General features: G+C 72.7%; 47 protein-coding genes, 1 tRNA gene and 2 pseudogenes (2 of these 50 running past the window's edge). 24 read left to right on the top strand and 26 right to left on the bottom strand.

What is annotated here, in order from left to right:
• The 3 genes in view from ACIOC0_RS35305 to ACIOC0_RS35315 are tightly spaced (each overlapping or abutting the next) and all read right to left on the bottom strand, a layout consistent with a single transcriptional unit that may run on beyond the window.
• On the bottom strand, positions 1 to 1949 hold the 5' portion of the coding sequence (locus ACIOC0_RS35305; protein WP_402160137.1) for a substrate-binding domain-containing protein. The gene continues 1 nt to the left of window position 1, outside the view; only the first 1949 of its 1950 coding nucleotides appear in the window; it begins with the start codon at positions 1947 to 1949; the stop codon is cut by the window's left edge — 2 of its three bases fall inside, at positions 1 to 2.
• Positions 1939 to 3513 carry a sugar ABC transporter ATP-binding protein gene (locus tag ACIOC0_RS35310; protein WP_402160140.1) on the bottom strand — a complete coding sequence of 525 codons (1575 nt, stop codon included), beginning with the start codon at positions 3511 to 3513 and terminating at the stop codon, positions 1939 to 1941. Before ACIOC0_RS35310 ends, ACIOC0_RS35305 begins: the two co-directional genes overlap by 11 nt.
• Positions 3510 to 4550 (bottom strand): LacI family DNA-binding transcriptional regulator, encoded by a 1041-nt coding sequence (locus tag ACIOC0_RS35315; protein WP_402160143.1) that lies wholly within the window; start codon positions 4548 to 4550, stop codon positions 3510 to 3512. Before ACIOC0_RS35315 ends, ACIOC0_RS35310 begins: the two co-directional genes overlap by 4 nt.
• Before the next feature lie 217 nt (positions 4551 to 4767).
• On the opposite strand from ACIOC0_RS35315, the gene ACIOC0_RS35320 reads away from it, so the two are divergent.
• The 3 genes from ACIOC0_RS35320 to ACIOC0_RS35330 all read left to right on the top strand — a co-directional run bounded on the left by ACIOC0_RS35320 (position 4768) and on the right by ACIOC0_RS35330 (position 8968).
• Complete coding sequence (locus tag ACIOC0_RS35320) at positions 4768 to 5091, top strand: hypothetical protein (protein WP_130436680.1); 324 nt, start codon at positions 4768 to 4770, stop codon at positions 5089 to 5091.
• 61 nt (positions 5092 to 5152) lie between these two features.
• Positions 5153 to 7408 (top strand): ATP-dependent RecD-like DNA helicase, encoded by a 2256-nt coding sequence (locus ACIOC0_RS35325; RefSeq protein WP_402160147.1) that lies wholly within the window; start codon positions 5153 to 5155, stop codon positions 7406 to 7408.
• 261 nt (positions 7409 to 7669) lie between these two features.
• Positions 7670 to 8968, top strand: coding sequence for a citrate synthase (locus ACIOC0_RS35330; RefSeq protein ID WP_130436682.1), 1299 nt, complete (start codon positions 7670 to 7672; stop codon positions 8966 to 8968).
• 829 nt (positions 8969 to 9797) lie between these two features.
• On the opposite strand, the gene ACIOC0_RS35335 is transcribed toward ACIOC0_RS35330, so the two are convergent.
• From ACIOC0_RS35335 to ACIOC0_RS35345, 3 genes are all read right to left on the bottom strand, one after another.
• Positions 9798 to 12074, bottom strand: coding sequence for a heavy metal translocating P-type ATPase (locus tag ACIOC0_RS35335; RefSeq protein WP_402160149.1), 2277 nt, complete (start codon positions 12072 to 12074; stop codon positions 9798 to 9800).
• Positions 12075 to 12258: 184 nt separating this feature from the next.
• Entirely contained in the window at positions 12259 to 12498 is a 240-nt protein-coding gene (locus ACIOC0_RS35340; protein ID WP_402160152.1) for a heavy-metal-associated domain-containing protein, read from the bottom strand.
• A 128-nt stretch (positions 12499 to 12626) separates the two neighbouring features.
• Positions 12627 to 13310 carry a TetR/AcrR family transcriptional regulator gene (locus tag ACIOC0_RS35345; protein ID WP_402160155.1) on the bottom strand — a complete coding sequence of 228 codons (684 nt, stop codon included), beginning with the start codon at positions 13308 to 13310 and terminating at the stop codon, positions 12627 to 12629.
• Positions 13311 to 13570: 260 nt separating this feature from the next.
• Here ACIOC0_RS35345 and ACIOC0_RS35350 point away from each other — a divergent pair, with 260 nt between their 5' ends.
• Together ACIOC0_RS35350 and ACIOC0_RS35355 are read left to right on the top strand one after the other, a co-directional pair.
• Positions 13571 to 15805, top strand: coding sequence for an MMPL family transporter (locus ACIOC0_RS35350; RefSeq protein ID WP_402160157.1), 2235 nt, complete (start codon positions 13571 to 13573; stop codon positions 15803 to 15805).
• A gap of 335 nt (positions 15806 to 16140) precedes the next feature.
• Complete coding sequence (locus ACIOC0_RS35355) at positions 16141 to 17184, top strand: zinc-dependent alcohol dehydrogenase family protein (protein WP_402160160.1); 1044 nt, start codon at positions 16141 to 16143, stop codon at positions 17182 to 17184.
• Here ACIOC0_RS35355 and ACIOC0_RS35360 read toward each other — a convergent pair.
• The 3 genes from ACIOC0_RS35360 to ACIOC0_RS35370 all read right to left on the bottom strand — a co-directional run bounded on the left by ACIOC0_RS35360 (position 17165) and on the right by ACIOC0_RS35370 (position 19287).
• Positions 17165 to 17728, bottom strand: a complete 564-nt coding sequence (locus ACIOC0_RS35360) for a GNAT family N-acetyltransferase (RefSeq protein WP_402160163.1) — start codon at positions 17726 to 17728, stop codon at positions 17165 to 17167. The two genes, ACIOC0_RS35355 and ACIOC0_RS35360, sit on opposite strands and share 20 nt — an antisense overlap.
• A 51-nt stretch (positions 17729 to 17779) precedes the next feature.
• The gene (locus ACIOC0_RS35365; protein ID WP_130436688.1) at positions 17780 to 17980 is read right to left on the bottom strand and encodes an AlpA family transcriptional regulator; all 201 of its coding nucleotides are present in this window, start codon (positions 17978 to 17980) and stop codon (positions 17780 to 17782) included.
• Positions 17981 to 18348: 368 nt separating this feature from the next.
• Positions 18349 to 19287, bottom strand: coding sequence for a sugar phosphate isomerase/epimerase family protein (locus ACIOC0_RS35370; RefSeq protein WP_402160165.1), 939 nt, complete (start codon positions 19285 to 19287; stop codon positions 18349 to 18351).
• 186 nt (positions 19288 to 19473) lie between these two features.
• Between ACIOC0_RS35370 and iolC the strand changes: the two genes are divergently transcribed.
• The 8 genes and pseudogenes from iolC to ACIOC0_RS35410 form a co-directional block, all read left to right on the top strand.
• A complete protein-coding gene (gene iolC, locus ACIOC0_RS35375; RefSeq protein ID WP_130436690.1) occupies positions 19474 to 20424 on the top strand; it encodes a 5-dehydro-2-deoxygluconokinase in 951 nt (316 codons plus the stop codon).
• Between the two features lie 80 nt (positions 20425 to 20504).
• On the top strand, positions 20505 to 21398 hold the full coding sequence (locus ACIOC0_RS35380) for a deoxyribose-phosphate aldolase (RefSeq protein WP_402160287.1): 894 nt from the start codon (positions 20505 to 20507) through the stop codon (positions 21396 to 21398).
• A 7-nt stretch (positions 21399 to 21405) separates the two neighbouring features.
• Complete coding sequence (iolB, locus tag ACIOC0_RS35385) at positions 21406 to 22227, top strand: 5-deoxy-glucuronate isomerase (protein WP_351090794.1); 822 nt, start codon at positions 21406 to 21408, stop codon at positions 22225 to 22227.
• Entirely contained in the window at positions 22224 to 24101 is a 1878-nt protein-coding gene (gene iolD, locus ACIOC0_RS35390) for a 3D-(3,5/4)-trihydroxycyclohexane-1,2-dione acylhydrolase (decyclizing) (RefSeq protein WP_402160168.1), read from the top strand. Before iolB ends, iolD begins: the two co-directional genes overlap by 4 nt.
• A 14-nt stretch (positions 24102 to 24115) precedes the next feature.
• Positions 24116 to 25618 (top strand): CoA-acylating methylmalonate-semialdehyde dehydrogenase, encoded by a 1503-nt coding sequence (gene mmsA, locus ACIOC0_RS35395; RefSeq protein ID WP_402160171.1) that lies wholly within the window; start codon positions 24116 to 24118, stop codon positions 25616 to 25618.
• Positions 25619 to 25751: 133 nt separating this feature from the next.
• Positions 25752 to 28385: a CocE/NonD family hydrolase gene (locus tag ACIOC0_RS35400; protein ID WP_402160174.1), complete on the top strand. Its 2634-nt coding sequence runs from the start codon at positions 25752 to 25754 to the stop codon at positions 28383 to 28385.
• Between the two features lie 2 nt (positions 28386 to 28387).
• On the top strand, positions 28388 to 29260 hold the full coding sequence (locus ACIOC0_RS35405; protein ID WP_389038403.1) for an ABC transporter permease: 873 nt from the start codon (positions 28388 to 28390) through the stop codon (positions 29258 to 29260).
• Between the two features lie 256 nt (positions 29261 to 29516).
• Positions 29517 to 30107, top strand: a pseudogene (locus ACIOC0_RS35410) (YfbK domain-containing protein); the annotation flags it as partial.
• Between the two features lie 109 nt (positions 30108 to 30216).
• Here the strand turns inward: ACIOC0_RS35410 and ACIOC0_RS35415 are convergent.
• A complete protein-coding gene (locus ACIOC0_RS35415) occupies positions 30217 to 30615 on the bottom strand; it encodes a rodlin (RefSeq protein ID WP_402160177.1) in 399 nt (132 codons plus the stop codon).
• 256 nt (positions 30616 to 30871) lie between these two features.
• Positions 30872 to 31279 carry a rodlin gene (locus ACIOC0_RS35420; RefSeq protein ID WP_402160180.1) on the bottom strand — a complete coding sequence of 136 codons (408 nt, stop codon included), beginning with the start codon at positions 31277 to 31279 and terminating at the stop codon, positions 30872 to 30874.
• Positions 31280 to 31602: 323 nt separating this feature from the next.
• On the opposite strand from ACIOC0_RS35420, the gene ACIOC0_RS35425 reads away from it, so the two are divergent.
• A complete protein-coding gene (locus ACIOC0_RS35425) occupies positions 31603 to 31830 on the top strand; it encodes a chaplin (RefSeq protein WP_402160183.1) in 228 nt (75 codons plus the stop codon).
• Between the two features lie 103 nt (positions 31831 to 31933).
• Positions 31934 to 32905 (top strand): chaplin, encoded by a 972-nt coding sequence (locus ACIOC0_RS35430; protein ID WP_402160186.1) that lies wholly within the window; start codon positions 31934 to 31936, stop codon positions 32903 to 32905.
• A 54-nt stretch (positions 32906 to 32959) separates the two neighbouring features.
• Here the strand turns inward: ACIOC0_RS35430 and ACIOC0_RS35435 are convergent, their stop codons facing one another.
• Positions 32960 to 34303 carry an ATP-grasp domain-containing protein gene (locus ACIOC0_RS35435; RefSeq protein WP_402160188.1) on the bottom strand — a complete coding sequence of 448 codons (1344 nt, stop codon included), beginning with the start codon at positions 34301 to 34303 and terminating at the stop codon, positions 32960 to 32962.
• A gap of 163 nt (positions 34304 to 34466) precedes the next feature.
• On the opposite strand from ACIOC0_RS35435, the gene ACIOC0_RS35440 reads away from it, so the two are divergent.
• Positions 34467 to 35987: a glycosyl hydrolase gene (locus tag ACIOC0_RS35440; protein ID WP_402160191.1), complete on the top strand. Its 1521-nt coding sequence runs from the start codon at positions 34467 to 34469 to the stop codon at positions 35985 to 35987.
• Positions 35988 to 36015: 28 nt separating this feature from the next.
• Here the strand turns inward: ACIOC0_RS35440 and ACIOC0_RS35445 are convergent, their stop codons facing one another.
• The 8 genes and pseudogenes from ACIOC0_RS35445 to ACIOC0_RS35480 all read right to left on the bottom strand — a co-directional run.
• The gene (locus ACIOC0_RS35445; protein WP_402160193.1) at positions 36016 to 37164 is read right to left on the bottom strand and encodes a GNAT family N-acetyltransferase; all 1149 of its coding nucleotides are present in this window, start codon (positions 37162 to 37164) and stop codon (positions 36016 to 36018) included.
• Positions 37161 to 37844: a lipopolysaccharide biosynthesis protein gene (locus ACIOC0_RS35450; protein WP_402160195.1), complete on the bottom strand. Its 684-nt coding sequence runs from the start codon at positions 37842 to 37844 to the stop codon at positions 37161 to 37163. Before ACIOC0_RS35450 ends, ACIOC0_RS35445 begins: the two co-directional genes overlap by 4 nt.
• Positions 37841 to 39007, bottom strand: coding sequence for a glycosyltransferase (locus ACIOC0_RS35455; protein ID WP_402160198.1), 1167 nt, complete (start codon positions 39005 to 39007; stop codon positions 37841 to 37843). The genes ACIOC0_RS35450 and ACIOC0_RS35455 overlap by 4 nt, the downstream gene beginning before the upstream one ends.
• Positions 39004 to 39762 carry a polysaccharide deacetylase family protein gene (locus ACIOC0_RS35460; protein WP_402160200.1) on the bottom strand — a complete coding sequence of 253 codons (759 nt, stop codon included), beginning with the start codon at positions 39760 to 39762 and terminating at the stop codon, positions 39004 to 39006. Before ACIOC0_RS35460 ends, ACIOC0_RS35455 begins: the two co-directional genes overlap by 4 nt.
• Positions 39746 to 41566, bottom strand: coding sequence for a murein biosynthesis integral membrane protein MurJ (gene murJ / locus ACIOC0_RS35465; RefSeq protein ID WP_402160290.1), 1821 nt, complete (start codon positions 41564 to 41566; stop codon positions 39746 to 39748). Before murJ ends, ACIOC0_RS35460 begins: the two co-directional genes overlap by 17 nt.
• 200 nt (positions 41567 to 41766) lie before the next feature.
• Positions 41767 to 43086, bottom strand: a complete 1320-nt coding sequence (locus tag ACIOC0_RS35470) for an O-antigen ligase family protein (protein WP_402160203.1) — start codon at positions 43084 to 43086, stop codon at positions 41767 to 41769.
• Positions 43087 to 43094: 8 nt separating this feature from the next.
• Positions 43095 to 44513, bottom strand: a complete 1419-nt coding sequence (locus ACIOC0_RS35475; RefSeq protein ID WP_402160205.1) for an exopolysaccharide biosynthesis polyprenyl glycosylphosphotransferase — start codon at positions 44511 to 44513, stop codon at positions 43095 to 43097.
• Between the two features lie 377 nt (positions 44514 to 44890).
• A pseudogene (locus ACIOC0_RS35480) lies at positions 44891 to 46006 on the bottom strand (glycosyltransferase); the annotation flags it as partial.
• Positions 46007 to 46417: 411 nt separating this feature from the next.
• Here ACIOC0_RS35480 and ACIOC0_RS35485 point away from each other — a divergent pair.
• From ACIOC0_RS35485 to ACIOC0_RS35510, 6 genes are all read left to right on the top strand, one after another.
• Positions 46418 to 46660: a chaplin gene (locus ACIOC0_RS35485; protein WP_402160208.1), complete on the top strand. Its 243-nt coding sequence runs from the start codon at positions 46418 to 46420 to the stop codon at positions 46658 to 46660.
• A gap of 183 nt (positions 46661 to 46843) precedes the next feature.
• Complete coding sequence (locus ACIOC0_RS35490; RefSeq protein WP_402160210.1) at positions 46844 to 47854, top strand: hypothetical protein; 1011 nt, start codon at positions 46844 to 46846, stop codon at positions 47852 to 47854.
• Between the two features lie 130 nt (positions 47855 to 47984).
• Positions 47985 to 48263, top strand: coding sequence for a hypothetical protein (locus ACIOC0_RS35495; protein WP_402160212.1), 279 nt, complete (start codon positions 47985 to 47987; stop codon positions 48261 to 48263).
• 186 nt (positions 48264 to 48449) lie between these two features.
• Complete coding sequence (locus tag ACIOC0_RS35500) at positions 48450 to 48950, top strand: DUF5949 family protein (RefSeq protein WP_402160215.1); 501 nt, start codon at positions 48450 to 48452, stop codon at positions 48948 to 48950.
• Between the two features lie 170 nt (positions 48951 to 49120).
• The gene (locus ACIOC0_RS35505; protein WP_402160218.1) at positions 49121 to 49603 is read left to right on the top strand and encodes a tyrosinase cofactor; all 483 of its coding nucleotides are present in this window, start codon (positions 49121 to 49123) and stop codon (positions 49601 to 49603) included.
• Positions 49587 to 50453 (top strand): tyrosinase family protein, encoded by an 867-nt coding sequence (locus ACIOC0_RS35510; protein ID WP_402160221.1) that lies wholly within the window; start codon positions 49587 to 49589, stop codon positions 50451 to 50453. Before ACIOC0_RS35505 ends, ACIOC0_RS35510 begins: the two co-directional genes overlap by 17 nt.
• A 134-nt stretch (positions 50454 to 50587) precedes the next feature.
• Here ACIOC0_RS35510 and ACIOC0_RS35515 read toward each other — a convergent pair whose 3' ends face one another.
• From ACIOC0_RS35515 to ACIOC0_RS35530, 4 genes are all read right to left on the bottom strand, one after another.
• Positions 50588 to 50908 (bottom strand): chaplin, encoded by a 321-nt coding sequence (locus ACIOC0_RS35515; RefSeq protein ID WP_130436714.1) that lies wholly within the window; start codon positions 50906 to 50908, stop codon positions 50588 to 50590.
• A 138-nt stretch (positions 50909 to 51046) separates the two neighbouring features.
• Positions 51047 to 51352 carry an acyl carrier protein gene (locus ACIOC0_RS35520; protein WP_402160223.1) on the bottom strand — a complete coding sequence of 102 codons (306 nt, stop codon included), beginning with the start codon at positions 51350 to 51352 and terminating at the stop codon, positions 51047 to 51049.
• Positions 51349 to 52470 carry an HAD-IIIC family phosphatase gene (locus tag ACIOC0_RS35525; RefSeq protein ID WP_402160225.1) on the bottom strand — a complete coding sequence of 374 codons (1122 nt, stop codon included), beginning with the start codon at positions 52468 to 52470 and terminating at the stop codon, positions 51349 to 51351. Before ACIOC0_RS35525 ends, ACIOC0_RS35520 begins: the two co-directional genes overlap by 4 nt.
• Entirely contained in the window at positions 52467 to 54299 is a 1833-nt protein-coding gene (locus ACIOC0_RS35530) for a GNAT family N-acetyltransferase (protein WP_402160228.1), read from the bottom strand. The genes ACIOC0_RS35525 and ACIOC0_RS35530 overlap by 4 nt, the downstream gene beginning before the upstream one ends.
• 400 nt (positions 54300 to 54699) lie before the next feature.
• Here ACIOC0_RS35530 and ACIOC0_RS35535 point away from each other — a divergent pair, with 400 nt between their 5' ends.
• Both ACIOC0_RS35535 and ACIOC0_RS35540 read left to right on the top strand, forming a co-directional pair.
• Positions 54700 to 55080 carry an S-adenosylmethionine decarboxylase family protein gene (locus ACIOC0_RS35535; RefSeq protein WP_130436717.1) on the top strand — a complete coding sequence of 127 codons (381 nt, stop codon included), beginning with the start codon at positions 54700 to 54702 and terminating at the stop codon, positions 55078 to 55080.
• A gap of 59 nt (positions 55081 to 55139) precedes the next feature.
• A complete protein-coding gene (locus ACIOC0_RS35540; RefSeq protein WP_402160231.1) occupies positions 55140 to 55910 on the top strand; it encodes a 4'-phosphopantetheinyl transferase family protein in 771 nt (256 codons plus the stop codon).
• Positions 55911 to 56055: 145 nt separating this feature from the next.
• On the opposite strand, the gene ACIOC0_RS35545 is transcribed toward ACIOC0_RS35540, so the two are convergent.
• Positions 56056 to 56120 (bottom strand) — tRNA-Ser (locus tag ACIOC0_RS35545).
• 285 nt (positions 56121 to 56405) lie between these two features.
• Positions 56406 to 56649 carry the 3' portion of a GntR family transcriptional regulator gene (locus ACIOC0_RS35550; RefSeq protein ID WP_402160234.1) on the bottom strand. 515 nt of this gene lie beyond the right edge of the window, so the window shows 244 of its 759 coding nt (coding positions 516-759); its start codon lies beyond the right edge, outside the window; its stop codon occupies positions 56406 to 56408.

The following is a 56649-nucleotide window of genomic DNA, read 5'->3' on the forward strand; positions in this document are numbered from 1 at the left end:
CAGCCGCTGAACCCGGCCACGTTCTGCTTGGTGACCACCTTCACCGGCACCTTCACCGTCTGCTCGACCTTCTCGCCGCGCAGCGCCTTGAGCGCGTTGTCCACGGCGATCCGGCCCAGCTGCGACGGCTGCTGCGCGACCGACGCGTACAGCGTCCCTTCTTCAACGGCCTTCAGCCCGTCCGGAGTTCCGTCGAAGCCGACGACCTGAACCGACGTGCCGGCCTTGGCGCCCAGCGCCTTGATCGCGCCGAGCGCCATCTCGTCGTTGGCGGCGATGACGCCCTGCACGTCCGGGTGGGCCTGGAGCAGGTTCGACATCACGTCGAGTCCCTTGGTGCGGTCGAAGTCGGCCGGCTGCTGAGCCAGGAGCTGGATGCCGGGGAAGGCCTTCAGCCCCTTGGCGAACCCTTCCGCCCGCTCCCGGGCGGCCGACGTGCCCGCCTGCCCCTGAAGGATCACGATCTTGCCGCTGCCGCCCAGCTTCTCGGCGACCGTCTTCGCTGCCAGCTCGCCGCCGGCGACGTTGTCGGAGGCCACGAGCGCCTCCGTGGTCGCCTTGTTGACGCCGCGGTCGACCGCGATCACCGGGATGTCCGCCTTGCCGGCGGACCGCACCGACGGTCCCGCCGCGTCCGAGTCCACCGGGTTGACGATGATCGAGTCCACGCCGGAACTGGTGAAGTTCTGCAGCTGGTTGGCCTGCTGCGACGCGTCGTTCTGCGCGTCGGTGACGGTCAGGTCCACGCCCAGCTTCTTCGCCTCGGCCTTCGCGCCGGACTGGATCTGCACGAAGAACGGGTTGTTGAGGGTGGACAGCGCCAGCCCGACCCTGGGGTTCGCCGTCGCGGGGGAACCGCCATGCAGGAACGAGGTCGCGCCGACGATCGCCACGGTGACCACGGCCGCGAGGCCGTACGTCGCCGCCTGCCTGCCCTTGCCGCCGCCGGCCCCGGCGGCCACCGGGGTCGCCCCGGCCTTGCGGCGCACCGTGTCCAGCAGCACCGCCAGCGCGATGACGACGCCGATGACGACCTGCTGCCAGAACGCCGACACGCTCAGCAGGTTGAGCCCGTTGCGCAGCACCGCGAGGATCAGCGCGCCGATCAGGGTGCCGGAGGCCTTACCCGTACCACCCGCGAGGGAGGCGCCGCCGATGACGACGGCGGCGATCGCGTCCAGTTCGTAGCCGTCGGCGGCCTGTGGCTGAGCCGAGGACAGCCGGGAGGCGAGCACGACGCCCGCGGCGGCGGCGAACACGCCGGACAGGGCGTAGATGGCGAGCTTCTGCTTCTTCACCCGCAGCCCCGACAGCCGGGCCGCCTCCTCGTTGCCCCCGATGGCGTACATCGAACGGCCTATGTAGGTACGGCCGAGCACGAACGCCGCGACCAGACCCATGACGATCATGACCAGCACCGGCACGGGCAGCCAGCCGCCCAGCGTGTCGCCGAGGTGCGAGACGGAGTCGGGGAAGGCGATCGGGGAGCCCTCGGAGATCACCAGCGACAGTCCGCGCGCCACCGACAGCATCGCCAGCGTGGCGATGAACGGCGGGAGTTTGCCGTACGCGATGAGGAACCCGTTCACCAGACCGCACACGACGCCGGTGACGACGGCCAGCGCGACGGCGATCGCCACGGGCACGCCCTGCTGGGTGGCGCTCCACGCCAGCACGGTCGCCGACAGGGCCGCGACCGATCCGACCGACAGGTCGATGCCCGCCGAGACGATCACGAAGGTCACGCCGAAGGCGAGGATGGCGGTCACGGCCGCCTGGACGCCCACGTTCAGCAGGTTGTCCGTGGTGAGGAAGTCGCCCGACAGCGCCGACATGGCGACGACGAGGACGATGAGCGCGGTGAGCGCGCCGTTGTCGAGGAGCAGACGGCGGACCGCCGCGGCGCCGCCAGCGGCGCCCGTGGTGCTCTTGAGCGTGTCAGCGGCCACGGCCGGCCTCCACTTCAGTCGTAGGGGTAGTAGGGGTACCAGGGGTCGTACGGGTGTCGGCGGCGTCCTCGCCGCCGGGGGTGCTCACCGCGAGGGCCATCACCGCGTCCTGGGTCGCCTCGCCGGCCGGCAGTTCCCCGGCGATCCGGCCCTGGGCCATCACCAGCACCCGGTCGCTCATGCCGAGCACCTCGGGCAGGTCGCTGGAGATCATCAGAACGGCGGCCCCGGCGGCCGTCAGCTCGTTGATCAGCTGGTAGATCTCGACCTTCGCGCCCACGTCGATGCCGCGCGTCGGCTCGTCGAGGATCAGCACCCGGCTCTTCGCGAGCAGCCACTTGCCGATGACGACCTTCTGCTGGTTGCCGCCGGACAGGGTGCGCACATGCTGGCCGAGGCCCGCCATCCGCACGCCGAGCTGCCGGGCGATCCGGTCGGCGGCCTCGTGCTGCCCCTTGAGGTCGACGAGCCCCACGCGCGTGGCCGCCCTCAGGGTCACCAGACCGAGGTTCTCCTCCACCGAGGCGTCCAGCACCAGCCCCTGGCCCTTGCGGTCCTCCGGTACGAGACCGATCCCGGCCGCCATGGCCGCGTTCACGTCATGACGCCTCAGCGCGGCGCCCCCGACCCGTACGGCTCCCCGGTCGTAGGGGTCCGCCCCGAAGACGGCCCGTACGACCTCGGTACGACCGGCGCCGACGAGCCCGGCGACGCCGACGACCTCACCGGCGTGCACCTCGAAGCTGACGTCGTGGAAGACGCCGTCGCGGGTGAGCCCCTCCACCGTCAGCAGGGCCTCGCCGGCGCCGGGGCACTCGCGCGGGTACTGCTGCTCGATGGAGCGGCCCACCATGAGCCGGACGAGTTCGTCCTCGGGGGTGGAGGCGGGCACCTGGCCGACGCTCCTGCCGTCGCGGATGACGGTGACGCGGTCGCCGAGGGCGGCGATCTCCTCCAGGTGGTGCGTGATGAACACGACGCCCACGCCGTCCTCGCGCAGCCTGCGCACGATCGCGAAGAGCTTGTCGACCTCCTCGGAGGTGAGCACGGCGGTCGGCTCGTCCATGATCAGCACGCGCGCGTCCAGGCTCAGCGCCTTCGCGATCTCGACCATCTGGAGCCGGGCGATGCCCAGTTCACGCACCCGCGCGCGGGGCGACACCTGGACGCCGACGCGCTCCAGCAGGACGGCCGCCTCGGCCTCCATCCGCCGCCGGTCGATCATCCCGAAGCGGCGCGGCTGCCGTCCCAGGAAGATGTTCTCGGCGACCGTCAGGTCGGGGACGAGGTTGAACTCCTGGTAGATGGTGGCGATCCCGAGGCGTTCGGCGTCCTGCGCGCCCTGGATGCGCACCTCCTCGCCGCCGGCCAGGATCCGCCCGGCGTCGGGCGTGTAGGCGCCAGAGAGCATCTTGATGAGGGTGCTCTTGCCCGCGCCGTTCTCGCCGAGCAGCACATGCACCTCGCCCCGCCGGAGGTCGAAGTCGACGCCGTCGAGCGCGACCACACCGGGAAAGGTCTTGCGTATGCCTTCGATGCGCAGCAACTCGTCCGGGTTGCTCACGACGTACTCCTTCGTACGGGGGACTGTGCGGGGGACTGCGAGGGGCCCGTCTCGCCGCACGAGCGGCGTACGACGAGCCGGGCGGTGAGGGTGACGGACAGCGGGGGCCGCCCCTCGATACGGTCGACGAGCGCGCGCACGGCGGCCCGGCCCAGTTCGCCGGTGGGCTGGGCGATGGCGGTGATGGGCGGATCGGTGTGCACGAACCAGCGGATGTCGTCGAAGGCCGCCAGCGCGATGTCGTCCGGGACGCGCAGTCCACGCGCGCGTACGGCGTCCAGCGCGCCCAGCACCATCAGGTTGTCGGCGGCGAAGACGACCTCGGGCGGCTCGGGCAGGTCGAGGAAGCCCTCGGTGACCCGCCGTCCGCTCTCGGCCTGGAAGTCGCCCTGCCCTATGTAGGCGTCGGGCAGCGGGAGTCCGTATTCGGCCATGGCGGCCCGAAAGGCCTCGACGCGTTCGCTGCCGGTGGTGGTGGCGGCCGGGCCCGCGATGATGGCGAGCCTGCGGTGCCCCAGGCCGTGCAGGTGTGCGACCAGGTCCCGAACGGCCTCCCGGCCGTCCGCGCGCACCACGGGCACGTCGACGCCCGGGATCCACCGGTCGACGAACACCATCGGCGTCCCCGCGCGCGCGGCGTCCAGCATCAGCGGGGAGCCGCCGTCGGTGGGGGAGACGAGCAGGCCGTCGATGCGGCGGTCGAGCAGGTTGCGGACGTGGTGGTCCTGGAGGTCGGGCTGCTCGTCGGCGTTGCCGATGACGACGCTGTAGCCGAGGGCGCGGGCCTCCTCCTCGACGGAGCGGGCCAGTTCGGTGAAGTACGGGTTGAGCACGTCGCTGATGACCAGGCCGAGGGTGTGGGTCTGGTCGGTGCGCAGCGACCGGGCGACGGCGTTGGGGCGGTAGCCCAGCGTCTGGACGGCGGCCAGCACGCGCGTGCGTGCGTCGGCGCTGACGGACGGGTGGTCGTTCAGGACGCGCGACACCGTGGCGACGGAGACCCCCGCCTCGGCGGCGACGTCCTTGATGCTCGCCATCGCCGGTCCACCTCCTCGTGGAACTTGATGCAGTCGTGGAATCGATTACATCGACGTGTGCGGATGATTGGAATCGATTACATGCAGGGAATCAAGACCTCGGAGTGGCCGAAATCGAACCGTGATGAACCCCGAAGGCGTACACGCCCGGGTTCTAGGCTGCCCCTGTCCGACGCGGGTGGCATGCCCGCGCCAATCCACAGGGGAGCAATCAGCTATGCGCGCAGCTCGGATACTCGGGGTGGCCGTGGGAGCCGCCGGCCTGGTCGGGACCTCGTTCGTCGTCGCCGGCCCGGCGGCCGCGGCGGGGTGCACCGCCAAGGCCCTGGAGACGGTGGTCATCCGGTCCACGACGAGCACCGGCGGCACGGCTCTCGCCCAGCTCAACAAGGGCCAGAGCGCGTCCGCGTCCTGCACCATGTACTACGGCAGCGCCTCGTACGAGAAGTGCGACATCGTCAGCAAGCGCTGGGTGAAGGTCACGAGAAGCGGCGTCACCGGGTACGTGGTCGGCACCTGTGTGACGATCACGGAGAACTGACCGGGCCGCCCGGCGCCGGCGGGCGACCCGCCCTGTCGGTGCCGGGCGGTACCGTCGGACCATGTCCGACAAGGCGGGGGCCTCCCAGGCGGCAGAGCGGCGACTGGCCACGCTCGAAGGCGTGCTCGAACGCATCACGTACGCCAACGAGGAGAACGGCTACACGGTCGCGCGCGTGGACACCGGCCGGGGAGCCGGCGACCTCCTCACGGTCGTCGGGGCTCTGCTCGGCGCGCAGGTGGGGGAGTTCCTGCGCATGGAGGGCCGCTGGGGCTCCCACCCGCAGTACGGCAAGCAGTTCACCGTCGAGAACTACACGACCGTCCTGCCCGCCACCGTCCAGGGCATCCGCCGTTACCTGGGATCCGGCCTGGTCAAAGGCATCGGCCCGGTGTTCGCCGACCGCATCACCCAGCACTTCGGCACCGACACCCTCAAGATCATCGAGGAGGAGCCGAAGCGCCTCGTCGAGGTGCCGGGGCTCGGCCCCAAGCGCACCAGGAAGATCGCCGACGCCTGGGAGGAGCAGAAGGCGATCAAGGAGGTCATGCTCTTCCTCCAGACCGTCGAGGTCTCCACCTCCATCGCGGTGCGCATCTACAAGAAGTACGGCGACGCCTCGATCTCCGTCGTGAAGAACCACCCCTACCGGCTTGCCGCCGACGTCTGGGGCATCGGCTTCCTCACCGCCGACAAGATCGCCCAGTCGGTCGGCATCCCGCACGACAGCCCCGAGCGCGTCAAGGCGGGCCTGCAGTACGCCCTTTCGCAGTCCGCCGACCAGGGCCACTGCTATCTGCCCGAGGAACGGCTCATCGCCGACGCGGTCAAGCTCCTCCAGGTCGACACCGGGCTCGTCATCGAGTGCCTCGCCGAGCTGTCCCAGCCGGACGAGGAATCCGGTGAACCCGGCGTCGTACGCGAGAAGGTGCCCGGCCCGGACGGCGGCGAAGAGGTCACCGCCGTCTACCTCGTCCCGTTCCACCGCGCCGAACTCTCCCTCTCCGCCCAGCTGTCACGCCTGCTGCGCACCGGCGAGGACCGGATGCCGGCCTTCGGCGAGGTGGACTGGGACAAGGCGCTGGCGTGGCTCAAGGGCCGCACGGGGGCCGACCTCGCTCCCGAGCAGGAGGCCGCCGTCCGGCTGGCGCTCACCGAGAAGGTCGCCGTGCTCACCGGCGGCCCCGGCTGCGGCAAGTCCTTCACCGTCCGCTCGGTCGTGGAGCTGGCCCGCGCGAAGAAGGCGAAGGTCGTGCTCGCCGCCCCGACCGGCCGCGCCGCCAAACGGCTGGCCGAGCTGACCGGCGCCGAGGCCTCCACCGTGCACCGCCTGCTGGAGCTCAAGCCCGGCGGCGACGCCGCCTACGACCGCGACCGCCCGCTCGACGCCGACCTGGTGGTCGTCGACGAGGCCTCGATGCTGGACCTGCTGCTCGCCAACAAGCTGGTGAAGGCCGTCCCGCCGGGCGCGCACCTGCTCTTCGTCGGCGACGTCGACCAGTTGCCCAGCGTCGGCGCGGGCGAGGTGCTGCGCGATCTGCTCGCCGAGGGAAGCCCCGTGCCCGCCGTGCGCCTCACGCGCGTGTTCCGCCAGGCCCAGCAGTCCGGCGTGGTGATCAACGCCCACCGGATCAACGCCGGGCAGCATCCGGTCACCGACGGCATGAAGGACTTCTTCCTCTTCGTCGAGGACGACACGGAGGAGGCCGGCCGGCTCACCGTGGACGTGGCCGCCCGCCGCATCCCGGCCAGGTTCGGGCTCGACCCGCGCCGGGACGTGCAGGTGCTGGCCCCCATGCACCGCGGCCCCGCCGGCGCCGGCGCCCTCAACGGCCTGCTCCAGCAGGCCATCACCCCGGGCCGTCCCGACGTGCCCGAGAAGCGGCTCGGCGGCCGGGTCTTCCGCGTCGGCGACAAGGTCACCCAGATCCGCAACAATTACGAGAAGGGGGAGAACGGTGTCTTCAACGGCACGGTGGGCGTGGTCACCGCGCTCGACCCGGTCGACCAGCGCCTCACGGTGGTGACGGACGAGGACGAGGAGGTGCCGTACGAGTTCGACGAACTGGACGAACTGGCCCACGCGTACGCGGTCACCATCCACCGTTCACAGGGAAGTGAATATCCCGCCGTGGTGATCCCCGTCACCACCGGGGCATGGATGATGCTGCAGCGGAACCTGCTGTACACGGCGGTGACCCGGGCCAAGCGGCTTGTCGTCCTCGTCGGTTCGCGCAAGGCGATCGGCCAGGCCGTGCGCACGGTGTCGGCGGGGCGGCGCTGCACGGCGCTCGACTTCCGTCTCGCGGGCTCCTGACCCCGCCTCAGAGCCCCCGGCAGGCCCTTGTCGAGGCCTCGGCGAAGGCCTGGTCAAAAATGATCGATCAAATGAGTCGTGAAGGTCACAGAGCACTTCCGCAAGCGTGACGCAGACGGCAGGATGAGCAAGTTGGCGGCACTGAGTGCCGTCGGCAAGCCCAATGGTCGACCCCGAGTGCACTCTCGTGCGCCAAATGGGGGATGGTAGAGACAGTCAGGGCAACCTCGAAGAAGAGGCACAACGTCGGTGAGGGATGACGTGAGCGAGCACACCAACAACGCTGTAGTACTGCGGTACGGCGACGGCGAGTACACCTACCCGGTGATCGACAGCACCGTCGGCGACAAGGGCTTCGACATCGGGAAGCTCCGCGCCCAGACCGGTCTGGTGACCCTGGACAGCGGATACGGCAACACCGCCGCCTATAAATCCGCCGTCACCTACCTCGACGGCGAAGCCGGCATCCTGCGGTACCGCGGCTACCCGATCGAGCAGCTGGCCGAGCGCTCCACGTTCCTGGAGGTGGCCTACCTGCTGATCAACGGTGAGCTGCCGACCGTCGACGAGCTCTCCCTGTTCAAGAACGACATCACGCAGCACACCCTGCTGCACGAGGACGTCAAGAACTTCTACCGCGGTTTCCCGCGCGACGCCCACCCGATGGCCATGCTGTCCTCGGTGGTCTCCGCGCTGTCCACGTTCTACCAGGACAGCCACAACCCGTTCGACGAGAAGCAGCGCAACCTCTCGACCATCCGGCTGCTCGCCAAGCTCCCGACGATCGCCGCGTACGCGTACAAGAAGTCGATCGGTCACCCGTTCGTCTACCCGCGCAACGACCTCGGCTACGTCGAGAACTTCCTGCGCATGACCTTCTCGGTCCCCGCGCAGGAGTACGAGCTCGACCCGGTCGTCGTCTCCGCCCTGGACAAGCTGCTCATCCTGCACGCTGACCACGAGCAGAACTGTTCGACCTCCACGGTCCGCCTGGTCGGCTCCTCGCAGGCGAACATGTTCGCCTCGATCTCCGCCGGCATCAACGCGCTCTGGGGCCCGCTGCACGGCGGCGCCAACCAGTCGGTGCTGGAGATGCTGGAGGGCATCCGCGACTCCGGTGGCGACGTCGACACCTTCATCCGCAAGGTGAAGAACAAGGAGGACGGCGTCCGCCTGATGGGCTTCGGCCACCGGGTCTACAAGAACTTCGACCCGCGCGCCAAGATCATCAAGGCCGCCGCGCACGACGTGCTGTCCGCCCTCGGCAAGTCCGACGAGCTGCTGGACATCGCGCTGAAGCTGGAGGAGCACGCGCTCTCCGACGACTACTTCGTCTCGCGCAGCCTCTACCCGAACGTCGACTTCTACACCGGCCTGATCTACCGGGCCATGGGCTTCCCGACCGAGATGTTCACGGTCCTGTTCGCCCTGGGCCGCCTCCCGGGCTGGATCGCCCAGTGGCACGAGATGATCAAGGAGCCCGGCTCCCGCATCGGCCGCCCGCGCCAGATCTACACCGGCGTGGTGGAGCGGGACTTCGTCCCGGTCGAGGAGCGCTGAGCCCTGCGGGGCTGAGCGGGGTGGTCTTGCCGGCCGGGGCTGCGAGGCTTCGGTCGGCGGTCGAACCGAGCGCTCTGCCGGAAGCGGCGTGAGCTGCCGTTGATCGGCCGCGGCGCCGTCGCGGCTTGTCGCGCAGTTCCCCGCGCCCCCAGGAGTGCTCTGATCGCGCAGTTCCTTGCGCCCCCAGGGGTGTTGCCGAACCGGAGTGAAGCAGGAGCCGTCCGTCAGGGCGGCTCCTTTGCGTGTCGGCGCATACAGAAGGCGCCCTGGTGCGCCGGTCCCCCCACGGGCCGACGACCAGGGCGCCTTCCCATGTCCCGGTGCGGATTCCCCCCACGGGATCCGGCCGGGCGCTTGTGAGGACACAGCGCCTGAATCGCTGATGCCGATATGCGGTTGTCATGCCGGCGGGAGTTGAGCAGAACGAGCAGAACTCGCCGTACTCCTGCCGTGTGCGGTCTGCCGGGACAACGCACGCTGGGAGGGCCGCTCAAAGCTTCCCGGTGTGCGTGCCCCGGCAACGCATCTCTGAGGAAGTCCCCCAAGACATCCCCAGATGTCAGGTCGCGCCCCCCAAGACGCTTGCTGACATCGTCAACTTAGACCGTCGAACCCCTTCGATGGTTACGTTCGCATCACTGTGATCTGTGTCTCTTGCGTATGTCCTGAAAGATGCGCAAGAGCCCGGATACAGCGATCGAGGCCCAAGCGTAAGGATGATGCGCGAGCCTTGTGAAGAGCTTATGTGAGGCTCGCGCCGGACTCCAGGGGGACTGTTGTTTCGAGTTGGCCTAACCGTGGGTAACTTGCGTCGCCGCCCCGGCCCGCGTCAGCGGAACGTCCGCAGCCGCAGGCTGTTCGTCACCACGAACACCGACGAGAAGGCCATCGCCGCCCCCGCCAGCATCGGGTTCAGCATTCCCGCCGCCGCCAGCGGCAGCGCGGCCACGTTGTAGCCGAAGGCCCACACCAGGTTCCCCTTGATCGTGGACAGGGTCCGCCGGGAGAGCCGGATGGCGTCCGCGGCGACCCGCAGGTCACCGCGGACCAGGGTCAGGTCGCCCGCCTCGATCGCCGCGTCCGTGCCCGTCCCCACGGCCAGTCCCAGATCGGCCGTGGCGAGCGCCGCCGCGTCGTTGACGCCGTCGCCGACCATCGCGACGACCCGCCCCTCACCTTGCAACCGCTCGACGACGGTGACCTTCTCCTCCGGCAGTACCTCGGCCACCACCTCGTCGATCCCGACCCGCGCGGCCACCGCCTCGGCCACAGCCCGGTTGTCGCCGGTCAGCAGCACCGGCGTGAGCCCCAGCGCGCGCAGCCGCCGTACCGCCTCCGCGCTGGTCTCCTTGACCGCGTCGGCGACCGCGAGCACCCCGCGCGGGGCCCCGTCCCAGCCGACGACGACCGCGGTACGTCCGCCCCGCTCGGCCTCGTCCTTGGCGCGGGCCAGCTCCGCCGGGAGACTTCCGGCGTGCTCGGCGAGCCGCCCCACGGCCACCTCGTGGCCCTCCACGCGCCCGCGTACGCCACGCCCGGGCACGTTCTCGAAGTGCTCGGCCGTCGGCAGCCGGCCGGCGCGTTCCTCCGCGCCCGCGGCCACCGCGCGGGCGACCGGGTGCTCGGAGGCGTGCTCCAGGGCGCCCGCGAGCCGCAGCACCTGCTTCTCGTCGACGCCCTCGGCGACGTACACCTCGTGGAGGGTCATCCGGCCGGTGGTCACCGTGCCCGTCTTGTCGAGGACGACGGTGTCCACGCGACGCGTGCTCTCCAGGACCTCCGGCCCCTTGATGAGGATGCCCAGCTGGGCGCCGCGCCCCGTCCCCACCAGCAGCGCGGTGGGCGTGGCGAGCCCCAGGGCGCACGGGCAGGCGATGATCAGCACCGCGACCGCCGCCGTGAACGCGGCCGCGGTGTCCCCCGTGAGCGCGATCCACGCCCCGAAGGTCGCCGCCGCGATCAGCAGCACCACTGGGACGAAGACCCCGGCGACCCGGTCGGCCAGCCGCTGCACCTCGGCCTTGCCGTTCTGCGCGTCCTCGACCAGCCGCGCCATCCGCGCGAGCCGGGTGTCGGCGCCGATCCGGGCGGCTTCGACGACGAGCCGCCCACCGGCGTTGACGGTGGCGCCGGTGACGACGTCGCCCGGTCCGACGTCCAACGGGACCGACTCGCCGGTCAGCATCGACGCGTCCACCGCGGACACGCCCTCGACGACGGTCCCGTCGGTGGCGATCTTCTCGCCGGGCCGTACGACGAACCGGTCCCCTACGGCCAGCCGGTCCACCGGGATCCGCACCTCGCGCCCGTCCCGCAGCACGGCGACGTCCTTGGCGCCCAGCTCCATCAGCGCCCGCAGCGCCGCTCCCGCGCGGCGCTTGGAGCGGGCCTCCAGATAGCGGCCCAGGAGGATGAAGGCGGTGACCCCGGCGGCGACCTCCAGATAGATCGCCGACGCGCCGTCCGTCCGCGAGACGGTCAGCTCGAAGGGGTGCCGCATGCCGTGCATGCCCGCGTCACCGAAGAACAGCGCCCACAGCGACCAGCCGAACGCGGCCAGCGTGCCGACGGAGACGAGCGTGTCCATGGTGAAGGCGCCGTGCCGAAGGTTCGTCCACGCCGAGCGGTGGAACGGCAGGGCGCCCCACACGACCACGGGCGAGGCCAGGGTCAGCGACAGCCACTGCCAGTTGTCGAACTGCAGCGCCGGGACCATCGCGAGCAGCACGACGGGCGCGGAGAGGAGGGCGGAGACGACGAGCCGGCCGCGCAGCGCGGCCAGTTCGGGGTCGGCCGGGGTCTCTTCCGCCTGTTCGGGGTCCGGGGCGGGGGGTGCGGGCTCCTCGGCGGTGTACCCGGTCTTCACGACGGTGGCGATCAGGTCGGCGACCTCGGTCCCGGCGGGGTAGGAGATCTTCGCCTTCTCCGTGGCGTAGTTGACCGTGGCGGTGACGCCGTCCATGCGGTTGAGCTTCTTCTCCACGCGGGCCGCGCAGGAGGCGCAGGTCATCCCGCCGATGAGCAGCTCGACCTCGGTGGTGCCGCCCGTGTCGGTCAGGGTGGCGGCGCCGGCTATCGGGGTCGCTGTGGCTGTGGTGCTGGACATGTCCGTACTCCAGAGAGCGAACGGGCCGTACGGACCCGGCGACGCGGTCGGTACGGCCTGATGCGGGGGAGGGCGAGGGCGGAGCGCCCGAGGCGGCCCGGGGGGCTCAATGAGCTCAAGGGGGGCTCGGGGTGTGGCGCCCGGGGGCGGGTGCCATGGGAACGGGTGCCCGGCGAGGGGTGTCTCAGGCGCGGCCGACCAGTTCGAAGCCCGCCTCGTCGACGGCGGCGCGCACGGCCTCCTCGTCCAGCGGCTCGGCGGAGACGACGGTGACCTCGCCGCTGGAGGCGACGGCCTGCACCGAGCTGACGCCGGGAAGCTCCGAGATCTCGCCGGAGACGGCGCCCTCGCAGTGGCCGCAGCTCATGCCGCTCACCTTGAAGACGGTGGTGAGGGAGCCCGGGGTGTCGGTGTGGGCGGTCATGTCGTTACTCCTCGTCGGGGCGTGGGACTGAGGGGGCCTGTGGGAGCCTCCACTCAGGAGACTATACCCCTAGGGGGTATTTCACCAAGGAACCCCGGCCGCGGGTGGAGTGGGGCGGGGAAGTGTCGTCAGCCCTGACCGGGGCGGTCGTCCATCAGCGGTCGCAGGTAGCGGATGAGGACGTCCTTCAACTCCTCGACGTACGCGTCCCGCTCGGCGCCCTCGTGGCCGAGGACCAGCTCCAGCCCCGACTTGTAGATCCCGAGGCACATGTGGGCGGTGCGAGTGAGGGCGGCGGGCGGCGTGTCGGGCAGGAGCGAGGCGAGGAGGTCCTCGATGCGGGAGAGCAGCGTGGTGTGCAGCGCGTCGTGCTGCTCGGCCACGTGGCCCGGGATGTCGGGGCCGTGCATCAGGGCGAAGAACACCGGGTGCTCGCAGTTGAAGGCGATGAACCGGTCGACGGCGGCGCCGACGGCCTCCTCCAGCGGGGTCGCGGGGTCGACCGGGGCGAGCGCCTCGCCGTAGGTCTCGCGCATCTCGTGCATGAGCCGGCCCCCCAGCTCGATCGCGATCGCCTCCTTGTTCGGGAAGAACTGGTAGAGCGTCCCCGGGGAGACACCGGCCTCGCGGGCGATGGCGTTGGTGCTGGCGGCTGTGTAGCCGGTGGTGCAGAAGACGGACGCGGCGGCTTCCAGGAGCTGGGCGATACGGCGCTCACCGCGGGCCTGGCGGCGGCGCGGCTGCTCCTTCTCCTGGCTCCCGGCGGCGTCGGGTGCGGTCTCGGGCGCGGTGTCTGGCGCGGTCTCGTGCACGCGTTTTCCCCAGTTCTCCGAACGCGATTGACAAACACGAGCGGCCGCTCGCATTCTGGATCCAGTGAAACGCGAGCGATGTCTCGTGTTCGTCAGTCTATGGCTGTGCCTGTGGCTGTGGCAGATCCATGCTGCCTGTTCGCGGCCGTCGGGGCGTGACGCGCTCCGCGGTCGCGGCGCGTTCGGCGCGTTCGGTGAGTCCGGTCGCGGCGCGTTCGGTGAGTCCGGTAGGGGGAGTCAAGGTGAAGGGGCACCGCACGATGACCGAAGTCGACGGCCCGCCGCGCGTCGGGGCCTGGACGCGGCGCGTGACCGCGCGCCCCCGGCTGACCCTGCTCGCCGCGCTGGTGCTCACCGCCCTCGCGGTGCTGGCCGGCAGCGGAGTCGCCGACCGGCTGGGCAGTGGCGGCTGGCAGGACCCGGCCGCGCAGTCCACGTACGCGACCGAGGCGTTGGAGCGCGAGTTCCCCGGCTCCCAGCCGAACCTGCTGCTGCTCGTCGACACCGGCCGGGCCTCGGTCGACGATCCGGCGGTCGCCGCCGAAGCCGGTCGGCTGGTGAAGCGGCTGGCCGCCGAGGAGGGCGTCGTCGGCGTGGGCTCCTACTGGCAGGCGCCGGCCGACCGGGCCCCCGCCCTGCGCGCCGAGGACGGCCATGAGGCGCTGATCGCCGCCCGGCTCACCGGCGACGAGAAGACCACGGGCGAGACCCTCGAACGCATCGCCCCCACCTACCGGGGAGCGCACGGCCCGGTGAAGGTCACGCTCGGCGGCATGGTCGCCGTACGGCACGAGATGCAGAAGACCATCCAGGAGGACCTTCTCCGCGCCGAGATCATCGCCCTGCCGATCACCCTGGTGCTGCTGGTCATGGTCTTCGGCAGCGCGGTCGCCGCCCTGCTCCCGCTCGGCATCGGCATCGTCGCCATCCTGGGCACCAACGCGGTCCTCAGCGGCCTCGCGGAGTTCACCGACGTCTCCATCTTCGCGATGAACCTCACCACGGCCCTCGGCCTCGGCCTCGCCATCGACTACGCCCTGTTCATCGTCCGCCGCTTCCGCGAGGAGCTCGCCACCGGCGCCGAGCCGCCGACGGCCATCGCCACCACGCTGCGCACGGCGGGCCGCACCGTGCTGTTCTCCGCGCTCACGGTCGCGGTGTCCCTCGCGGCGATGCTCGTCTTCCCCCAGTACTTCCTGCGCTCCTTCGCCTACGCGGGCATCGCGGTCGTGCTCCTGGCCGCCGCGGCGGCCCTGATCCTGCTGCCGGCCGCCCTCATCCTGCTCGGCCGCCGCGTCGACGCACTGGACCTGCGCCGCCTGTTCCGCAGGCGCGGGCCGGCGGCGGAGCCCGCGGGCGGGACCGGCCGGGAGAGCGGCACGGCCTGGGCGCGCACGGCGACGCTGGTGATGCGCCGCGCCCCCTTCTTCGCCCTGGCGACCACGGCCGTCCTGGTTCTCCTCGGCCTGCCCTTCCTGGGCGTCGAATTCGGCACCGCCGACGACCGCCAGCTGCCCGCCTCCGCCGAGTCCCACGTCGTGCAGCAGCACATCCGGGACGGCTTCCCCGGCAGCCCCGGCGGCGCGCTGGAAGTCCTCGCCGAGGGCAAGGCGAGCGCGTCCCAGTACGCGGAATACGGGCAGCGCGTCGCCGCCCTGCCCGAAGTGGCCCGGGTGGACGGCCCGTTGGTGAAGGGCGACACCGCCTACTTCACGGTGCAACCCGAGGGCGAGGCCGTGGGCGACTCCGCCCAGCGCCTGGTCGGCGACCTGCGCGCGCTCGACGCCCCCTTCGACGCCAAGGTGACCGGCACGGCGGCCGTACTGGTCGACTCCAAGCACGCGATCGCCGAGCGGCTCCCCTGGGCGCTGGCCGTCATCGCGATCGTCACCCTGCTGCTGGTCTTCCTGCTCACAGGCAGCGTGCTCATACCGGTCCAGGCGGTCCTGCTCAACGCGCTCAGCCTGACGGCGATGTTCGGCGCGGTGGTCTGGGTCTTCCAGGACGGCCACCTCTCCGGCCTCCTGGGCTTCACCAGCCCCGGCTCCATCGAGACGACCCTGCCCGTCCTGATGTTCTGCGTCGCCTTCGGCCTCTCCATGGACTACGGCGTCTTCCTGCTCTCGCGGATCAAGGAGGAGTACGACCACACCGGGGACCACGAAGGGGCGGTCCGCCTGGGCCTCCAGCGCACGGGCGGTCTGATCACCGCAGCGGCCGTCATCCTGGCCGTGGTGATGGTCGCGATAGGCACCTCGCGCGTGACCAACACCAAGATGCTCGGCCTGGGCATCGCACTGGCGGTCCTGATGGACGCGATGGTCGTCCGCAGCCTCCTGGTGCCGGCGATCATGCGGCTCACGGGCAGGGCCTCCTGGTGGGCGCCGGCCCCCCTGCGCCGGTTCCACGCCCGCTTCGGCGTCAGCGAGGGGGGACGCCCGGCTCCGGCCGCCGAGATCTCGCCCGAGCACGACACGGTGGGAGCGCGAGGCTAGTGCTGTGACCGGAAAGGTTCACCGGCTCGCGACGCCCGGCACGGCTCCCCTCCCGCTCGGCTTCGCTCGCGAGGGGGCCCCACCGCCGCGTTGTCGCATCACCCGCGTACGTTCAGTACGCGGGCGATGCTCCGCCTTGCGATGCTCCCCCACTGTCTGAAAGGCGTGGGAGGTACCCCCGGCACCGGACGCCGCGAGCTACCCGGCGAACAGTTCCGGTCACAGCACTAGCTAGCGTTCGCGGTGGTCCTGTGGTCCCGGTGGTCCGGGGTGAGCCCGGTGGTCCCAAGTGCCGCGGACGGCCAGGGCGACGGCGAAGGTGAGGATGAGGGCGCATGCGGGCTGTGGTGTTCGAGCGGTACGGCGAGCCGGCCGAGGTGCGGGAGGTGGCCGACCCGAGGCCCGCCCCGCACGGAGTGGTCGTTCGCGTGGAGGCCACCGGCCTGTGCCGCAGCGACTGGCACGGCTGGATGGGCCACGACCCCGACATCACCTTGCCGCACGTCCCCGGTCATGAACTCGCAGGAGTCGTCGAGGAGGTGGGCGACCGGGTAACCCGCCGACGCCCCGGTGACCGGGTGACCGTGCCGTTCGTGTGCGGCTGCGGCACCTGCCCGTCCTGCGCGGCGGGCGACCACCAGGTGTGCGAGCGCCAGACCCAGCCCGGCTTCACCCACTGGGGCTCCTTCGCCCAGTACGTGGCCCTGGACCACGCCGATGTGAACCTGGTCGCGATCCCCGACGAGCTGTCGTACGCCACCGCGGCCTCGCTCGGCTGCCGGTTCGCGACCGCGTTCCGGGCGGTCGTGCGGCAGGGCCGGGTGGCGGCAGGGGAGTGGGTCGCCGTGCACGGCTGCGGCGGAGTGGGTCTGTCGGCGGTGATGATCGCCGCGGCCTGCGGGGCGAGGACGGTCGCCGTGGACGTCTCCCCGAAGGCCCTGGAACTGGCGCGGCGGTTCGGAGCGACCGTGTGCCTGGACGCGCGGGAGACACCGGACACCGCCGCCGCGATCCACGAGCTGACCGGCGGCGGCGCCCACCTCTCCCTGGACGCGCTCGGCTCGCCCGCCACCTGCGCCGCGTCGGTGAACGGCCTGCGCCGCCGCGGCCGGCACGTCCAGGTCGGCCTGCTGCCCTCGGCGGACGGCACGACCCCCGTCCCGCTGGCCCGAGCCGTCGCCCTGGAGCTGGAACTCCTCGGCAGCCACGGCATGGCCGCCCACGCCTACCCGGAGATGCTGGAACTGGTCCGGGCCGGGGTGCTGCGTCCCGACCTGCTGGTGACGTCGACGATCGCGCTGGACGCCGTACCGGAGGCGCTGGCCGCGCTGGGGACGGCGCCGGGAGCGGGGGTGACGGTCATCGAGCCGTGGCGGTGAGGGCGGCCCACTCCCGGTCCAGGAGCGCCATCAGCACCTCGTCCACCCACTTCCCGCCCCGGAACGCGGCTTCCCGCCGCACGCCCTCGACCGTGAAGCCGACCTTCTCGTAGACCCGCCGGGCGCGCGCGTTGTCGCCGTACAGCTCCAACTGCACCCGGTGCAGACCCAGTCGCTCGAAGGCGTGCCCGACGATGAGCCGGGTCGCCTCGGTGCCGAGACCCCGGCCGCGCCCCTCGGGTCCGATCAGCGTGCGGAAGGTGCAGGCGCGGGCGTCCGGGTCCCAGTCGTGCAGGACGACCTCGCCGACGAGGAGTCCGCTCGCGCGGTCGGTGACGGCGAGGTCGAGCCGGTCGGGCCGGGCGGAGCGGGTCGCGTACCAGGAACGTACGCGGTCCAGGGTGAGGTCGCCGCTCGCCGGGAAGGTGAAGCGGACCACCTCGGGGTCGCCGATGATCTCCCACATGGTCTCCGCGTCGGCCTCGGTGAAGGGCCGCAGGACGGTCTTCTCGCCGGTGAGAGTCGGCTTGACGGTGAAGTCCATGGGCAGCACTGTGCCCCACCCGGAGGCGGGGCACAGAACGCTTTTCCGCTGTCAGCCCTGGCCGCGACCGCGATTGCCGGGCCGGGACGCGACCCAGGCCCGGACCGTGTCCGCGTACCAGAACGGTTTACCGCCCTCCACATGGTCGGGCGCGGGCAGCAGCCCGTGCTTGCGGTAGGACCGCACGGTGTCGGGCTGCACGCTGATGTGCGCCGCGATCTCCTTGTAGGACCACAGCCGTCGGTCGGTCATGGGTCGCACCTCCCTGCGCGCGCCGGGGCGGCGGCCTGAAGGCCACCCGGGGGAGCCCGGCACTGCACTGACGATCACCGAGCCATCGCCCGCCCAACGACATACGGTGACGGTGCGGATACGGATGTGGGCGGTCTGTGACACCCCACCCGCCGAACGCGGACATGCGTGACTTTGTAACAGAGGGCACGGGCGAAAGGGGCGCGGGGAACTGCGCGAGAAACCACAGAAGACCCGCACCCGCCCGACAACCGCCCCCGGCAGAACCTCAGGCACCCGGCACGACCGCCCCCGGCAGAACCTCAGGCACCCGGCACGACCGCCGGAGGCAGAACCTCAGGCGCCCGGCACGACCGCCGGAGGCCGCCTCAGGCCCCGCACGACCGCAGGAACGCCCGGGTCCGCTGAGCGATCGGCAGCGGGGTGTCCGGCTCGCAGGGGTACATGTCCTGCTCGACGATCGCGAACAGGTCGACGTCCAGCTTCCGCGCCGCCTCCAGCACGGGACCCAGCGCCGGCACCCCGGACGGCGGCTCGCACATCACGCCCTGCGCGACGGCGGGGCCGAACGGCGTGCCCTTCGCCCGCACGTCCGCGAGGATCTCCGGGTCCACCTGCTTGAGGTGCAGGTAGCCGATCCGCTCCCCGTAGGTCTCGATCAGCTTGACGCTGTCGCCGCCGCAGTACGCGTAGTGCCCGGTGTCGAGGCAGAGAGACACCAGGTCGGAGTCGGTGCCGTCGAGGAAGCGGACGACGTTCTCCTCGCTGTCGATGTGGGTGTCGGCGTGCGGGTGGACGACGATCCGCAACCCGTACCGCTCCCGCACCTCCTTGCCCAGCCGCTCGGTCAGCGAGGTCAGGTTGCGCCACTGCTCGGGCGTCAGCGTGTCCGGCTCCAGCACCTCGCCGGTCTTGTCGTCCCGCCAGAAGGACGGGATGACCACCAGGTGGGAGGCGCCCATGGCCTGTGCGAGCACCGCGTTGTCCGCGACGTGCGCCCAGGTCTTCTCCCAGACGGCCTCGCCGTGGTGCAGCCCGGTGAAGACCGTGCCGGCCGACACCTTCAGGCCACGCTCGGCGGTCTCCTCGGTGAGGACGGCCGGGTCGGTCGGCAGGTACCCGTAGGGGCCCAGCTCGATCCACTCGTAGCCGGACTGCGCGACCTCGTCGAGGAAGCGCCGCCAGGGCACCTGCTGCGGGTCGTCCGGGAACCAGACGCCCCAGCTGTCGGGTGCCGAACCGATCCGGATACGGGACGTGCCGGGAGCGGCGGACTGGGGCGAGGGCTGAGGTGACAACGACGTCATGGCGGTCAGCGTGAAGTCTCGCCGTCAGGGGTGTCAAGGCCCTGGTCCGAATGTCTGGACAAAACATTGACAGGGCGCACCGTGCGGGACTAGAAAGCCGTGGAGAGCCGACACGGCGGCGCATCCGGCGACGCACCCGGCACGGGTGAGGGCCGACACGGTGTGGGCCGACACGAAGGGAACTCGATGGCGTACGACCTGATCACCATGGGGCGGATCGGGGTGGACCTGTACCCGCTGCAGACGGGCGTGCCGCTCCCGCAGGTCACGTCCTTCGGGAAGTTCCTCGGCGGCTCGGCCGCGAACGTCGCCGTCGCCGCGGCCCGCCTGGGCCTGGACACCGCGGTGATCACCCGCACCGGCGACGACCCGTTCGGCGTCTACCTGCACGAGGCGCTGCGCGGCTTCGGTGTCGACGACCGCTGGGTCACCTCGGTCCCCGGGCTCGCGACGCCCCTGACCTTCTGCGAGATCTTCCCGCCGGACGACTTCCCGCTCTACTTCTACCGCCGGCCCAAGGCGCCCGACCTGGAGATCGACGCCCACGAGCTCGACCTGGACGCCGTCCGCGACGCCCGTGTCTTCTGGGTCACCGGCACCGGCCTGAGCGAGGAGCCCAGCCGCACGGCGACGCTGGCGGCCCTCGCGCACCGCGCCAAGGCCGGCACCACGGTGTTCGACCTCGACTGGCGCCCCATGTTCTGGACCGACCCCGACGCGGCCCGCCCCTTCTACGCCGAGGCCCTCAAACACACCACGGTCGCTGTCGGCAACCTGGACGAGGTGGAGATCGCCACCGGGGTGCGCGAACCGCACGCGGCGGCGCGGGCACTGCTGGACGCCGGCGTGGAGCTGGCCGTCGTCAAGCAGGGACCCAAGGGCGTGCTCGCCGTCAACAGCCACGGCGAGTCGGCCGAGGTGCCGCCGCTGCCCGTCGACGTCCTGAACGGCCTCGGCGCGGGCGACGCCTTCGGCGGCTCTCTGTGCCGCGGGCTGCTCGCCGGCTGGGACCTGGAGACGACCATGCGGCACGCCAACGCCGCCGGCGCCATCGTCGCCTCCCGCCTGGAGTGCTCCTCCGCGATGCCGACCCCGGCCGAGGTCGAGGCCGCGCTCACCGCCGGAGCGGTGCGGTGAGGGCGGACCACAGGGAAGAAGCCGCCCCGCCGGCGCCCCGAACCCCGGCCCACCACGACAGCACCCCCACCACCACGACCCTGGCCAAGGTCGACGTCTCCGAACTCGTCCGCCTGCGCACCCATCACCCCGAGGCGATCGCCGAGGCCGCCGCCCGCCGCCCCCGCCGCCCGCTGATCGCCGACTCGGGCCGGCTGATGATCGTCGCCGCCGACCACCCGGCCCGCGGCGCGCTCAGCGCGGGCGGCGACAGACTCGCCATGGCCAACCGCGCCGACCTGCTCGAACGCCTGTGCCTCGCACTGAGCCGCCCCGGCGTCGACGGCGTCCTCGCGACCGCCGACATCCTCGACGACCTGCTCCTCCTCGGCGCTCTCGACGGCAAGGTCGTCATGGGCTCGATGAACCGGGGCGGCCTGCAGGGCGCGGTCTTCGAGCTCGACGACCGCTTCACCGGCCACCGCGCCGAGGACATCGAGCGCCTGAACTTCGACGCGGGCAAACTGCTGCTGCGCATCGACTACGACGACCCGGGCTCTCTCACCACCCTGGAGGCCACGGCCCGCGCGATCGACGACATGGCGGCCCGCCGACTGCCCCTGTTCGTCGAGCCGTTCATCAGCCGCCGCACCCCCGACGGCACGCTGAGGAACGACCTCTCGCCCGAGGCCGTCACCAAGTCCATCGCCATCGCCTCGGGCCTGGGCGGCAGTTCGGCCTACACCTGGCTGAAGGTGCCGGTCACCGACGACCCCGACGACATGGCCGAGGTCATGGAGACCTCCACCCTCCCCGCCGTGCTCCTCGGCGGGGAGGTCGGCGGCTCCGTCAAGGACCAGGAGGCCGCGTACGAGAAGTGGCGGGGGGCGCTGCGACTGCCCACCGTCCGGGGGCTGGTCGTCGGCCGTTCCCTGCTGTACCCGGCGGACGGTGACGTCGCCGCCGCCGTGGACACCGCCGTAGGACTGCTGTGAGGGTGGCATGACCAAGCACGAAGACCTGTACGTCCCCAAGGGCACGACGGCCGACGGCACGTACTCCCTCGCCATCGACCCCGAACGGGCCGGCTGGACCCACAGCGGCCTGCGGATCGTCGAGTTGGAGCCGGACGGCACGCACGACTTCGCCACCGGCGACAGCGAGTGGATCGTCCTCCCCCTCGAAGGCGGATGTACGGTGCGCACGGACCAGAATGAGTTCCAACTCCTGGGCAGGGAAAGCGTGTTCGCGTCGGTCTCCGACTTCGCGTACGTTCCCCGCGACGCCCGGGTCCAGATCGCCTCCGGCGCGGGAGGCCGCTTCGCCCTGGCAGGAGCGAAGTGCGAGCGACGACTCCCCGCCCGCTACGGCCCCGCGCCGGAGGTCCCCGTCGAAGAGCGCGGCAGCGGCGACTGCGCCCGTCTGGTGCGCAACTTCGCCTCCGCCGACGCCTTCGACTGCGACAAGCTGATCGCCGTCGAGGTCGTCACCCCCGGCGGCCACTGGTCCTCGTACCCGCCGCACAAGCACGACGAGCACCGGCCGGGCGAGGAGGCGGAGCTCGAGGAGATCTACTACTTCGAGATCGACGGCCCCGGCGGCTTCGGCTACCAGCGGGTGTCCCCCTCGCGGGAGGGCGGCGCCGACGTCCTCGCCGAGGTCCGTTCCGGCGACGCCGTCCTCGTCCCCGACGGATGGCACGGCCCGTCGATCGCCCAGCCCGGCCACGCCATGTACTACCTGAACGTCATGGCGGGTCCGGGCGAGACCCGGGAGTGGCGGATCTGCTTCCACCCGGACCACGTAGAAGGGGGTTACCGATGACCACCAGGCTCACCGTGGCCCAGGCGCTGGTGCGCTTCCTCGCCGCGCAGCACACCGAGCGCGACGGCGTCCGGCGGCGGCTGATCGGCGCGACCTGGGGCATCTTCGGCCACGGCAACGTCGCCGGCCTCGGCCAGGCGCTCGTCGAGTACGCCGACGACATGCCCTTCCACCAGGGGCGCAACGAGCAGTCGATGGTTCACGCGGCCGTCGGTTACGCCCGCCAGTCGGGCCGGCTGTCCACGCACGCCGTGACGACGTCCATCGGCCCCGGCGCGACCAACCTGGTCACCGGCGCCGCGCTCGCCACGATCAACCACCTCCCGGTGCTCCTCCTGCCCGGCGACGTCTTCGCCACGCGGCCCGCGGACCCGGTGCTCCAGCAGCTCGAAGTCCCCTACGCGGGCGATGTGTCCGTCAACGACTGCCTGCGGCCGGTGTCCAGGTACTTCGACCGGATCACCCGCCCCGAGGCCCTGATCCCGGCCGCCCTCCAGGCGATGCGCGTGCTCACCGACCCCGTGGAGACCGGCGCGGTGACCCTTGCCCTGCCCCAGGACGTCCAGGCCGAGGCCTACGACTGGCCGGAGGAGTTCTTCGCCGAGCGCACCTGGGCCGTACGACGCCCGGGGGCCGATCCGGCCGAACTCGCCGAGGCGGTCCGCGCGATCAGGTCGGCCCGGCGGCCGCTGCTCGTCGCGGGCGGCGGCGTCCACCACAGCCGCGCCGAGGAGGCCCTCGCCGAGTTCGCCGGCGCCACGGGCATCCCGGTCGCCTCCACCCAGGCCGGCAAGGGCTCCCTGCGCCACGACCACCCGCAGGACGTCGGCGGCGTCGGCCACACCGGCACCGCGACCGCCGACGAACTGGCCCGCACCGCCGACCTGGTCATCGGCGTGGGCACCCGGTACAGCGACTTCACCACCGCCTCCAACACCCTCTTCGCCGCCGACGGCGTCCGCTTCCTCAACCTCAACATCGCCCCCTACGACGGCCACAAGCTCGCCGGACTCCCGCTGGTCGCGGACGCCCGCAGCGGCCTCGAGGAGCTGACCGCGGCGCTGCTGACGCACGGCCACCGGGTCGCGGAGGAGTACGTCACCCAGTACACCGAGGACAAGGAGCGCTGGGAGCAGCGCGTCGACGCCTGCTACGAGGCCGAGGAGCAGGACGTACGCCCGACGCAGCCGCAGGTCCTCGGCGCGCTGGACGCCCTCGTCGACGAGTCGGACGTGATCATCAACGCGGCTGGTTCGCTCCCCGGCGACCTGCACAAACTGTGGCGGGCGCGCTCGCGGGACCAGTACCACCTGGAGTACGGCTACTCCTGCATGGGCTACGAGATCCCCGCCGCGATCGGTGTGAAGCTCGCGGCTCCCGAGCGCAACGTCTGGGCGCTGGTCGGCGACGGCACGTATCTGATGATGCCGACGGAGATCGTCACCGCGGTGCAGGAGGGGATCGCGATCAAGATGATCCTCGTGCAGAACCACGGGTACGCCTCGATCGGCGGTCTGTCGGAGTCGGTGGGCGGTGAGCGGTTCGGCACCGCGTACCGCTTCACCTCCGACGACGGCACGTTCACCGGCGCGCCGCTGCCCGTCGACCTGGCCGCGAACGTGGCCAGCCTGGGCATGCGGGTGCTGCGGGCGAAGACCGTCCACGACCTGCGCGAGGCGCTCGCCGAGGCGCGCGCCGCCGACACTCCCACTTGTGTCTACGTCGAGACCCGAACGGCAGACACAGTGTCGGGCCCGCCCCCGGCGCAGGCCTGGTGGGATGTACCCGTGGCCGAGACCGCGACCCGCCCGTCGGCGGTCAAGGCCCGTGAGCTGTACGAACGGCACGTCTCAACCCGACGCCGCCATCTGTGAAGGAGCACTCGGTCATGACGAAGATCGTCAACCACTGGATCGGCGGCAAGACCGTCGAAGGCGCGTCGGGTACGTACGGGCCGGTCACCGACCCGGCCACCGGCGCGGTCACCACGAAGGTCGCGTTCGCGACGGTGGACGAGGTGGACGCCGCGGTGGCCGCCGCGAAGGACGCCTACGCCACCTGGGGCCAGTCCTCGCTGGCGCAGCGCACGTCGATCCTGTTCAAGTTCCGCGCGCTGCTGGACGAGCACCGCGACGAGATCGCGGAGCTGATCACCGCCGAGCACGGCAAGGTGCACTCCGACGCGCTGGGCGAGGTCGCCCGCGGCCTGGAGATCGTCGACCTGGCGTGCGGCATCAGCGTGCAGCTGAAGGGCGAGCTGTCGACGCAGGTCGCGAGCCGCGTGGACGTCTCCTCCATCCGCCAGCCGCTGGGCGTGGTCGCCGGCATCACGCCGTTCAACTTCCCGGCGATGGTCCCGATGTGGATGTTCCCGATCGCCATCGCGACCGGCAACACCTTCGTGCTGAAGCCGAGCGAGAAGGACCCGTCGGCGTCGCTGAAGCTCGCCGAGCTCCTGTCGGAGGCCGGGCTGCCCGACGGCGTCTTCAACGTCGTCCACGGCGACAAGGTGGCCGTCGACCGCCTCCTGGAGCACCCGGACGTCAAGGCGGTTTCCTTCGTCGGCTCCACCCCCATCGCCCGCTACATCCACACCACCGCCTCCGCGAACGGCAAGCGCGTCCAGGCTCTCGGCGGCGCGAAGAACCACATGCTGGTGCTGCCGGACGCGGACCTCGACGCGGCGGCCGACGCCGCGGTGTCCGCCGCGTACGGCTCGGCGGGCGAGCGCTGCATGGCGATCTCCGCGGTCGTCGCCGTCGGCGCCGTCGGCGACGAACTGGTGGAGAAGATCCGCGAACGCGCCGAGAAGATCAAGATCGGCCCCGGCAACGACCCCACGTCGGAGATGGGCCCCCTGATCACCGCGGCCCATCGCGACAAGGTGGCGTCCTACGTCACGGGCGCTGCGGCCGAGGGCTCGGAGGTGGTCCTCGACGGCACCGGTTTCACGGTGGAGGGTCACGAGGACGGCCACTGGATCGGCATCTCGCTCCTCGACAAGGTGCCCACGTCGGCGAAGGCCTACCAGGACGAGATCTTCGGCCCGGTGCTGTGCGTCCTGCGCGTCGACACCTACGAGGAGGGCGTCGCGCTGATCAACAGCTCCCCCTTCGGCAACGGCACCGCGATCTTCACCCGCGACGGCGGCGCGGCCCGCCGCTTCCAGCTGGAGATCGAGGCCGGCATGGTCGGCGTCAACGTCCCGATCCCGGTCCCGGTCGGCTACCACAGCTTCGGCGGCTGGAAGGACTCCCTCTTCGGGGACCACCACATCTACGGCAACGACGGCACCCACTTCTACACCAGGGGCAAGGTCGTCACGACCCGCTGGCCCGACCCGGCCGACACACCGGCTGGCGTCGACCTGGGCTTCCCCCGCAACCACTGACGCCCGACCGCACGGCTGCTCCGGCGTACCGCGGACGCGGTATGCCGGAGCAGCCGTGTCCGCCTTCAGGAGCACCCCGGCTTCGGTCTTCGGGTGACAACTCTCCGACAGGCAGACCCCGTACCGTTGAAGCATGGATCTTCGACTGCTCGGGCGGTCCCGGCGTGCGCTCGGCGCCGCTGCCGCCGTCGTCGTGCTCGTCGGTGCGGGGACCTGGACGGCCGTCGCCGACGACGACCCCCCGAAGGTGCGGCGGGCCGAGCAGGTCATGGACATGGGCGGCGGAGTCCGGCTCGACACCTCCTACTTCACCGCCGGCGGCGACGGCCGTCGTCCCGCCGTGCTGCTCGCGCACGGCTTCGGGGGCAGCAAGGACGACGTGCGGCGGCAGGCCGAGGATCTCGCGCGGGACGGGTACGCCGTGCTGACCTGGTCCGCGCGCGGGTTCGGCAGGTCCACCGGGCGGATCGGGATCAACGACCCGAAGGCCGAGGTCGCCGACGTCTCGAAGCTGATCGACTGGCTGGCGAAGCAGCCGCAGGTGCGGCTCGACAAGGCGGGCGACCCCCGCGTCGGCATGGCCGGCGGTTCCTACGGCGGCGCCGTCTCGCTGCTGGCCGCCGGACACGACAGCCGGGTCGACGCCATCGCCCCGTCGATCACCTACTGGAACCTCGCCGACGCCCTGTTCCCCGACGGCGTGTTCAAGAAGCTGTGGGTCGGCGTGTTCTTCAACAGCGGCGGCGGGTGCGACCGGTTCGAGCCCGCGCTGTGCGCGATGTACCAGCGGGTCGCGGAGTCCGGCGTCCCGGACGAGGCCGCACGCCGACTGCTCGAAGCGCGTTCGCCGTCCGCCGTCGGCGATCGCATCAAGGTGCCCACCCTCCTCGTCCAGGGGCAGACCGACTCCCTCTTCACGCTCGCCCAGTCCGACGCCGCCGCGAAGGCGATCAAGGCCAACGGCGCGCCCGTCGACGTCGACTGGATCGCGGGCGGTCACGACGGCGGGGACATGGAGAGCGGGCGCGTCCAGGCCCGCGTCACCGACTGGTTCGACCGGTACCTCAAGGACGACCGAAGCGTCGACACCGGCCCCGCCTTCCGCGTCACCCGCACCCTCGGCACCGGCAGCGGCGACGGCGAACCGCGTCTGCGCGGCGTGAGCGCCGACAGCTACCCCGGCCTGGACGGCAAGCCCCGCCAGGTCCCGCTCAGCGGACGCGAGCAGCGCGTCGACAACCCGGCCGGCGCCTCCCCGCCCGCCGTGTCGGCCCTGCCCGGCCTCGGCGCGGGCAGCGGCCTCTCCCAGCTGTCCTCCCTCGGAGTCGGCGTCTCCCTCGACTTCCCCGGCCAGTTCGCCGCCTTCGAGTCGGCGCCGTTCCGCGACGACGTCCGCGTCACCGGCTCGCCCGAGGTCACCGTCCACGTGAAGTCGACGGCCGACGACGCCGTGCTCTTCGCCAAGGTGTACGACGTCGGCCCCGGCGGTCGGCGGCAGCAGGTGCTGCCGTCCCAGCTGGTGCAGCCCGTCCGCGTCACGGGCGCCAAGGCCGGCAAGGACGTCACGCTCACCCTGCCCGCGATCGACCACGAGGTGGACGACGGCCACCGCCTGCGCCTCGTCCTCGCCTCCACCGACCTCGGCTACGCCTCCCCGGTGGCCCCGGCGACGTACACCGTCTCCCTGAGGAGCGACCTGACGGTGCCGACCGCCCTCAGCCGGTCCGACGTCCCGCCCGCGCTGCCCGCATGGGTGTGGTGGCTGCCGCTCGCCGGCGCGGGCGTCGCCCTCGCCCTGCTGCTGACCGCCCGCCGCCGCACCGCCGCGCCCGCCCCGGCGGACCCCGCACTGGCCGACGTGCCCCTCCAGATCACCGGCCTGAGCAAGCGGTACGCCAAGGCGGCCGACCGCTACGCCGTCAAAGACCTGTCCTTCCGCGTGGAGAAGGGCCAGGTGCTCGGACTGCTCGGCCCCAACGGCGCCGGCAAGACGACCACCCTGCGCATGCTGATGGGGCTCATCAGGCCGGACGGCGGTGAGATCCGCGTCTTCGGGCACGCCATCGCGCCCGGCGCGCCGGTCCTGTCCCGGGTCGGCGCGTTCGTCGAGGGCGCGGGCTTCCTCCCGCACCTCACCGGCCGCGAGAACCTCGACCTGTACTGGCGGGCCACCGGCCGCCCGCCGCAGGACGCCCACCTGGAGGAGGCCCTGGAGATCGCGGGCCTCGGCGACGCCCTCGCCCGCGCGGTGCGCACGTACTCCCAGGGCATGCGCCAGCGCCTCGCCATCGCCCAGGCGATGCTGGGCCTGCCCGACCTGCTCATCCTCGACGAGCCGACCAACGGACTGGACCCGCCTCAGATCCGCGAGATGCGCGAGGTGATGATCCGCTACGCGGCGGCCGGCCGCACAGTGATCGTCTCCAGCCATCTTCTGTCCGAGGTGGAGCAGTCCTGCACGCACCTGGTCGTCATGGACCACGGGCAGCTCGTCCAGGCCGGCCCGGTCGCCGAGATCGTCGGCTCCGGCGACACCCTCCTCGTCGGCACGGCGACGCCCGTGGACGACCCGGTCGTCGACAAGGTCGCCGCGCTGCCCGGCGTGGCCTCGGCCGTCCGCGCCGACGCCGGACTGCTGGTCCGCCTCGACGCCGGCGGCAGCGCGTCGGGCCTGGTCGCCGAACTCGTGCGCCTGGAGGTGCCGGTGGAGGCGGTCGGCCCGCACCGCCGCCTCGAAGACGCCTTCCTCACCCTGATCGGAGACTGAAGATGAGCACGGTGACCGACCGCGCCGAGCCCGTCGAGGTCGCCGACGGCTACCGCGCCGGGCGCACGCTGCCCCTCCGGGTAGAACTGGTCCGCCAGCTCAAGCGGCGCCGCACCATGGTCATGGGCGGCGTCCTGTTCGCCCTGCCGTTCGTGCTCCTCGTCGCCTTCCAGGTGGGCGGCGGCCCCGGCTCCGGCAACAACCGCGTCAACCTGATGGACACGGCGACGCTGTCCGGCACCAACTTCGCCGCGGTGAACCTGTTCGCCGCGGCGGGCTTCCTGCTGGTGATCCCCGTCGCGCTGTTCTGCGGCGACACCGTCGCCTCCGAGGCCGGCTGGTCCTCGCTGCGCTACCTGCTCGCCGCCCCCGTGCCCCGCGCCCGCCTGCTGTGGTCCAAGCTCGTCGTCGGGCTCGGCCTCAGCCTGGTGGCGATGGTGCTGCTGCCCGTGGTCGCCCTCGCCGTCGGCACGGCCGCCTACGGCTGGGGGCCGCTGGAACTGCCCACCGGCGGCTCGATGCCCGCGGGCACCGCCGCCCAGCGCCTGGCCGTCACCGTGGCGTACATCTTCGTGTCCCAACTGGTCACCGCCGCCCTCGCGTTCTGGCTCTCCACCAAGACCGACGCCCCACTCGGCGCGGTCGGCGGGGCGGTCGGGCTGACCATCGTCGGCAACGTCCTCGACGAGGTGACGGCCCTCGGCGACTGGCGCCACTTCCTGCCCGCGCACTGGCAGTACGCCTGGCTCGACGCCGTACGGCCCCAGCTCGACTGGACCGACATGATCCAGGGCATGTCCCTGTCGATAACGTACGCGCTCGTGCTGTTCGCCCTGGCCTTCAGGGGTTTCGCCCGCAAGGACGTCGTCTCCTAGGTCAGCGGAAGATCACCCGCCGGTCTCGACGGGTGTCCGCCGTGCCCTCTTCGAGACCCTTCCGCAACGCCCCGTAACGCACGTTCCGGGCCCCCGTGCCGTCACAGTCACGTACGGCGACGTCAACGGACCAAGGGGGCACGGGAGATGGATCACCACCGGACGCGACGACTGCTCGCCGGCGCGGCCGCCGCGCTGACGCTGCTCACCGGCTGCGCTGCGGGCGGCTCGGGCGCCTCGGACCGGGGCGGCGCCCGACGGGCCGACCACGGCGGCGGCTTCCCGGCCCCGAGCGCACCCCGAGAAGGTCTTCGCCGGGCAACTCCCGCGGAACGTGGACCTCACCGCCCGTGACGCCAAGGCGCAGGTCGCCTTCGACCCGCACACGGTCGAGGAGTTCCGACTCGTCGGCTACGACAACCGCCGGGTCGCCGACGAGGACTTCCGCGACGACCGTGTCGACGGCGGCGAGGTCGGACCCGGCCACACGGTCACCGCCCTCTACGCCGTCCGCACCACGCCGGGCACGCGGGGCCGCCTCGCCACGGCCACCGTCCGCTGGCTCGACCCCGCCACCCGCGCCCCGCACGAGACCTCGGGCCGCCTGGAGACCGCCGCCCTGCACGACTCCCTGGCCGATGCCCCCACCCGCTTCCAAGTCGCCGTCACCGCCGCCTACTTCGCTGACTTCCTGCGTCAAGGAGTCGGCGGGAGCGGTGTCTTGCCGGACTCCCCTCCCTTGAGCCGGCTGAAGGAGCGCGCCGACGGCCTCGCGGAGAAGACGGAGGACGAGGAAGTACGGGCCCTCGCCAAGGCGATCGGCGAGGCGGGCCGGCTCCGCGGCTGAGGCGAAGCCTGCCGGGGCCGCGACGGATGCCGAGGCTCGACACATGACGCGCACGACGACGGCGGGTCACCGGAGGACCGGTGACCCGCCGTCGCGGCGCCGAGAGGGCTCAGCCGTTGCCCGCACCGTTGCCGGTCAGGAGCGAGACGTCGTCCAGGATGTGCGACAGCGGCTCGTCGCCCTTGGCCTGGGTGGAGTTCTCGACGCACTGCTGGTTCTGCGGGGCCGAGAGGATCGGGATGTCCTGGAATCCGGCAGCGCCGGTGGTCAGGGTGTTGACCTTCACGGGAATGCCGAGGCACGGCTTGTTCAGCGAGCCCTGGACCAGCGAGAGCTGCGGGCTCATGTCGCCGGACGTGGACGAGTTGCCGAACTCCGACCTGGCGCCGTTGCCGCTGGCCGAGGTGGTGCCGCTGTCGTCACCGATGGCGAGAGCCTGGGGGGCGGTCACCGCCGTGAATCCGGCGAGCGAGGCGGCGACAGCCGCGGTTGCCCACAGCTTCTTCATGTTCGTTCCCTTCGAAAAGCGGACTCCGGTGAGGAGTTGCGTGCTGGTCAACGCCAGGACGCCCGCCCGGGTTGCGTGCTGTGCCCCGATCGGCCCAGCGCATCGGCGTACCCGCGCATGCGCCCCTCACCGACGCGAGCGCGCACACGAAGCAGCGGGCCGCCGGTCGATCGGCGGCCCGCTGCCGGGGCCCGGAAACGGCCCCGAGGGCTCGGAGGACGAGCCCGTTCACCTCGTCGGTCGTACGGTCAGACCGTCACTCGTTCCCCACGCCGTTGCCCGAGAAGAGCGCGAGGTCGTCCAGGATGTGCGACAGCGGCTCGTCGCCCTTGGCCTGGGTGGAGTTCTCGACGCACTGCTGGTTCTGCGGGGCCGACAGGATCGGGACGTCCTGGACGCCGAGCCCGTCGGCCACCAGCGTCTGGGTGTTGAGCTTGGCCGGCAGGCCGATGCAGGGCTTGTTGAAGGAGCCCTGGATGAGCGCCATCTGCGGGCTCATGTTGCCGTAGGTGGCCGAGTTGCCGAACACCTGGGAGGCGCCGTTGCCGCTGGCGGACGTGGTGCCGCTGTCGTTGCCGATGGCGAGCGCCGGGGCCGCGACCGCGACGGAGGCGCCCATGGCGGAGGCGGCGACCGTGACGGCGGCCAGAACCTTCTTGATCACTTGCTTGTCCCTTCTGAAAAAACCCCGTCCACCGGAGCGTCTTGGTCAACTCGGCCGGGAGGGCTTGGTTGCTGTGATTCACCCCGATGGCTCACACCGGACCACCGATCCGCCGTCCGTTCGCCGCTGAATCGTTTCCCTCCCCAGGGGCCCAGTCGTATGAACGCCGCGAACGCGTTCGGGTGAATTGACCTGCGACCCCCGTTCACCGGCTTCCTCCGCCGTCTATCTGTCGTGTGCAGCCTGCAGGTCATGGTGCGAGCTGATCCGGCTGCGCTCGCTCGGTTTCGACCGCCAGGCATGACCGCACAGAAGGGAACGTCATGAAGAAGACCGCCGCCGTCGTCGCGGGCCTGATCCTGGGTCTGGGCGGAGCCGCCCCCGCCTTCGCGGACTCCACCGCCGAAGCTGTGGCCATCGGTTCCCCCGGGTTCCTCTCCGGCAACGTGACGCAGTACTCGTTCCACATCCAGACGAACGTCTGCGGGAACACGTTCAATGCGACCGGCCTGCTGAGCCCGGCTTTCGGCAACCTGTGCGTCAACGACTGACGATGCCCCCACCAGCCGACGGCTGGGTCGAGGCCGGCCTTGGACGACTGCTCCCTTGTTCCAGGTCGGCCTTTCCCGTTTCTCCCACCAGGAAGACGATCAGATGCGACAGACCCTGACCAGGGGAATGATCGCGGCGGCCGCCGCGACGAGTCTTCTGTCCCTGTGCGGCGGCGCCGCCTATGCGGACTCGTCCGCGGACGGGACCACCACGGGCTCGCCCGGCGCCGTGTCGGGCGCCGGCGTCCAGTCCCCGGTGACCCTGCCGGCGAGCCTGTGCGGCGACACGGCCGGTCTCGCCGCCGCGTTCGGCCAGGCCCTCGGCGACTTCTGCGCGAACACCTCCGACGAGACGAGCACCCCCGAGGCCGCGGACACCTCCGACGGGGAGGACACCGCGGACGAGGCGAAGACCACCGAGGAAACGGGTACTTCCGCCCCGGCCGCCGACGCGGCCCGCGCCGACGAGGCCACCTCCGCCGAGGCCGACTCGGACTCGGGCTACGGGGACCCGGGCTACGGCGACCCGGGCTACGGAAACTCACATCACAAAGACGACGACCCGGGTTACGGCGACTCGGGCCAGGGCGGCGACAAGGATCCGGGATACGGCGGTCACAACGACGGCGACCCGGGTTACGGCGACTCGGGCCAGGGCGGCGACAAGGATCCGGGATACGGCGGTCACAACGACGGCGACCCGGGTTACGGCGGTGACGACGGCCCCGGTCACGGCGATGACGACGACTCCGGTTACGGCAGCGACGACGACTCTGGCTACGGCAGTGACGACGGCCCGGGCTACGGGGACGACGACCCGGGCTACGGGTCGACGCCCCCGCCCCCCGGCGGACCCGTCACGCCCCCGGAGGGCGGGCACACCACACCGCAGGACCCCCCGCCCCCCGGTGACGACGACCACGGCACTCCGCCCGGCGAGGAGAACAACGAGCCTCGTCCGCAACTGCCCGAGACCGGCAGCGAGAGTCTGCTCGCCGCTTCCGGCGTGAGCGCGGCTCTGATCACCACGGGCGCGCTGCTCTACCGACGGGGCCGGGCCGCCTCCCGGCGCTGACCGCACGGGCGCCGGACGCCCCCGGCACCCCTTCGTACGGCGAGGCGGGGAGCTTCAGCAGCTCCCCGCCTTCTCGTCGTCGGCGTGACCGCCCGCGTCCGGCACGCCGGGCAGCCCCGTCCGCGGCGAACCCTCACGGACCGCCCCCCGCCGGATCACACGCGGAGGAACCTCACCACAGGCCCCCGCAGCGAAACCCGGCCCCGGCTCCGGCCCCGGTCCGGTACGCCGCAGCCGTCCCCCCAGCCGCCGGGTGACATGGGCGCACCACAGCGCCCACATCGCACGGCCGGCGGCGGCGTCGTCCCCCGCGTACCAGGCCAGCTCCCGGTCGGTACGGACCCGGCGCAGCGCCGACAGCGGGGCGTAGTTCTCCACCACGAACGCCCGCCCGGGCCGCGCCTCCCCCGCCGGCAGGGGACGGTACGTCAGATCCAGGTGCTGCGCGCGTACGACGTCCAGCCCGGCGGTGTCGGTGAAGAGCCGGAACTGCGCCCCGGGCCGCGGGTTGAAGTCGAGCAGGTGATAGCGGCCGGTCGTGCCGCAGCGGCGGTAGTCGAGGTCGAGGATGCCGCGGTAGCCGAGCCGCTCGGCGAGCCGCTCCGACTGCTCCCGCACAGTGGCGTTCGGGACCCACTCGCCCACCGCCGTCAGACCGGCCCCGCGCGGCCAGGCGCTCAGCTTGCGGCCCGTGCCGCCGGCGCGCATCACGCCCGAGCGGTCGGCGTACCCGTGGAAGAACCAGTCGCGGTCGTCGCCCGGCGGCAGGAACTCCTGGAGCAGGAGCCGGCTGCCGGCCTCCTCGCGCCGCAGGTACAGCTCCCGCACCTCCTGCGCGGAGCGCAGCACCGAGGTGCTGCGCAGTCCCGATCCGGTGGGGAGCAGCCAAGGCCGGCTCCACTTCGCCACCAGTGGGAACCCGAGCCGCCGGGCGGCGGAGACGGCCTGCTCGGCGCTCTCCGGGACGAAGGTGCACGGGTGAGCGACGTCCGCGGCCGCGCACATCTGCACCAACTCGCTTTTGTCGGCGACACGTTCGGGGAGTGTCGGGGACTGCTGGGGCAGCAGGTAGGCGGGGGTCAGCTCCGTGCGCAGCCGGCTCACGGCGACGGCGCCGGCGTCGTCCATGGGGATCAGCACGGCGGGCCGTTCGATGCGGGCGGCCACCCGCAGCAGCAGGGCCACGATCTCCTCGGGGGAGGCGCCCGGCGTCGGCGGAGGATGCAGCCGCCGCACGTGGCGCGACTTGCGGATCGGGCTCCCCGTCATCTCGGCGACCACGTGCACGTCCGCTCCGGCTCGGCCGAGGGAACGGACCGCGCCCAGCGTTCCGTGGTGAAAGGGGTTCCGGTCGATTCGCAGCAGTACGGCGGGGACTCGGGTGTCGAGCAGCGACACGGGGCTTTTTCCTTCGGGTCGGTTCACCGGTGCGGGCGATCAGTGCACTCGAAAGCCGTAACGGCGGTGGCGTGATTCCTTTTCATCTGACTTACATATGACTAAGTGTCAGTCATTCGAAATCAGCACGCGGTTCCGCGTGGGAGTGGAGAAAGGAGCAGGTATGGCCCCACAGCAGCGACGCGCCCCGTCCCGACGGCTCGCCGTCGTGACGGCGGCGGTGGCGATGACGGCGGCGCTGGCGTCCGGTCCTGGACTCGCCGCGGGCGCGGGGGTGGCACGGGCCGCCGCTCCCTCCCCCGGATCTCTCCCCGAGCCCCTCGCGGCGGCCACAGAGCCGGCCTCGGGGCCGCCCGCCGCCCCCGAGCAGAGCCCTGCCGCCCCCGCCCCCCAACAGAACCCCGCCGCTCCCACCCCTGAGCGGAGCCCCGCCGCGGACCCCCCGCAGAGCCCCGCCGCGGCCTCCCCGAGCGGGAGCGAGGCACCGGCGTCGCCCGCCGCGTCCGGCACCGCCTTCGGCGCCTACCTCGACTACGGTCCCCTGGGCGTGGCCCGGATCGCCCAGCTCAGCGCCTGGCTCGACGGCGCCGAACTCCGCGTCGGGCACACGTACTTGCCGGGCGACCGGTGGAGCAACATCGAGGGCCGGCCCGGCTTCCTCGACGCGTGGGCGAACTGGCGGAAGGAGAAGGACGACCGGATGCTCGTCCTCAACGTCCCCATGCTGGAGCGCAACGAGGCGGGCGTCTCCGACGGCGAGGTGCGGGTCCTGCTGCGGCTGGGTGCGGCGGGCGCCTTCGACCATCACTTCCGCCGGCTGGCCGAGCGGCTGGTCGCGCTGAACACGCCGGACACGGTGATCGTGCTCGGCTGGGAGATGAACGGCAACACCTACACCCATCGCTGCGGGCCGGACCCGGAGGCGTGGAAGGCCTACTGGAACCGGATCGTCACCGCCATGCGGGCGGTGCCGGGCCAGAGGTTCAAGTTCGACTTCACACCGAACCGCGGCCTCGACGCGGTCGCCTGGACCCGGTGCTACCCGGGTGACGACACCGTCGACATCATCGGAATGGATTCCTACGACCAGCCGACCGGAATGGCGTTCGACCAACAGGTGAGAGAACCCTACGGACTCCAGGCGCATGTGGATTTCGCCAAGAGCCACGGCAAGCCCATTTCCTACCCCGAATGGGGGCTGTTCCGCAACGGCGACAATCCCGAGTACATGCGGAGCATGCTCGACTGGATCGGTCAGCACAGGCCGCTGTACAACACGCTGACCGACTACTGCCCGCACGGCGTGTGGCAGTGCGGGCATAACCCGATGGCGTCGCACGTCTACCGCTCGCTGCTCTCCGGCCGCCCCGAAGGACCGGCAGAAGGACCGACCGGCGGACCGGCAGAAGGACCGGCCGACGGACCGGCAGAAGGACCGACCGGCGGACCGGCAGCCGGATCGACCCCACCCGCCCCCCTGATCACGCCGCTCCCCGGCGCAACACAGGAGGCCGCGCCGGTGGCACCCACCCCGGAACCGGCGAAGGAGGCACCGCAGAGGCCGACGCCGGTGACCTTCCCATCCGTCTCCGACTGCCCGCAGTTGGACCTCGGGGACTGGGTGGAGCGGTGGATCGGCGGCAAGTTGTGCCTCCCCGCGGCCCGGTGGTCGGGCGACCGCTGAGCGGGGACTCGGCGGCGGCCGGCCCGTGTCAGGACCCGCCGCCACCGTCACGCCCCTTCTCCGCCCGCTGCCTGCGCTGCTCCCGCTGCTCCTCCCAGCGGCGCAGCAGCTCCTTGCCCCGTCGCCGCGCCGCGACATCACCCGTCACCGCCGAGATCAGCGGGGCGGTGCGCCGACGGGCCAGCAACAGCCGCTGGTTGACGACCGGTTCGGGACGCCAGTGGTGCTTGTACGGCTCGTTGCCGCGCAGCAGGCTCAGCGTGCCGCGCCCGCCGCCGCGGGTGTGCTCGGCGCACGCGTCCAGCAGCATCACCGCCACGTCCGCCTTGCACTCGCGCAACCGGGGGTGCGCGCCGTAGAGATAGCCACCCGCCAGGCGGCGCGACAGCAGGGTCAGGTCGACGGCCACCACGTCGTCGTCGAGACGGAACTCGGTGACCACCGCGTCCCCCGAGCGCACCATCGGCCCGACCGAGCGCACCAGATGCTCGCGGAACCGCGACTGGAGGTGCTCGCCCGTCACCTTGCGCCCCTGCCACTGCAGCCGGTGCAGGTCCAGCAGACGCCGTATCGCCGGCTCGACGCCGTCGGCCCGCACCACCCGGCGTTCGACGCCGAGCGCGGTCAGCTTGCGCAGCTTGGCCCGCACCCGCTGCTGGGCCTTCGCCGACGGCAGCCGGGCCACCAGCTCGTCCATCGCGACGGCCGGCAGCTCCAGGCACACCGAGTCGCTCACCCGCCGCCGGGGACCGCGCCAGCGCTCGTACACCTGCTCCACCGCGCCGCCCGGCCGCACCTCGCGGAAGTCGATCAGCGCCGTCCGGGCGGCCGCCGAGAGCCCCTGGGTGAGCGCCTCCACGGCCGTCTCGCCGCGCTCGTCGTCGACCAGCACGTCCCCGTAGTCGGAGATCGCCCCGCCGAGCGGCACGAGGGTGGGCAGGGGGCGGCGCACCGCCATCAGCGGGGCCACGGCGAGGAGTTCGCCGCCCGCGTCGCGCACGGCCAGTACCCGCAGCCGGCCGCGCCTGCCGTACGACAGCCACCACGAGTGCAGCCAGGCGTGGCTCTGGAAGGGGGTGGCCGCGGCGCACCGCCCGTACAGCTCGCCCCAGGCGGGGGCGAGGGCCGCGAATGCCTTCTCGTCGGTGACGACCTGTGTCGTGTACGCCGGTTTCACAGCGCTCCGCGGGTGTCGCCGGCGAGCGCGGGACCGGGCACCGCGGCCGGGCGGCCGGGCTCCTCCCGGTCCGCTTCCACGTCGTCCGCGCGTTTCCGCTTGGGCCGCACCAGCAGCGCCAGCCCGCCGAGCAGCCCGCCCGCGCTCGCCCCGACCAGGGCGGTCACCGTCGGGGACGCCGAGGACGGCTCGGTCGGCTTGACGGCGCGCGCGAACTGCTGGAGTTCGACGTTGGTGGCGGCCACGGAGTCCTTCGCGTGCCGGGTCATCGCCCGGGACACCGCGTTGGCCATGTCGGCTGCCTGGTCGGGGCGGGAGGAGGTCGCGGTGATCGCGACCATCGGCGCGTCCGGCGAGGTCGCCGTCTGCACGCTGTCGCGCAGCGTCCGTGCCGGCACCCCCGCCCACACCTGGGCGTCCCCGAGCACCGCGAGCTGGGTGGCGACGCGGCCGTAGGCCTGGGCGAAGCCCAGCGCGGACGCCGGGTCCGACTTCGCGGTGGGGACGGCGACGACATAGGCGGTGGCCGTGTACACGGGCGGCTTCAGGGCGCCGTACGCCCCGCCGGCCAGGCCGCCCGCGAGGGCGCCCACGGCGAGCAGGGACCAGGGCGGGAGCGCCCTGGAGCGGCGCGTGGCGGTGCCGGCCGGGCGGGTCGGGCGGACGGAGTTCTCGGTCATGCGGAAGTGACTCCCTGGGAAGAAGGGGACGACGGGGACGGCAGGGGCTTGCGGGACAGGGCGGCCGCGTACACGTCCATCAGGAGGGCGGCGCTGCGGGTGATGTCGTAGTGGCGGGCGGCCTCGGCGACCGTGCGCGGGCGCGGGCCCCGGGCGTGCGCCTCGGCCAGCGCCCGCGTGAACGCCCGCTGCCCGCCGGCGACGCGTCGGGCGTCGGGCGCGCTGCGCGCGGGCAGGTCCTCCAGCGCGGGGCACGAGGCGTACACCACGGGCAGCCCCGACGCGAGGCCCTCGACGACCGCCAGGCCGAACGCCTCCTCCGGCGACGGGGCGGCGAGCAGGTCCATCGCGCAGGCGAGAGACGTCAGGTCGGGGCCGGGGCCGCCGTCGGGGACGTAGGGACGCTCGCCGGCGAACAGGACGCGGCCGGCGACGCCGCACTCGTGCGCGGTGCGGCGGAGCGCGCCCTCCTCGGGGCCGCCGCCGACCAGCAACAGACGGACGTGGGGCGGAAGTTCGGCGAGTGCGCGGATGGCGACGTCGAAGCGTTTGCCCGGGTGGAGCCGGCCGACGCAGCCGACGACGTAGGCGTGATCCGGCAGGCCGAGGTGGCGCCGGGTGCGGTGGCGGCGGCCCGGGTCGAAGCGGAACCGGGCCAGGTCGATGCCGTTGGGGACGACGCCGACGCGGGCCGGCGGGACGCCCCAGCGGTGCAGGCGGTCGGCGACCGTGGGGGAGACGGCGACCGTGGCGTGGCCGAGGCGCTCCCCGGCGAGGTAGAGCGCGCGGACGCCCCGGGTGAGCGGACGGCCCTCCATCTGCGAGTCGCCCAGGGAGTGTTCGGTGGCGACGACGCCGCGCACGCCCGCGAGCCGCGCCGCGAGACGGCCGTACAGACAGGCCCGGTACAGGTGGGTGTGGACGAGGTCGTAGCCGCCGGAGCGGACGAGGCGGGCCAGGCGGGGCAGGGCGGCCAGGTCGCGGTTGCCGGTCATGCCGAGGTGGACGACGCGCACGCCGTCCGCGGTCAGCCCGTCGGCCACCGCCCCCGGGTTGGTCAGCGTCACGACGTCACAGGCGACGGGCAAGTGCCGCAGCAGCAGCCGCAGTTGCTGCTCGGCTCCGCCGACGCCCAGCCCCGTGATGATGTGCAGGGCCTTCACCGCAGCCCCTCCACGGGACGCCGGCGCAGCCGGTGCAGCCGGTACTTCAGGAACAGCCGGGCGGAGGTGTCGTTCTGGCCGACGTGCACGCGGGGCAGGGCGTGCACGCCGTTCAGCGGGCCCGGGTCGATCGCGCACGCGTACGCGTACCCCGCCTCGCGCACGGCGTCCACGGCCCGCCGGTCGACGGTGCCGTACGGGTAGCAGAAGCCGTCGACGTCGACGTCGAGCAGCTCGGCCAGCGCGATCCGGCTCTCCACGGTCTCCGAGGCCAGCGTGGGGTCGTCGGCCTTCGTCAGGTCGACGTGGACCAGTCCGTGCGAGCCGATCTCGACGCCCTCGGCGGCGGCCTCCCGGATGCCGTCGGCGGTCAGCAGCGGCTTGCGAGGACCCAGCGGATCCCAGGCGTTGTCGCCGCCGTACCGGCCGGGCAGCACGAACAGGGTGGCCGTGCAGGAATGGCGACGCAGCACGGGCAGGGCGCCGGTGAGGAAGTCGGCGTATCCGTCGTCGAAGGTGAGGCCGACCAGGTCGCGGCCCTCGCCGCGCGCGCGGGCGGCGAGCAGCTCGCGCACGGACACGCCCCTCAGGCCCCGCCGGGTCAGCCAGGCCAGCTGCCGGTCGAGGCGTTCGGGGGTGACCGTGATGCGGTAGGGGTCGTCGGAGCAGTCGCCCACGGAGTGGTACATCGCCACCCACGGGGCCGGTCCTGGAGCCGGGGCCGGTCGTCGGGCGGTGTCAGCGGGAACGGACATGCGGGAGCCTTCGGGTCGCGGAACGGACGAAACGGAGTGCGGTGTCGACGCCCTGGGCGTTCAGGGCCCGACCGACCAGCAGGAAGACGGCGGTGACGGTGAGCGTTCCGGCGGCGAGCGCGGGTATCACGCCGTCGATCCGGCTCGCGGTGAACGCCCCGGCGGGTGTGGCGAGCGCCGCCGCCCGCAGCGGGCGGCTCAGCTCGCCCAGCACGGGCCGGACGCGGATCGGCACACACCGCGGGAGGCCGTGCCGCCCCGAGCGCAGCCCGGGCAGCGCGGCGGGCGCGCCGGCGAGCAGCACCAGGGCGGTGACGGTGATCCCGGCCGCGTTGGCGGCGGCGATCCCGTACACGCCCCACGGGCCGACGGCGAGCACGCCGGACCAGGCGGTCACGACGATGCCGACGGCCATCGCGCCGAACGGGTACCAGGCGGCGCGGCCCGCCGAGAAGTACGAGCGGGCCAGCACGCCGACCATGGTCTGGCCGAGCAGCCCGAGCGCGTACACCCGCATCACAGCGGCGGTGGCCGCAGTGTCCCGCGCGGTGAACGCGCCCCGCTGGAAGAGGACTTCGATGATCTGCGGTGCGCAGGCCACCACCACGGCCGTGCCCAGCAGGACCACGCAGACGGCCAGCGCCAGATCGCGCTCCACCCGGTCCCGGGCCCGTTCGACGTCCCCCTCGGCCAACGCCCGCGCGACCACCGGGTAGGTGACCGTGCACAGCATCACCGACAGGATCATCGGCATCTGGGCCACTTTCTGGGCGTAGTTGAGATGCGAGATCGCCCCGGACGGCAGATGCGAGGCGAGGAACCTCTCGACCAGGACCTGCGACTGGCGGCACAGCGCGAACAGCAGCACGGTCGCCACGACGGCCCCGCCGAGCGCCCGCGGCTCCTCACCGCCCCCACCGGCGGGCCCTGACGCGCCCCTCTTCCTCAACTGCTTGATCAGCGATGGCAGTTGTACGACGACCATCAGGAACCCGCCGGCCGCCACCCCGGCTGCCGCCGACCGCACCCCCCAGCTTCCGCCGAGGACGAACATCCCCGTGACGATGCCGACGTTGTACGCCACGTAGATCGCCGCGGGCGCCACGAACCGCCGGTGTGCGCGCAGGGCCGCGCTGCAGTACCCGGCGAGCCCGAAACTCACCGCGCAGGTCGCCGTGAGCCGGGTGCAGTCGACGGCGAGCCCGGGGTCGGGCAGGCCGGGGGCGAGCAACTCGACCAGCTGCGGCGCCAGACCCACGAGAAGGGTGCCGACGGCGACGAAGGCGAGCGACAGCCGGGGCAGCGTCCCGGCGACCAGGGCGCGCACCGGGTCGCCCGGCGCGCCCTCGGCCCGCCGGGCCAGCGCCACGCTGAACGCCGGGATCAGCGCGAACGCCAACCCGTCCTCGATGAGCAGCGTGGCCGCGAACTCGGGCACGGTCCACGCCACGAGGAACGCGTCCGTGTCCCGCCCCGCCCCGAACAGCCGCGCCAGCGCCTGGTCCCGCACCAGCCCGAGCAGCGCCCCGGCGACGGAGAGCACGGCGGTGACGAGAGCGGCCTTGGCGAGGAAACGCCGAGACGCCGGAGGGAGTTCGGGATCGGTCCCCCCGTCCTCGGTGGGTGGGGCGGGCTCGGGCGGCTTCTCGGGGCGCGGGTCGGCCCGGGCGGCCGGCGGTGGGGCGTCTTCCACGCGGGGCGTCGAACCACCCGGCATGGTCGAGGCCGCGGTCGGGCCGGCCGGCGGTGGGGCGTCTTCCACGCGGGGCGTCGAACCACCCGGCATGGTCGAGGCCGCGGTCATGCCGGCCGGCGGTGGGACGTCTTCCACGCGGGGCGTCGAACCACCCCGCACGGTCGGGGCCGCGGTCGCGGCGCCCTCCTGCCCGGAGTGCTCGCCGTCGCCGTCCGGGCCGCCGCGGACGGTGAACGCGGTGGCGCCGCCGGCGGGGGAGCCGGCGGCTTCGGCCGCGCCGGGGTGCGGGCCCGGTGTTCTGGGAGGGGTCACCGCCATCGGGAGGGCGCCTCCTCGGGGGTGCCGGGCGCCGCCAGGGCCCACCAGGCGGCGAGGCCCAGACAGATCGCGGTCAGCACGGTGGAGGGGCCGCCGATGTCGGCGTACAGGAAGTCGGTCAGCTGCCAGATCAGCAGGCCGCAGGCGACGAGCGCGCAGTCGAGGCCGGGCGAGCCGAGCCGGCGCACCCGGAACAGTCCGTGCAGCGCGCAGCCCAGCAGTGCCAGCCAGCTGCCGGCGAGGGTGAGCAGCCCGACGAGCCCCTGCTCGCCGAGGACCAGCAGATACATGTTGTGCGGGGACAGCAGCGGCTGCCTGACGAAGCCCGACCCGGCGCCGGCGGTGTCGCTGCCGGCGGACAGCGCCAGCGAGGCGTGCGCGTCCCGGTGCTCGGGGAAGCCCTTCAACCCCACCCCGGTCACCGGCTGTTCACGCCACATGCCGAGCGCCGCCGCCCACATCGTGTACCGGTCGGTGACCGACTGGTCGGGGGCGTCCGCGACCTGCGTGATGCTGCCGACGCGCTCCTGGAGCATCGCCGAGCCGACCCCGAAGCCGCCCACCAGCACCACGCCCAGCGCCGCCGCCACAGCGGCCGCCTTCAGCGCCCGCCGCAACCCGGCCAGCACCAGCTGCGCCGAGCAGGCCACCGCGGTCGCGATCCAGGCGCCCCGGCTGAACGACAGCGCGAGCGGCGCCAGCAGGGCGAGCGCGGACAGACCGGCGACGGTCCGCTGCCGCACGGTGCCCTGCCCGATTGACAACCCCACCGCGCAGACCAGCCCGAAGGACACCACCGTCGCCATGCCCATCACGTCCTGCGGGCCGAAGGTACCGACCGCACGGATGTCCTCGCCCTGGTAGGAGGCGCCGGTGCCGGTGACGAACTGGTGCACGCCGACCGTCCCCTGCCACCCCGCCAGCCCCACGAACGACCAGGCCAGCAGCCGGAAGTCGGGCCGGTCGCGGATCAGCAGCAGCACGGCAGCGGGCACGATCACGAAGACCTGGAGGTACCGGCCGAGGCCGGCGACCCCCGCCCCCGCCGAGCCCGCGCCCATCGCGGCGAGCGCCAGCCCGGCCACCGGCAGCCCGAGGACCACCGCCGCCGTACGGGACAGGGGGCGCCGCCGCTGCCGCAGCAGCCGGACCGCGCAGAACAGCACCACGAGCGCGGAGAGCGCGTCCGCCGGCCCGGCCCCGCCCTCACCGCCGGGGGAGACCGGCAGCGCGAGCAGGGCGACCACGGCGACGACGGGCAGCACCGGCGACAGGCTCCGCAGGCGCGGCGGCAGCAGGGCGTGACTCATCGGACGGCTCAGCTCCCGGTCGGTCGCACGAGGGCGGCCGCGGTGCGCAGCAGGATGCAGACGTCCTGCCACAGCGACCAGTTGTCGATGTACGCGTTGTCGAAGCGGGCCCGGTCCTCGATGGAGGTGTCACCGCGCAGTCCGTGCACCTGGGCGAGCCCGGTGATGCCGACCCGCATCCGGTGCCGGGAGGCGTATCCGGGATAGGTCTGGCTGAACTTCCGTACGAAGTAGGGCCGTTCCGGCCGCGGACCGACCAGGCTCATGTCACCGCACAGGACGTTCCACAGCTGGAGCAGCTCGTCCAGCGAACTCCGCCGCAGGAAGCGGCAGAAGCGGCTCATCTGCTGGTCGCCCGCCACGCTCCAGCGGGTCGCCGACTCACGTGCGTCGGCCGGCCGGTGGGTGCGGAACTTCAGCAGGGTGAACGGCCGCCCGCCCCTGCCGACGCGCTCCTGCCGGAACACCACGCCCGGCCCGCTGGTCAGCCGCAGCACCAGCGCGAACAGCAGCAGCAGCGGGCTGATCGCGAGCAGCAGCGTCCCGGAGACGACGATGTCCAGCAGCCGCTTGGCACGGCTGTCCGGGTAGCCGACGCCCATGTCGAGGCGACGGCAGGAGAACCCGGCGAGCTGCTCACGGCTCGCGTACGAAGGGCTGTCCGCGTCGAGCTCCCACACCGTGCAGCCCGACTCGGCCAGCGCCCGCAGCAGCGGGCCCTGAGTGGAGCGCACCGCGGGGTCCACACACAGCACGTCGCGGACGCCGTTCTGGATGAGCGCCCGCTGCACCTCCTGGCCGGTGGTCAGCACGGGAAGCCCGTCGGCGCCGTCGTGGTGGTGGCGGGCGACGATGCCGACGGGTTCGATGCCGTACCGCGGCAGCCGCAGTATGGCCTCGGCCACGCGCCGCGCCGTCGGCACCGGGCCGACGACGAGCGCCGCGCGCGGCCGGCGCACCATCGCCCGGCGGCGCCGCTGGTGGACGAGGGCCCGCCCGGCGCAGCAGACCAGCGCCTGGACGGCGGACCCCACGAGAAGGGTGCGCCAGGAGAGCGCGTGGGCCGGCGTGGACGCGGCGACGAGCGCCGCGAGCGTCAGCCAGGCCATCGCGATCCGGCCGCACACCGACGGCAGTTCGTCCAGCACCCCGTGCACGGGGCGCGGCCGGTGCGTGCGCAGCAGCAGCGTGGTCGCGACCAGCGCGGCGAGCAGCAGCGGCTCCTGTCCGGCCCCGGCCAGGACCGGTACGCCCGCCAGCGCGCCGAGGCCGTCGGCCAGCAGGAGGGGGAGAGGGGAGGCGGCCCGCGCCGGGGGCCGCCGTACAGGGAATCGGAATCCGGCTTGGTCGTCATGCCGCGGGATGACCGCGACGGGTGAGAATCCTGGCTGCGTTCCGGGCGTGGAGAAGGTGCTTTCCGCAGTCACGAGTGGATTGACTCCCTGCGCTCGTTGGAGATGTCGTCGGTGGACCGCCCGGCGGGCGGCTCGGCGGTGGGGCGCGCGGTGGTGGGTGGTGCGGCGGTGGGGCGCTCGGCGGAGGTGCCGGTCGACGGGACGTCGGCCGACGCAGCGGGGTCGGGCGGTTCTGGCGCTTCAGACGGGTGCGGCGCTCGGGAAGGACCGGAGGGATCGGAGGAACCGGAGGAATCGCAGGGATCGGACGGCTCGGAGGGCTCGGTGGCCGGGGAGTGGTCGGTGAGGCCGGTCGGATCGGAGGGACCGGCCGGTCCATGGGGTTCGGCGGCGGGGTGCGAGGCGGACGGGAGTTCGGTGCGGCGAGGTGCGAACGGCCGTGACACGGTGAGCAGTTCGCGGTACAGGTCCGAGACCGCGGCCGCGGTACGCCGTACGTCGTGCGCGTCGACGACGTGGCGGCGCCCCTCGTGGCCGAGGGACTCGCGCAGCAGCGGGTCGAGCAGCAGGTGGACGACCGCCCCGGCCAGCGCCGCGGGGTCGTCGGGCGGGACCACGCAGCGGGGGGCGAGCGCGGACGGCATGCTCTCCCGGGCGCCGTCCACGTCGGTCACCACCACGGGCCGCCCGCAGGCCAGCGCCTCCAGCGGGGCCAGCGCCATGCCCTCCCAGCGGGACGGCAGGACGACCAGATCGGCGGCCTGGTACCAGGGCACGGCGTCGGCCACCGAGCCCGCGAACACCACCGACTCCGGTGCGCGGGAGCGCAGTTCCTCGCCGTCCGGACCGTCGCCGACCAGCGCGAGCCGGGCGCCGGGCAGCCGGCGCAGCACGGCGTCCCACGCCCGCAGGAGCACGTCCTGCCCCTTCTGCCGGCACAGTCGTCCCACGCACACCACCAGCGGCGCGGCCGGGTCGGCGTCCGGCAGCAACGCGGCGCGCACGGTGTCCACCGGGGCCGGATGGAAGCGGTCCAGATCGATGCCGTTCGGTACGACGCTCCAGTGCCCGGCGATCCCCGCCCGCCGGCCCGTCGTACGCTCCGCCTCGCTCACGCACACCAGTCGGTGGGCCCAGCGTGCCCCGAGCCGCTCCCAGCGCAGGGCGAGGGCGGCGGTGGAGCCGCCGACCGCCTCGAAGGACCAGGCGTGCGGCTGGAACACGGTAGGGACGCGCCCTCGCACCGCCAGCCGCCCGGCCAGCCCGGCCTTGGCGCTGTGCGCGTGGACCAGGTCGGGCCGTACCGCCGTCAGCATCCGCCCGAGCCGCCGGACCTCGCCGGGGAGTGAGGGGCCCGGCGCCCGCGTCGCCTCCCACCGCCGTACGTCCACGCCGAGGGACCTCAGGTCCCGGGCGAGGCCGCTCTCGGGACACGCGACGGTGACGCTCATCCCGGCGGCGAGCTGAGCCCGCGCCAGATCCGTCACCACACGGGCGACTCCGCCGTCCACTGGTTGGGTGAGGTGCAGGACCCGCGGTGCGAAGTCGGGTTCTGGCTGGTGCATCGCGCGGTTTCCTCGCTCACAGGCCGACGCCGGGGTACGGGCGAAAAAACGAGCTGGAAGGCCCGCTGGTCACCGCCTTTCTCGAAACCCGCGCGCGGTATCGAACAGGGCCGATCGGGTGCCGAGGGGTGATCGTGCGCCGGAACGCGCGCCTCCGCGGACGGCCCGGCGCGCTGAGCGTGGGGTTCGCCGGAGCTGTCGCCGGAATGGAAACGTCCGTTAACGCGCCGGCGGCCGGAAGGGCGCGGCGAATCACCCGAACGGCAGCGCGTACACACGTTCGATCGTCAAGCCTGTGCCTCTCTTGGTTCACTCCAACGGCGGCACAACTCCAGGGCGTGTCACGCGTTGACAGAGGGTCGGGCATCCCCGCCCGGGTGTTGTGATCGAAACCCCAAGGAGCACTTCTCCATGTCGCGTATCGCTAAGGGCCTGGCCCTGACCTCCGTTGCCGCCGCGGCCGTCGCCGGCGCCTCAGGGATCGCCGTCGCCGACAGCGGCGCGAACGCCGTCGCCGAGCACTCCCCGGGTGTGCTGTCGGGCAACGTCATCCAGGTTGCGCCCCACGTCCCGCTCAACCTCTGCGGCAACACCATCGACGCCGGCGGCCTGCTGAACCCGGCGTTCGGCAACACCTGCGTCAACAGCGACTGACGTCACCCCGATCGAGGTCGTCCTCGACGTGGTCGTCTGCGGCCGCCCTTCCCACGGGAAGGGCGGCCGTTCGCGTTGCCGGTCCGCCCCCGTCGACACGAACGGCGATCGACCTGTTGCGGAGTGTGACCGTCCCTCTCACCGTGGAGGTGCGCCCCGACGCACTTCGAAAGGAACCCCCTCATGCGTGGTCTGCCCCCCGTACGGCGTATCGCGTCCTGCACGCTCTGCGCCACCCTCGTTCTCGGCATCGCCGCTCCCACCGCCCTCGCGGTGGACGGGGAAACGACCCGTGAGCCCACCGTCGCGGCGCCCGCCGCCCCCGGCGTCGACGTGCTGCTCCGCCGGCTCGACGGCCTGAGCTCGCTGGGGGCCGTGCTCACGCCGGTCACCGGTCTGCTCACCTCCGCACTGCCCTCCGAGCAGCGCCCGATGACACCTGATCAGGTCAAGCAACTGAGTGACGCGGTGCGGCAGGCGCTCGACATGATCGCGGTGGTGAGCGACGGGACGACGTCGGCGACGACATCGACATTCACGTCGGGATCGGCGTCGTCGACGTCCACGTCGGTCGTCTCCGGGGGCGGCGCGGTGACGTCCTCCGTCGTGACGTCGTCGGGGGGCGCGGCTGCCGGCACGCCGTCCGCCGACGCGTCGTCCGTCGATGTGGCGACACCCGCGACGGGGACGGCCACTGGCGCGGTTCCCGGCCCGGCTGCCGGGCCCGCCGCCGTGCCGCCCGTCGACGCGCGGCGCGCTCTCACACCGAGCGGCGACCCCTCGGCGGCGACGACGGGGGCACGGCACACGGCCGCCGCCGGCAGGGACGACGCGCTGGCCGAGCTGCGGGCGGCGCTCGACGCGCTGCTCGCCGTGGTGACCGGTGGTGACGTCGCTCAGGTGGTGTCGGCGGCCACGGACGTGGTGAGCGGCCTGCTCGACCTGGTCACGGCCACCCTGCTCGACGACGGGCACGTCGCCCCGACCGCGGCCGGCCCGGTGGGGCCGCCCGCCTTCCCGGCGGAGCCTCAGGCCGCCACCGAAGCGAACCCGGCCACCACGCCCACCGAAGGGACCACTGCCACCGGCGTGGTCACGCCGCCCGCGCCACCTGCGCCGTCCGCCCTCCCGGCGGCCCCGTCCCTGCCGGCCGTCCCACCCGCGCGCCCGACGGAGGGACTGCCCGCCAGGTGACGCCCGCCTGCCCGCACCCCCTTCACAGTGCGGGCAATTTACCCGGACGGGGTTTCCGCAGGCCGCAGGGATCGTTAGGCAGGGCGTCACATTCTTCCTGGTGACTGAAGTCGCCGCAGAAAGGAACCCGATGAAGTCCCTGAAGGCTGCCGCTGTCGTTGCCGGGTCGATGGTGATCGCCGGCGCCGCCGCCCCGGCGTTCGCCCACAGCACCGCCGACCTCACGCCCTCCAGCCTCAACGGCGCCGTGAACACGCTCACCAAGGGCCCCGTCGACGTGATGCCGCTGCAGCACCAGTCGAACGCGCTCAACACCGAGAACAAGGGTTCCGCGCTCCACGCCGTCAAGGAGGCCACCGGCGCCCTCAACAGCAGCCCGCTCCTCGGCGGGCTGCCGCTGCAGGGCTGACCGCCCGCCCGGAGGCTTCCGAAGGGCCGGTCCCGTGACGTACGACGGCGTACGGGACCGGCCCTCGCCGCTGTTCGAGCCGAGTGCCGCACGCGTCCCCCCGTTCGTGTGGAGCACCCGTCCGGCGTCCTCCGCGCGGGTGATAACCCGTCAGGCCCTATGCCGTCGCGCCTATATGGTCGCGCGATGACCTCAACCCCCAGCGCCACCCGCGTCCCCCGCGCCGCCGACCTGGGCACCCTCGTCGTCGTCCCGTGGAGCGGCGAGGCCCCCGACGGCGGCGACATGCCCTACCTCCTCGCGTACTCCCTCGGGGACGCCGTCGACGGCCCCGAAGCCTCCACCGCCGCCATCGAGCACCTGCTGACCGAGAACAAGCTGCCCGTCGGCGGGGACCTCGTCGACGGCATGGCCAAGCCCAGCCTGCCGGTCAGCCTGCTGGTGGAGTCGGGCGCGGCCGTCCTGACCCTGGGGGGCCTCACCGCGCAGTGCGTGCCCCCGGCCGAGTGGCTCGCCGCCGCCGAAGCACGCGGCTACGCCTACCTGGTCGTCACCACCCGCCCGTGGCCCGAGGCCGTCCCCGGCACGTACATCGGGCCCGAGGCGCTGGCGGCGTTCGCGGGCGCCGAGGAGACCCTCACGGCGGCGGCGCACGTCATCCTGCCCGCGCGCCGCCTGCGGAGCTGAAACCGCCGCGCCGATCCGTCCGCGTGACCGAGCGGGCCCGGACGGCCTCCGTCCGGGCCCTGTCCGTGTCCGCGTCCCTCCTCCGGCCCTGCCCGCAGCCGTTCTACGTGACCCCGCGGCCCGTCGGCCGGTTAGCGCTGTGGACAACCGAACCGGACGAGGAGCAGGCCATGGTCAGCGTCGACGGAGTACCCGTGACGGCAGCGCCGGTGGGCGCGACAGGACCCGCGGCACGCGGCAGAGCACGGCGGGACGTGGTGCGCGGGCTGCTCGGCGCGGCGGCGGCGCTCGCGCTCGCCCCCGTGGTCGCCGCCTCCCGGCCCGCCCCCGGAACCGGCCTTCCCGGGCCGGACACGGACGCCTCCTTCGACGAGACCTACCGGGGCCGGCGCCTGCAGGGCGTCCTCATGTCGTCGGGCCGCGCCGTCGGCGGCGAGCGCTGGAGCGTCACCGTCGACGGCCGCCCGCTGCACCTGATGCGCCGCGCCGACGGCACCTGGCTGAGCATGGTCGACCACTACGCCTCGTACGCCACCCCGCTGGAGGCGGCCCGCGCCGCGGTCGACGAGCTGGGCCCCGGCGAGAAGCTCCGCGACACCGGTACCGCAGCAGGGCACATCCACAGGGGGGAACACCATGGCGTACACCCGTAAGAACGTCAGCGCGCTCACCGCCGCCGAGCGCAGACGTTTCGTCAAGGCGCTGCTGGAGGTCAAACGACGCGGCGAGTACGACGAGTTCGTGCGGACGCACATCGAGTACTACGTCTCCGACGGCGAGGGCGGTCTGCGGACGGCCCACATGGCGCCCTCGTTCCTGCCCTGGCACCGGCAGTTCCTGCTGGACCTGGAGAAGGCGCTGCGCCGGGTCGACTCCTCGGTGACCATCCCCTACTGGGACTGGACCCGGGACCGCTCCGCGACCTCCGCGCCCTGGACCGACGACCTGCTCGGCGGCAACGGGCGGCGCTCCGACCTCCAGGTGACGACCGGGCCGTTCGCGTACTCCACGGGCAACTGGACCATCAAGGACGGGGTGACCGACCGGCGGTTCCTCACCCGGGACCTGGGCCGCGCCCGCGACCCGATCGAGCTGCCCAGGAAGAGCGACCTGGACTGGGCGCTGGCCGACCCGGTCTACGACACCGCCCCGTGGGACTCCACGTCCCGCCGGGGCTTCCGCAACAAACTGGAGGGGTGGGGGAGCGGCGGCGGCAGCGCCGCCTGGCGCAACCACAACCGCGTGCACCGCTGGGTCGGCGGGGTGATGGTGGGCGGCGCCTCCGTCAACGACCCCGTCTTCTGGCTGCACCACGCCTTCATCGACCTGCTCTGGACGCGCTGGCAGCGACGTCACCGCGAGCACCGCTACCTGCCCGCGGAGCCGCCCGCGTCGGGCAGCAAGCAGTACCGGCGGGTCGTCGCCCGGCACGAGAAGCTGCCCCCGTGGGACGTGACCCCGGACCGACTGGAGGACGTGAGCCGGATCTACCGGTACGTCTGAGACGGTCGGCGTCCGTCGGCAGGTCCGTGTCCGGCGGGCCTCCGGTCGTACGCCGTCGGCGGGTGCGGAGACGGGCGGAGCCCCGGCGCTCGAGGTGCCGGGGCTCCGTCGCGTGCTGCGCGCGGTACGGGGTGTCAGTTGCCGTAGCCGTGGCCGCCGTTGTCGTGGTGGTGGCCCTTGTCGCTGTCGTCCTTGTCCCGGTCCGAGTCGTGGCCGTCGACGTTGGCGCAGGTGTTGCCGAAGGCCGGGTTGAGCAGTCCGCCGGCGCCGACGGTGTTCCCGCAGGCGTTGATCGGGAGGTGGAGCACACCCTGGACGACGTTGCCGGACAGGAAGCCCGGCGAGCCCACGGCCGCGGCTTGCGCGCCCGCGTCCGCCATGGCCAGGCCGGCGCCGCCGGCCACCATGGCGCCGGTGCCAAGGGCGACTGCGGCCGCCTTCGCGATGCGAGACATCACGTTCTCCTTAAACTCACTCGGTTCACGCGACAGCAGAACGTGCCGCCGCACTCCCCGTTCAACGCCGTGCGCCCGGGCAGGTCACGGCGCGGCCGCTCGGATCACCCGTTGCGAACAGCGGTGAGCCCGACGCCGTCAACCGTGCTTGACGTGCTCGGTCACGAAGTCGGTGAGCGTGGCGATGGACTGGAGGCTGTCCAGGCTCAGGTCCAGCGCGGCGACGTCCACCCCGAAGCGGGTGTGGACCGCGCCCAGCAGGGTCACGCCGGCGAGCGAGGTGAGGCCGATCAGCGGCCCGAACAGCTCGGTGTCGGCGGGGAGCCGGTCGACCGCGGCGGGGTCGAGGCGGGCCGCCTCGGCGATCATCGAACGGAGTTCCCGGTCCACCGTCGCCCGGTCCGGCGTCCGGTCCATGGAGGAGGGGATGTGGGCGTCCGTCACGCTGGGGTGTCCTTTCGGGAGGCCGGGGCGGGTTCCGGGTGCGTTCGGGTGGTGACGTGCAGCCAGGCGGGGGACTGCGGGAGGTCGCCGTGCAGGGAGCGGCCGAGGACGGCGACGGCGTCCGCCGACGTCTGCCCGGGGTGCGGGTCGTCGTCGACGCGCCGCATGCCCGCCTGGCGGAGCAGCATCCGCATCTCCAGGTTGGCGTCGGTCGGCCGCAGGACGACCCGGAACTCCCGCGCGCCGGCCTCCCGCGCCCGCTCCATCAGCCAGAACAGGAAGGCCGCGGCGGCGCCCCGCCCGGCGACCCGGCAGGACAGGGCGAGCAGCGGGACCGACCAGAGGTCCGGGCCGGTCCGGTCCACCAGGGCCGCGCCGATGATGCCGTACTCGCCGAAACGGTCGGCCATCCGGGCTGTGTACAGCTCGTGCCCCTCCTCGGAGGCCAGCCCGCTCAGCCGCCGCGGGCTGAGCCCCGAGGAGTTGAGACGGTGGGTGCGGGCGGCGAGCTCCAGCGCGCGGGGCACCTCGTCGGGTCCGGCGACGCCGACGGTCAGCCGCATCCCGCACCAGCGCAGGAACTCCTCCCGGGTGCCCTGGAAACGCTCGCCCTCCGCCCGGCGGGTCTCCTCCGTGCGGTAACGGCGCACCCGTTCCCGCGACTCGGGGGTGACCTCCCGGCCCTCGAACGCCGCCAGCAGGGCGGGCACGTCCTCGGGTGCGAGGGTGCGCACGCCCGGCAGCAGCGCCTCCACCTCGGCGCGCTCGTACGGGGAGTCGTCGACGAGGACGAGCGCCTCGACCGCGATGCCCAGGTCCTTGGCGATCCTGCGCAGGGACTCGCTCTTGTCCTGCCAGGACACCTGCGGCGCGAGGAAACGCTGGCGCAGCTCCGGTACGGCGTTCAGCCGCTCCAGGACCGCGGGCGCGCTGCGGCTCGCGAGGCTGCTGAGCACCCCGTGGCCCGCCAGCGCGTCGATGGCGGCGAGCATCCCGGGCCGGGGCACGGGCAGTTCGTCGGTGGGCGCCTCGACCGCGATCTCGTCCCACAGGGTGCCGTCCAGGTCCCAGACGACGCACTTGATCGCGTCGGGGTCGTAGCCGCTCGCCCTACTCATCGGGCGCTCTCCTCCGCGAGACGCAGCTTCATGGTCAGGGTGGCGGGGTCGAAGCCGAACTTGCGGTAGACGGTGCGCATCGGGACGTTGCCGACGTGGACACGCCCGACGACCTCGGTGATGCCGTTCGCCACGCAGAACTCCAGGCCCGCGGTGAGCAGCAGCTCGGCCACGTCGGCGCGGTTGTCGAGCGGGGCCACGGCGAGGGAGCGGAAGTTGGCGTAACGGTCGCCGGTCATCGCGTTCTGGTTGATGCTCACCCAGCACCAGCCGACCGCCGGCTCACCCGGCCGATGGGCGACGATCATGCCCTCCTTCGACTTCTCCATGGCCCGGCCCAGCCGGGACGCCCAGCGGGCGGGGTCGTCGACGGCGTCCTCGCCGAAGGAGACGCGGGCGATCTCGGCCTCGAACTCGCCGATGGCGGGCAGGTCGCGCTCGTCGGCCTGACGGGTGAGGTAGGGCTGCGCCCGCTCGGCGAGGGAGGCGCGGGCCTCGGGGGCGGGGGGGTGCCAGGCGGGGCGGTGGGAGGCGGGTGTGGGCGTGGCGGTGGGGCTCGGGGCGGTGGCTGAGGCTTGGGCCGGGGCTGGGCCCTCGGCCCGGGGCTGCCCGGGGGGAGCAGTCGCCGGGGGTCCGGTAGGGGCCGGTGCCGGGGACGCGGTGGGGTCCGATGCCGGTGGCTCCTCCTCCACCGAGACCAGTCGGCCCGGCCGGAACGGGCCCTTGCCGCACTGGGGGCAGCCGTCGGCGCGCAGGGCGGCGACGGAGGTCCAGCGGGCGCCGGGCCCGACGCGCAGCTCGGCGCCGCAGGCCACGCACGTGTACTCGCGCTGCCGGGTCCGCTTGTCGCCGGTGTAGAGAGGGCCGCCGTAGTCGCCCTGACGGGAGGCGGTCGAGGTGGTGGTGAGCAGGTGCTGGAAGAAGCCGACACCGCCGAGGATGCCGCTGCCCTCGTACTCGTTGAAGTTGCGGATGTAGCCGTTGGTGACCAGGCCGAGCGCCATGATCTCCCGCTGGACCTCCAGCATCTCGTCGGGACTCTTGCCGCCGAAGGAGAAGAAGACACTGTGCGCGGGGCCGGGCCGCAGGCCCTCCACCGCACGCGACAGGAACAGCCGGGCGCCCTCCGGGGTGTACGGCGGGTCGGTCATCGCCACGTCGAAACCGCCGTGCAGGTCGGCGGGCAGCGGCCGGCGCAGGTCGTGCTCGACGGTCTCGACGCGGGTGCCGAGACCGGCGGACACCTTCTGGACGTAGGCCAGGATCTCGGGGGAGATGTCGACGACGGTCACCCGCTCGACGATCGGTCCGCCGAGGACGTCCCCCACCACGGCGACGGCCAGGGAGATCAGGTCGTCGTCGCCGATCAGCAGCAGCGAGCCGCCCGGCAGCGCGCCCGCCGTGAGCAGCGCGAGCACCCGGCGCACCTTGGTCTCGGGCGTGCAGTGGGACTGGTCGATCGCCATGTCCGCGGCCGGCCCGGTCTCCATGATCGCGCGCAGCCGCCGCACCGCCTCGTCCAGCACCTCCGGGACGACCAGTTCACGGCCGTCGCAGGTGGTGCAGGTGGCGTCGAGGGTGAGGTCCATCCCGAGCCGGGCGACGAGGTCGAGGCCGGCCGGGGTGAGCCGCGAGGGGCGTTGCTCGGTCAGCAGGCCCCGGCGGCGCAGCTCGTTGCCGAGGGCGGCCACGATGGGCACGGGCAGGCCGGTCGCGCGGCTGATGTCCTTCGTGGAGGCGGGAGCCAGGCGGCGCAGGGCCCGCAGGACGGACCGCACTCCGGGCGGGCCCTCCTGCAGCCTGACGGCGTCCGCGACTTCCGTGAGCACTTGATCGACGGTCGTACTCCGACGGTGTCGAGGCGCGTTTTTCACAATGCTGCTCCGGGCGGGCTGTATGGAATCCAGATGTATCGAGTATACGGGCTGCCCGCGAGCCTCTCCGACCGGCCGATTGAACAGGAAAAGGAGAAGGGGAACGGAAATGTTGCGAGATGAAATCGGATATTGCCCCGCAAGGCGATTCGCGAGAATTCGAAGCGTGCGCGGGAGGGGGGAGCGGGCGGGCAATGACACCGACTACGCGCGAGCCGCGGAGCGCCCCGGATGCTAGGCTGGGCGACGCCGAGTGCCGGTTATCGGCCTCGCGACCTTCCGCTTAGGCCACACGGACCAGCGCAGATCTATATGAAAGGAGACGGGGGCGGCGGTTCGCCTTCCCTGATCCCCCATGACTGACACCGCCAACCTCGCCACCGAGGGCATAAACGTCGACGATTTGTGCTCGTACGCCGTCGACGTCTGGGTGAGCGACCACAGCATCCTCACCGACGAACAGCGCCTCCTCAAAGTGTTGCGCACGGCCGCCGAAAAGGGAAACGCGCAGGTTCTCGGAGAGGCCTCGCATGTTTTCCCGAACGGTGCGGTAACCGCTATTCTGCTGCTTTCCGCCTCGCATCTGAGTATTCACACCTGGCCGGAATTCAGCCTGGCCAACGTCGACCTGCTCGCCTACGGCCGCCTGAACGGCGAGCGAATGATGCAGAGCGTGGAACTCGGCCTCTCCCCGACGAAAATCAACGTGACGCGCATGCTGCGCGCGGTGCACTGAGTTCTTTTCCCGAACGAAGAGGCGCGGGCCGGGTCGGCGGTGACGGAGTGCCCGGTGAAGTGAGTGTCGGGGTGTGGTGGGCGAGCCTGCGGGACGCCCGGGCGGCGGCCCCGCTCACAGGGCTGCTCGACCCCGTCGAGCGCGCCCGGCACGAGGCGATCGCCCGGGCCGACGACCAGGGCCGGTTCCTGCTCGGCTGCGCCCTCAGCCGTATCGCCCTGGGGGAGCTGCTCGGCGTGTCGCCGGCCGAGCTCCCGCTGCGCCGCGTGTGCCCGCGCTGCGGCGGCCCGCACGGCAAGCCCCGGCTCGCGGCGCCACGCGGCTCCCCGTTCGCCGACGTCGACTTCTCCGTGACGCACAGCGGTGACGTCGTGGGCGTGGCCGTCGCGCGTGGCGCGAACGTGGGGCTCGACGTCGAGGAGACCGGGAGCGGTGCAGCGCCCGACGTCGACACGGTGGCGCCCGTGGCGCTGACCGACGCCGAGCTCGCCGCCCTGAACGCCCACCCGCCCGCCGAGCGGGCGTCGGCCTTCCTGCGGATGTGGACGCGCAAGGAGGCCGTACTGAAGGCCCTCGGCGTGGGCCTGACCGTACCGCTGCGCCGCCTGGAGGTGTCGGCGCCCCCGCTCCCCCCGAAGGTCCTGTCCTGGCCGGACCGGCGGACCGCACCACGAGCCCTGGCGATGGCCGACGTGGACGTCGTGACGGGGTCGAGGCGCCTGCCGGCCACAGCGACGCTAGCCGCGACCGGGACGACCGCCCTACGCCTCCACCACCACGACGGCACAGCAACGCTGACGGCGTACACCACCTCGGCCCCACCACCCTGACGGACCACGTCCCGGCCCGGGCCCAGGCCAAACCAGCCAGCGGCGCGTCCCGCCAGCCCGAGAGGATCCGGTGCGGCGGAAGTGTCATCGGCGACGCGTGCTCCGGCCGGCAAAAACGCCCTCCCGTGAGGAGGGCGGAGACTTGCGCCCCCGGCAGGACTCGAACCTGCGGCCAAGCGCTTAGAAGGCGCTTGGTGCGACCGCCGGGGCAGGTCCTCTGACCTGGCGCTCTTCGGGCGACGAGCGCGGACGCGCGGCGCCTTCGACACGCATTCGGCAGAGGGCCGGGCGACGCGTGTCGGCTGAAGCCGTACGCCCGGGGTATCCGCCTGAACATGCTTGCTTTAACTGCCTACCGCTCATACCACGGAGCAACGACCGTGTGGGCCTTCGTCGTTGCCATCCTCATCGTGCTGGTGGCGGGCTGGTACATCCGACGCTGAAAGTAGGCGCGGCACCCTCAGACCTGCTTTTCCGAGTCCCGCAGGCCGGCCGTTACGGATGGTTGATCGGGATCTCGTAGACGATCTCGCAGTGGGCGGCGGGCACCACGATGTCCGCCGTCTCCACGGGCCGCCCCTGGTCGCTGTAGTACGTCCGCCGGATGTGCGTGACGAGCGCGGCCTTCTGGATGCCCAGGAGTGATGCCTCCTCGGCGGTCGCCTGCCGCGGCTCCGGCTGCTCCACGGCGTGGCCGACGGTGATGCCGATCGCGGCCATGCGGTTCACGACGCCCGCC

The sequence above is a fragment of the Streptomyces sp. NPDC088254 genome (assembly GCF_044740925.1).
Lineage (GTDB): Bacteria > Actinomycetota > Actinomycetes > Streptomycetales > Streptomycetaceae > Streptomyces.

What these genes read in the sequence shown, in the direction of transcription:
- ACIOC0_RS35495 (WP_402160212.1), top strand. Translation starts at nt 47,985, where the DNA reads ATGAAGTCCCTGAAGGCTGCCGCTGTCGTTGCCGGGTCGATGGTGATC.
- ACIOC0_RS35515 (WP_130436714.1), bottom strand. Translation starts at nt 50,908, where the DNA reads ATGTCTCGCATCGCGAAGGCGGCCGCAGTCGCCCTTGGCACCGGCGCC.
- ACIOC0_RS35500 (WP_402160215.1), top strand. Translation starts at nt 48,450, where the DNA reads ATGACCTCAACCCCCAGCGCCACCCGCGTCCCCCGCGCCGCCGACCTG.
- ACIOC0_RS35360 (WP_402160163.1), bottom strand. Translation starts at nt 17,728, where the DNA reads ATGGACTTCACCGTCAAGCCGACTCTCACCGGCGAGAAGACCGTCCTG.
- ACIOC0_RS35430 (WP_402160186.1), top strand. Translation starts at nt 31,934, where the DNA reads ATGCGACAGACCCTGACCAGGGGAATGATCGCGGCGGCCGCCGCGACG.
- ACIOC0_RS35460 (WP_402160200.1), bottom strand. Translation starts at nt 39,762, where the DNA reads ATGTCCGTTCCCGCTGACACCGCCCGACGACCGGCCCCGGCTCCAGGA.
- ACIOC0_RS35485 (WP_402160208.1), top strand. Translation starts at nt 46,418, where the DNA reads ATGTCGCGTATCGCTAAGGGCCTGGCCCTGACCTCCGTTGCCGCCGCG.
- ACIOC0_RS35510 (WP_402160221.1), top strand. Translation starts at nt 49,587, where the DNA reads ATGGCGTACACCCGTAAGAACGTCAGCGCGCTCACCGCCGCCGAGCGC.
- iolC (WP_130436690.1), top strand. Translation starts at nt 19,474, where the DNA reads ATGGCGTACGACCTGATCACCATGGGGCGGATCGGGGTGGACCTGTAC.
- ACIOC0_RS35405 (WP_389038403.1), top strand. Translation starts at nt 28,388, where the DNA reads ATGAGCACGGTGACCGACCGCGCCGAGCCCGTCGAGGTCGCCGACGGC.
- ACIOC0_RS35340 (WP_402160152.1), bottom strand. Translation starts at nt 12,498, where the DNA reads ATGACCGCCCACACCGACACCCCGGGCTCCCTCACCACCGTCTTCAAG.
- ACIOC0_RS35320 (WP_130436680.1), top strand. Translation starts at nt 4,768, where the DNA reads ATGCGCGCAGCTCGGATACTCGGGGTGGCCGTGGGAGCCGCCGGCCTG.
- ACIOC0_RS35440 (WP_402160191.1), top strand. Translation starts at nt 34,467, where the DNA reads ATGGCCCCACAGCAGCGACGCGCCCCGTCCCGACGGCTCGCCGTCGTG.
- ACIOC0_RS35325 (WP_402160147.1), top strand. Translation starts at nt 5,153, where the DNA reads ATGTCCGACAAGGCGGGGGCCTCCCAGGCGGCAGAGCGGCGACTGGCC.
- ACIOC0_RS35315 (WP_402160143.1), bottom strand. Translation starts at nt 4,550, where the DNA reads ATGGCGAGCATCAAGGACGTCGCCGCCGAGGCGGGGGTCTCCGTCGCC.
- ACIOC0_RS35525 (WP_402160225.1), bottom strand. Translation starts at nt 52,470, where the DNA reads ATGAGTAGGGCGAGCGGCTACGACCCCGACGCGATCAAGTGCGTCGTC.
- murJ (WP_402160290.1), bottom strand. Translation starts at nt 41,566, where the DNA reads ATGACCGCGGCCTCGACCATGCCGGGTGGTTCGACGCCCCGCGTGGAA.
- ACIOC0_RS35505 (WP_402160218.1), top strand. Translation starts at nt 49,121, where the DNA reads ATGGTCAGCGTCGACGGAGTACCCGTGACGGCAGCGCCGGTGGGCGCG.
- mmsA (WP_402160171.1), top strand. Translation starts at nt 24,116, where the DNA reads ATGACGAAGATCGTCAACCACTGGATCGGCGGCAAGACCGTCGAAGGC.
- ACIOC0_RS35355 (WP_402160160.1), top strand. Translation starts at nt 16,141, where the DNA reads ATGCGGGCTGTGGTGTTCGAGCGGTACGGCGAGCCGGCCGAGGTGCGG.
- ACIOC0_RS35335 (WP_402160149.1), bottom strand. Translation starts at nt 12,074, where the DNA reads ATGTCCAGCACCACAGCCACAGCGACCCCGATAGCCGGCGCCGCCACC.
- ACIOC0_RS35365 (WP_130436688.1), bottom strand. Translation starts at nt 17,980, where the DNA reads ATGACCGACCGACGGCTGTGGTCCTACAAGGAGATCGCGGCGCACATC.
- iolD (WP_402160168.1), top strand. Translation starts at nt 22,224, where the DNA reads ATGACCACCAGGCTCACCGTGGCCCAGGCGCTGGTGCGCTTCCTCGCC.
- ACIOC0_RS35350 (WP_402160157.1), top strand. Translation starts at nt 13,571, where the DNA reads ATGACCGAAGTCGACGGCCCGCCGCGCGTCGGGGCCTGGACGCGGCGC.
- ACIOC0_RS35370 (WP_402160165.1), bottom strand. Translation starts at nt 19,287, where the DNA reads ATGACGTCGTTGTCACCTCAGCCCTCGCCCCAGTCCGCCGCTCCCGGC.
- ACIOC0_RS35400 (WP_402160174.1), top strand. Translation starts at nt 25,752, where the DNA reads ATGGATCTTCGACTGCTCGGGCGGTCCCGGCGTGCGCTCGGCGCCGCT.
- ACIOC0_RS35470 (WP_402160203.1), bottom strand. Translation starts at nt 43,086, where the DNA reads ATGAGTCACGCCCTGCTGCCGCCGCGCCTGCGGAGCCTGTCGCCGGTG.
- ACIOC0_RS35450 (WP_402160195.1), bottom strand. Translation starts at nt 37,844, where the DNA reads ATGACCGAGAACTCCGTCCGCCCGACCCGCCCGGCCGGCACCGCCACG.
- ACIOC0_RS35490 (WP_402160210.1), top strand. Translation starts at nt 46,844, where the DNA reads ATGCGTGGTCTGCCCCCCGTACGGCGTATCGCGTCCTGCACGCTCTGC.
- iolB (WP_351090794.1), top strand. Translation starts at nt 21,406, where the DNA reads ATGACCAAGCACGAAGACCTGTACGTCCCCAAGGGCACGACGGCCGAC.
- ACIOC0_RS35425 (WP_402160183.1), top strand. Translation starts at nt 31,603, where the DNA reads ATGAAGAAGACCGCCGCCGTCGTCGCGGGCCTGATCCTGGGTCTGGGC.
- ACIOC0_RS35415 (WP_402160177.1), bottom strand. Translation starts at nt 30,615, where the DNA reads ATGAAGAAGCTGTGGGCAACCGCGGCTGTCGCCGCCTCGCTCGCCGGA.
- ACIOC0_RS35535 (WP_130436717.1), top strand. Translation starts at nt 54,700, where the DNA reads ATGACTGACACCGCCAACCTCGCCACCGAGGGCATAAACGTCGACGAT.